Annotated in this window: 55 protein-coding genes and 2 pseudogenes (1 of these 57 running past the window's edge); 14 read left to right on the top strand and 43 right to left on the bottom strand. The window is 66.0% G+C overall.

Going from position 1 to position 56276, the window contains the following annotated elements; genetic code table 11:
• Positions 1 to 69 carry the 5' portion of a hypothetical protein gene (locus tag A5636_RS27675; RefSeq protein ID WP_301336749.1) on the bottom strand. It extends 66 nt beyond the left edge of the window, so the window shows 69 of its 135 coding nt (coding positions 1-69); it begins with the start codon at positions 67 to 69; its stop codon lies beyond the left edge, outside the window.
• Between the two features lie 44 nt (positions 70 to 113).
• On the opposite strand from A5636_RS27675, the gene A5636_RS25035 reads away from it, so the two are divergent.
• The gene (locus A5636_RS25035) at positions 114 to 1280 is read left to right on the top strand and encodes a DUF349 domain-containing protein (RefSeq protein WP_437339862.1); all 1167 of its coding nucleotides are present in this window, start codon (positions 114 to 116) and stop codon (positions 1278 to 1280) included.
• Here the strand turns inward: A5636_RS25035 and A5636_RS25030 are convergent.
• The 4 genes from A5636_RS25030 to recA are packed head-to-tail and all read right to left on the bottom strand — an operon-like array spanning position 1277 to position 5030.
• Complete coding sequence (locus A5636_RS25030; protein ID WP_065161337.1) at positions 1277 to 1903, bottom strand: Rv2732c family membrane protein; 627 nt, start codon at positions 1901 to 1903, stop codon at positions 1277 to 1279. The genes A5636_RS25035 and A5636_RS25030 overlap by 4 nt on opposite strands.
• On the bottom strand, positions 1904 to 3439 hold the full coding sequence (miaB, locus tag A5636_RS25025; protein WP_065161336.1) for a tRNA (N6-isopentenyl adenosine(37)-C2)-methylthiotransferase MiaB: 1536 nt from the start codon (positions 3437 to 3439) through the stop codon (positions 1904 to 1906).
• Positions 3440 to 3499: 60 nt separating this feature from the next.
• Complete coding sequence (gene recX / locus A5636_RS25020; protein WP_065161335.1) at positions 3500 to 4024, bottom strand: recombination regulator RecX; 525 nt, start codon at positions 4022 to 4024, stop codon at positions 3500 to 3502.
• Positions 3990 to 5030 (bottom strand): recombinase RecA, encoded by a 1041-nt coding sequence (gene recA / locus A5636_RS25015; RefSeq protein WP_065161334.1) that lies wholly within the window; start codon positions 5028 to 5030, stop codon positions 3990 to 3992. Before recA ends, recX begins: the two co-directional genes overlap by 35 nt.
• A 218-nt stretch (positions 5031 to 5248) precedes the next feature.
• Here recA and A5636_RS25010 point away from each other — a divergent pair, with 218 nt between their 5' ends.
• The gene (locus A5636_RS25010; protein WP_253900692.1) at positions 5249 to 5833 is read left to right on the top strand and encodes a (2Fe-2S)-binding protein; all 585 of its coding nucleotides are present in this window, start codon (positions 5249 to 5251) and stop codon (positions 5831 to 5833) included.
• Between the two features lie 121 nt (positions 5834 to 5954).
• Here the strand turns inward: A5636_RS25010 and A5636_RS25005 are convergent, their stop codons facing one another.
• Together A5636_RS25005 and A5636_RS25000 are read right to left on the bottom strand one after the other, a co-directional pair.
• Entirely contained in the window at positions 5955 to 6149 is a 195-nt protein-coding gene (locus tag A5636_RS25005; RefSeq protein WP_065161333.1) for a DUF3046 domain-containing protein, read from the bottom strand.
• A 30-nt stretch (positions 6150 to 6179) separates the two neighbouring features.
• A complete protein-coding gene (locus A5636_RS25000; protein WP_065161332.1) occupies positions 6180 to 7337 on the bottom strand; it encodes a glycosyltransferase in 1158 nt (385 codons plus the stop codon).
• 43 nt (positions 7338 to 7380) lie between these two features.
• On the opposite strand from A5636_RS25000, the gene A5636_RS24995 reads away from it, so the two are divergent.
• The gene (locus A5636_RS24995) at positions 7381 to 7815 is read left to right on the top strand and encodes a limonene-1,2-epoxide hydrolase family protein (RefSeq protein ID WP_065161331.1); all 435 of its coding nucleotides are present in this window, start codon (positions 7381 to 7383) and stop codon (positions 7813 to 7815) included.
• A gap of 67 nt (positions 7816 to 7882) precedes the next feature.
• On the opposite strand, the gene pspM is transcribed toward A5636_RS24995, so the two are convergent.
• The 4 genes from pspM to pgsA all read right to left on the bottom strand — a co-directional run bounded on the left by pspM (position 7883) and on the right by pgsA (position 10679).
• Complete coding sequence (gene pspM, locus A5636_RS24990; RefSeq protein WP_065161330.1) at positions 7883 to 8707, bottom strand: phage shock envelope stress response protein PspM; 825 nt, start codon at positions 8705 to 8707, stop codon at positions 7883 to 7885.
• A 12-nt stretch (positions 8708 to 8719) separates the two neighbouring features.
• A complete protein-coding gene (gene pspA, locus A5636_RS24985; RefSeq protein ID WP_065161329.1) occupies positions 8720 to 9541 on the bottom strand; it encodes a phage shock protein PspA in 822 nt (273 codons plus the stop codon).
• A gap of 125 nt (positions 9542 to 9666) precedes the next feature.
• Entirely contained in the window at positions 9667 to 9996 is a 330-nt protein-coding gene (clgR, locus tag A5636_RS24980; RefSeq protein ID WP_065161328.1) for a transcriptional regulator ClgR, read from the bottom strand.
• Between the two features lie 86 nt (positions 9997 to 10082).
• Positions 10083 to 10679: a CDP-diacylglycerol--glycerol-3-phosphate 3-phosphatidyltransferase gene (pgsA, locus tag A5636_RS24975; RefSeq protein WP_065161327.1), complete on the bottom strand. Its 597-nt coding sequence runs from the start codon at positions 10677 to 10679 to the stop codon at positions 10083 to 10085.
• A 58-nt stretch (positions 10680 to 10737) separates the two neighbouring features.
• On the opposite strand from pgsA, the gene A5636_RS24970 reads away from it, so the two are divergent.
• The gene (locus A5636_RS24970; protein WP_065161326.1) at positions 10738 to 11253 is read left to right on the top strand and encodes an amino-acid N-acetyltransferase; all 516 of its coding nucleotides are present in this window, start codon (positions 10738 to 10740) and stop codon (positions 11251 to 11253) included.
• 89 nt (positions 11254 to 11342) lie between these two features.
• Here A5636_RS24970 and A5636_RS24965 read toward each other — a convergent pair whose 3' ends face one another.
• Positions 11343 to 13928 (bottom strand): FtsK/SpoIIIE family DNA translocase, encoded by a 2586-nt coding sequence (locus tag A5636_RS24965; protein WP_081287989.1) that lies wholly within the window; start codon positions 13926 to 13928, stop codon positions 11343 to 11345.
• 131 nt (positions 13929 to 14059) lie between these two features.
• Here A5636_RS24965 and A5636_RS24960 point away from each other — a divergent pair, with 131 nt between their 5' ends.
• Genes A5636_RS24960 through A5636_RS24950 form a run of 3 tightly spaced genes read left to right on the top strand, consistent with a single transcriptional unit; the run spans position 14060 to position 16082 of the window.
• Positions 14060 to 14386 (top strand): putative quinol monooxygenase, encoded by a 327-nt coding sequence (locus tag A5636_RS24960; protein ID WP_065161325.1) that lies wholly within the window; start codon positions 14060 to 14062, stop codon positions 14384 to 14386.
• Positions 14383 to 15207, top strand: coding sequence for a mycofactocin-coupled SDR family oxidoreductase (locus A5636_RS24955; protein ID WP_155763998.1), 825 nt, complete (start codon positions 14383 to 14385; stop codon positions 15205 to 15207). Before A5636_RS24960 ends, A5636_RS24955 begins: the two co-directional genes overlap by 4 nt.
• A gap of 2 nt (positions 15208 to 15209) precedes the next feature.
• Complete coding sequence (locus A5636_RS24950) at positions 15210 to 16082, top strand: SAM-dependent methyltransferase (protein WP_065161323.1); 873 nt, start codon at positions 15210 to 15212, stop codon at positions 16080 to 16082.
• 19 nt (positions 16083 to 16101) lie between these two features.
• On the opposite strand, the gene A5636_RS24945 is transcribed toward A5636_RS24950, so the two are convergent.
• The 3 genes from A5636_RS24945 to thyX form a co-directional block, all read right to left on the bottom strand.
• On the bottom strand, positions 16102 to 17778 hold the full coding sequence (locus A5636_RS24945; protein WP_065161322.1) for a ribonuclease J: 1677 nt from the start codon (positions 17776 to 17778) through the stop codon (positions 16102 to 16104).
• Between the two features lie 7 nt (positions 17779 to 17785).
• Positions 17786 to 18688 carry a 4-hydroxy-tetrahydrodipicolinate synthase gene (gene dapA / locus A5636_RS24940; protein WP_065161321.1) on the bottom strand — a complete coding sequence of 301 codons (903 nt, stop codon included), beginning with the start codon at positions 18686 to 18688 and terminating at the stop codon, positions 17786 to 17788.
• 130 nt (positions 18689 to 18818) lie between these two features.
• Positions 18819 to 19571 (bottom strand): FAD-dependent thymidylate synthase, encoded by a 753-nt coding sequence (gene thyX, locus A5636_RS24935; protein ID WP_065161351.1) that lies wholly within the window; start codon positions 19569 to 19571, stop codon positions 18819 to 18821.
• 222 nt (positions 19572 to 19793) lie between these two features.
• On the opposite strand from thyX, the gene A5636_RS24930 reads away from it, so the two are divergent.
• A complete protein-coding gene (locus A5636_RS24930) occupies positions 19794 to 20783 on the top strand; it encodes a linear amide C-N hydrolase (protein WP_065161320.1) in 990 nt (329 codons plus the stop codon).
• Here the strand turns inward: A5636_RS24930 and A5636_RS24925 are convergent.
• From A5636_RS24925 to A5636_RS24900, 7 genes and pseudogenes are all read right to left on the bottom strand, one after another.
• A complete protein-coding gene (locus A5636_RS24925) occupies positions 20780 to 22396 on the bottom strand; it encodes a type I restriction-modification system subunit M (RefSeq protein WP_065161319.1) in 1617 nt (538 codons plus the stop codon). The two genes, A5636_RS24930 and A5636_RS24925, sit on opposite strands and share 4 nt — an antisense overlap.
• 14 nt (positions 22397 to 22410) lie before the next feature.
• On the bottom strand, positions 22411 to 23529 hold the full coding sequence (locus A5636_RS24920) for a restriction endonuclease subunit S (protein WP_065161318.1): 1119 nt from the start codon (positions 23527 to 23529) through the stop codon (positions 22411 to 22413).
• A pseudogene (locus A5636_RS24915) lies at positions 23526 to 24503 on the bottom strand (winged helix-turn-helix domain-containing protein); the annotation flags it as partial. The gene A5636_RS24920 and the pseudogene A5636_RS24915, both read right to left, overlap by 4 nt.
• 120 nt (positions 24504 to 24623) lie before the next feature.
• A pseudogene (locus A5636_RS27785) lies at positions 24624 to 24875 on the bottom strand (winged helix-turn-helix domain-containing protein); the annotation flags it as partial.
• A 67-nt stretch (positions 24876 to 24942) separates the two neighbouring features.
• Positions 24943 to 25662, bottom strand: a complete 720-nt coding sequence (locus A5636_RS24910) for a cell division protein DivIVA (RefSeq protein WP_065161317.1) — start codon at positions 25660 to 25662, stop codon at positions 24943 to 24945.
• 29 nt (positions 25663 to 25691) lie between these two features.
• Positions 25692 to 26204 carry a dihydrofolate reductase gene (locus A5636_RS24905; RefSeq protein WP_065161316.1) on the bottom strand — a complete coding sequence of 171 codons (513 nt, stop codon included), beginning with the start codon at positions 26202 to 26204 and terminating at the stop codon, positions 25692 to 25694.
• On the bottom strand, positions 26201 to 27001 hold the full coding sequence (locus tag A5636_RS24900) for a thymidylate synthase (RefSeq protein ID WP_065161315.1): 801 nt from the start codon (positions 26999 to 27001) through the stop codon (positions 26201 to 26203). The genes A5636_RS24905 and A5636_RS24900 overlap by 4 nt, the downstream gene beginning before the upstream one ends.
• A gap of 42 nt (positions 27002 to 27043) precedes the next feature.
• Here A5636_RS24900 and A5636_RS24895 point away from each other — a divergent pair, with 42 nt between their 5' ends.
• Positions 27044 to 27784 carry a dienelactone hydrolase family protein gene (locus A5636_RS24895; RefSeq protein WP_065161314.1) on the top strand — a complete coding sequence of 247 codons (741 nt, stop codon included), beginning with the start codon at positions 27044 to 27046 and terminating at the stop codon, positions 27782 to 27784.
• Positions 27785 to 27795: 11 nt separating this feature from the next.
• Here A5636_RS24895 and A5636_RS24890 read toward each other — a convergent pair whose 3' ends face one another.
• The 3 genes from A5636_RS24890 to A5636_RS24880 are packed head-to-tail and all read right to left on the bottom strand — an operon-like array spanning position 27796 to position 30853.
• The gene (locus A5636_RS24890; protein WP_065161313.1) at positions 27796 to 28890 is read right to left on the bottom strand and encodes an acyl-CoA dehydrogenase family protein; all 1095 of its coding nucleotides are present in this window, start codon (positions 28888 to 28890) and stop codon (positions 27796 to 27798) included.
• Positions 28887 to 30080: an acyl-CoA dehydrogenase family protein gene (locus tag A5636_RS24885; RefSeq protein ID WP_065161312.1), complete on the bottom strand. Its 1194-nt coding sequence runs from the start codon at positions 30078 to 30080 to the stop codon at positions 28887 to 28889. Before A5636_RS24885 ends, A5636_RS24890 begins: the two co-directional genes overlap by 4 nt.
• Positions 30077 to 30853, bottom strand: a complete 777-nt coding sequence (locus A5636_RS24880; protein WP_065161350.1) for an SDR family oxidoreductase — start codon at positions 30851 to 30853, stop codon at positions 30077 to 30079. The genes A5636_RS24885 and A5636_RS24880 overlap by 4 nt, the downstream gene beginning before the upstream one ends.
• A gap of 84 nt (positions 30854 to 30937) precedes the next feature.
• On the opposite strand from A5636_RS24880, the gene A5636_RS25885 reads away from it, so the two are divergent.
• A complete protein-coding gene (locus A5636_RS25885) occupies positions 30938 to 31264 on the top strand; it encodes a PE-PGRS family protein (RefSeq protein WP_081287988.1) in 327 nt (108 codons plus the stop codon).
• Between the two features lie 12 nt (positions 31265 to 31276).
• Here the strand turns inward: A5636_RS25885 and A5636_RS24870 are convergent, their stop codons facing one another.
• The 4 genes from A5636_RS24870 to A5636_RS24855 all read right to left on the bottom strand — a co-directional run bounded on the left by A5636_RS24870 (position 31277) and on the right by A5636_RS24855 (position 38262).
• Complete coding sequence (locus A5636_RS24870; protein ID WP_065161310.1) at positions 31277 to 34510, bottom strand: acetyl-CoA carboxylase family protein; 3234 nt, start codon at positions 34508 to 34510, stop codon at positions 31277 to 31279.
• A 74-nt stretch (positions 34511 to 34584) separates the two neighbouring features.
• On the bottom strand, positions 34585 to 35733 hold the full coding sequence (locus A5636_RS24865; RefSeq protein ID WP_065161309.1) for a PPE family protein: 1149 nt from the start codon (positions 35731 to 35733) through the stop codon (positions 34585 to 34587).
• Between the two features lie 24 nt (positions 35734 to 35757).
• Positions 35758 to 36546, bottom strand: a complete 789-nt coding sequence (locus A5636_RS24860; protein ID WP_065161308.1) for a PPE family protein, SVP subgroup — start codon at positions 36544 to 36546, stop codon at positions 35758 to 35760.
• Between the two features lie 192 nt (positions 36547 to 36738).
• On the bottom strand, positions 36739 to 38262 hold the full coding sequence (locus A5636_RS24855) for a class I adenylate-forming enzyme family protein (protein WP_065161349.1): 1524 nt from the start codon (positions 38260 to 38262) through the stop codon (positions 36739 to 36741).
• Positions 38263 to 38317: 55 nt separating this feature from the next.
• On the opposite strand from A5636_RS24855, the gene A5636_RS24850 reads away from it, so the two are divergent.
• Complete coding sequence (locus A5636_RS24850) at positions 38318 to 39166, top strand: acyl-CoA thioesterase domain-containing protein (protein ID WP_172827312.1); 849 nt, start codon at positions 38318 to 38320, stop codon at positions 39164 to 39166.
• 123 nt (positions 39167 to 39289) lie between these two features.
• Here A5636_RS24850 and A5636_RS24845 read toward each other — a convergent pair whose 3' ends face one another.
• Complete coding sequence (locus tag A5636_RS24845) at positions 39290 to 39712, bottom strand: MarR family winged helix-turn-helix transcriptional regulator (RefSeq protein WP_065161306.1); 423 nt, start codon at positions 39710 to 39712, stop codon at positions 39290 to 39292.
• A 140-nt stretch (positions 39713 to 39852) separates the two neighbouring features.
• Here A5636_RS24845 and A5636_RS24840 point away from each other — a divergent pair, with 140 nt between their 5' ends.
• Positions 39853 to 40275, top strand: coding sequence for a DUF1398 domain-containing protein (locus A5636_RS24840; RefSeq protein WP_065161305.1), 423 nt, complete (start codon positions 39853 to 39855; stop codon positions 40273 to 40275).
• 5 nt (positions 40276 to 40280) lie between these two features.
• Here A5636_RS24840 and A5636_RS24835 read toward each other — a convergent pair whose 3' ends face one another.
• Genes A5636_RS24835 through dapB form a run of 3 tightly spaced genes read right to left on the bottom strand, consistent with a single transcriptional unit; the run spans position 40281 to position 41922 of the window.
• Positions 40281 to 40682 carry a flavodoxin family protein gene (locus A5636_RS24835; protein WP_155763996.1) on the bottom strand — a complete coding sequence of 134 codons (402 nt, stop codon included), beginning with the start codon at positions 40680 to 40682 and terminating at the stop codon, positions 40281 to 40283.
• A 50-nt stretch (positions 40683 to 40732) separates the two neighbouring features.
• A complete protein-coding gene (locus A5636_RS24830; RefSeq protein ID WP_065161303.1) occupies positions 40733 to 41188 on the bottom strand; it encodes a hypothetical protein in 456 nt (151 codons plus the stop codon).
• Entirely contained in the window at positions 41185 to 41922 is a 738-nt protein-coding gene (gene dapB / locus A5636_RS24825; protein ID WP_065161348.1) for a 4-hydroxy-tetrahydrodipicolinate reductase, read from the bottom strand. The genes A5636_RS24830 and dapB overlap by 4 nt, the downstream gene beginning before the upstream one ends.
• A 184-nt stretch (positions 41923 to 42106) precedes the next feature.
• On the opposite strand from dapB, the gene A5636_RS26960 reads away from it, so the two are divergent.
• Entirely contained in the window at positions 42107 to 44209 is a 2103-nt protein-coding gene (locus tag A5636_RS26960) for an alpha/beta fold hydrolase (RefSeq protein ID WP_216638868.1), read from the top strand.
• Here the strand turns inward: A5636_RS26960 and A5636_RS24815 are convergent.
• The 4 genes from A5636_RS24815 to A5636_RS24800 form a co-directional block, all read right to left on the bottom strand.
• A complete protein-coding gene (locus A5636_RS24815; protein ID WP_065161302.1) occupies positions 44206 to 45282 on the bottom strand; it encodes a PDR/VanB family oxidoreductase in 1077 nt (358 codons plus the stop codon). The genes A5636_RS26960 and A5636_RS24815 overlap by 4 nt on opposite strands.
• A 12-nt stretch (positions 45283 to 45294) precedes the next feature.
• On the bottom strand, positions 45295 to 47040 hold the full coding sequence (locus tag A5636_RS24810) for an SDR family oxidoreductase (RefSeq protein WP_065161301.1): 1746 nt from the start codon (positions 47038 to 47040) through the stop codon (positions 45295 to 45297).
• A gap of 3 nt (positions 47041 to 47043) precedes the next feature.
• Positions 47044 to 47961, bottom strand: coding sequence for a metal-dependent hydrolase (locus tag A5636_RS24805; RefSeq protein ID WP_065161300.1), 918 nt, complete (start codon positions 47959 to 47961; stop codon positions 47044 to 47046).
• Between the two features lie 77 nt (positions 47962 to 48038).
• Positions 48039 to 48500 carry an SRPBCC family protein gene (locus A5636_RS24800; protein ID WP_065161299.1) on the bottom strand — a complete coding sequence of 154 codons (462 nt, stop codon included), beginning with the start codon at positions 48498 to 48500 and terminating at the stop codon, positions 48039 to 48041.
• Between the two features lie 129 nt (positions 48501 to 48629).
• Here A5636_RS24800 and ald point away from each other — a divergent pair, with 129 nt between their 5' ends.
• Positions 48630 to 49748 (top strand): alanine dehydrogenase, encoded by a 1119-nt coding sequence (ald, locus tag A5636_RS24795; RefSeq protein WP_065161298.1) that lies wholly within the window; start codon positions 48630 to 48632, stop codon positions 49746 to 49748.
• A gap of 4 nt (positions 49749 to 49752) precedes the next feature.
• On the opposite strand, the gene A5636_RS24790 is transcribed toward ald, so the two are convergent.
• From A5636_RS24790 to A5636_RS24765, 6 genes are all read right to left on the bottom strand, one after another.
• On the bottom strand, positions 49753 to 50781 hold the full coding sequence (locus A5636_RS24790; RefSeq protein ID WP_065161297.1) for a nitronate monooxygenase: 1029 nt from the start codon (positions 50779 to 50781) through the stop codon (positions 49753 to 49755).
• 4 nt (positions 50782 to 50785) lie between these two features.
• Positions 50786 to 52117 (bottom strand): M16 family metallopeptidase, encoded by a 1332-nt coding sequence (locus A5636_RS24785; RefSeq protein WP_065161296.1) that lies wholly within the window; start codon positions 52115 to 52117, stop codon positions 50786 to 50788.
• The gene (locus tag A5636_RS24780; protein WP_065161295.1) at positions 52095 to 54380 is read right to left on the bottom strand and encodes a polyribonucleotide nucleotidyltransferase; all 2286 of its coding nucleotides are present in this window, start codon (positions 54378 to 54380) and stop codon (positions 52095 to 52097) included. The genes A5636_RS24785 and A5636_RS24780 overlap by 23 nt, the downstream gene beginning before the upstream one ends.
• 378 nt (positions 54381 to 54758) lie before the next feature.
• Positions 54759 to 55283 (bottom strand): LppU family putative lipoprotein, encoded by a 525-nt coding sequence (gene lppU / locus A5636_RS24775; RefSeq protein WP_065161294.1) that lies wholly within the window; start codon positions 55281 to 55283, stop codon positions 54759 to 54761.
• An 11-nt stretch (positions 55284 to 55294) separates the two neighbouring features.
• On the bottom strand, positions 55295 to 55564 hold the full coding sequence (gene rpsO / locus A5636_RS24770) for a 30S ribosomal protein S15 (RefSeq protein ID WP_065161293.1): 270 nt from the start codon (positions 55562 to 55564) through the stop codon (positions 55295 to 55297).
• A 111-nt stretch (positions 55565 to 55675) separates the two neighbouring features.
• Positions 55676 to 56276: riboflavin kinase (locus A5636_RS24765; RefSeq protein WP_301336748.1), on the bottom strand; the 601-nt coding region annotated here is incomplete at its 5' end.

Below are 56276 nucleotides of genomic sequence, written 5' to 3'. Positions count from 1 at the left end.
CGAGGCCGGGACCTCGACCGGCGCCACGACCCGGTGCGTCGGTCGCCCACCCGCTGCCCGTCCCCCCACGCAACGATCCGCACCGGTTCGGACGGGTAGACGACGACGGCACGGTGTGGCTGATCAGTTCGTCTGGCGAACGCGTCATCGGTTCATGGCAGGCCGGTGACCCCGAAGCCGCATTCGCGCACTTCGGCCGACGGTTCGAGGATTTGAGCACCGAGGTCGCCCTGATGGAAGAGCGACTGATCTCGGGCACCGGTGACCCCCGCAAGATCCGGGCCAACGCCGCCGCGCTGGCCGAGACGGTGCCGACGGCCGCGGTGCTGGGCGATGTCGACGCGATCGCGAGCCGACTGGCCGACATCCAGGCACGCATCGACGTCTACGTCGTCGCCAACCGTTCCCGGCGCGAAGAGCACCGAGCCGCTCAGACCGCCCGCAAGGAAGCGTTGGCGGCCGAGGCCGAGGACCTGGCGGCCAATTCCACTCAATGGAAGATCGCCGGTGACCGGCTGCGGGCGATCCTCGACGAGTGGAAGACGATCAACGGGCTGGACCGCAAGGTCGACGATGCCTTGTGGAAGCGCTACTCCACAGCACGTGAGACCTTCAACCGCCGGCGCGGCTCGCACTTCGCGGAGTTGGACCGAGAGCGACTGGGTGTGCGGCAGTCCAAGGAGCGGCTGTGTGAGCGTGCGGAGGCGCTGTCCGATTCGACCGACTGGGGGTCCACCAGTGCGGAATTTCGCCGCCTGCTGACCGAGTGGAAGGCCGCAGGGCGGGCCAGCAAGGACGTCGACGACGCGTTGTGGCGTCGCTTCAAGGCCGCCCAGGACGCGTTCTTCTCGGCGCGCAATGCCGTCAATGCCGAGAAGGATGCCGAGTTGCGCGCCAACGCGGCATCGAAGGAAGCGCTGCTGGCAGAAGCGGAGAAGCTGGACACCAGCAACCACGACGCCGCCCGGGCCGCGCTGCGCGCGATCGCTGACAAGTGGGATGCGATCGGAAAGGTGCCGCGGGAGCGCTCCGCGGAACTGGAGCGGCGACTGCGTGCGGTCGAGAAGAAGGTGCGCGACGCCGGCGAGTCCGACTGGGCCGACCCGCAGGCGCAGGCCCGCGCGGAGCAGTTCCGGGCCCGCGCCGAGCAGTTCGAACAGCAGGCCGCGAAGGCGGCAGCGGCCGGCAGAACCAAGGAAGCCGACGAGGCCAAGGCCAACGCCGCGCAATGGCGTCAGTGGGCCGACGCCGCCGCGCAGGCCCTGACCCGCAGGTCCTAGCTGTCCGCCGCCCGCTGCGGTTGGCCGCCGCTGTCCGGTTCGTCCGGGTTGTCCCGCAGGTTGTCCAGCAGGGTTTTGGCCTGGTCCTGCGCGACCACGCGACGGCGCTGCTCCTCCGCGGCGAGTTGCACGATGGTGCGCTGCCAGACCACCCGCGCCCAGTGGAACGTCAGCATGATCACCGCGATCCACGACACGATCAGCCCGATGCCCGGACCGGGATGGCCCGGCGGGACGGTCTGACGCGACCACACCGCAAGTAGTCCGGTACCGCTGGCCAGCGCGCAGCCGGCCAGCGCTACCCAGGCCACCGCCCAACGCCGCGTCAGCAGCGCCAGTACGGAGAATGTGACGCCGAATACCAGCGTCAGCCAGGTGAAAACGTGCGAGGGCAACGCCACCGCGGCCGCGTCGGCACCTCGACCACCAAACAGCACATCCCAGCCGCGCACGCTGCCGGTGTGCGGCAGGATGAACGATCCCAACAGCACGAATACCAGCACCGCGACCACCAAAGCCCTTGCGCCAGGCTCGATCTCACGCGCGACGCGGCGTTCCGCCGCCTCGATTTCAGACCGGTAGGCGTCGAAATTCCCCACGTCTACTTCTCCAATCCCAGCCATTTACCGGGCTGCTCCACACCCGGCCGGTTCGGCCGGCGCGACGGGCCGCCCGACAGCGGGCATACCCAAGCCGACGCCACCGGGGCGGAGGCCCGCGGCGTGGGCGTCGCCAGCACGGGTGCGGCGATGGCTGAGGATGCCCGCGTCAGCGATCAAGTGGTGCGGCGCGGCGTCGGTGATCTGTGCGGTGATGATGTCGCCCGGTCGTACCTGCTGGTCACCTGCTGCGAAATGCACCAGTCGGCCGTCGCGGGCGCGACCACTCATCCGCGCGGTGCGCGTGTCTTTGCGGCCTTCACCGGTGGCGACGAGCAGTTCGACCGTCTGGCCGATCAATCCAGTGTTGTGCTCCAGCGAAATCCGCTCCTGCAACTCGACGAGACGCTCGTAGCGCTCCTGCACGACGGCCTTCGGCAGTTGGTCGGGAAGGGCGGCGGCGGGTGTGCCGGGACGCTTGGAGTACTGGAAGGTGAACGCGGCGGCGAACCGCGCCTGCCGAACCACATCGAGCGTTGCGGCGAAGTCCTCTTCGGTCTCACCAGGGAACCCGACAATCACATCGGTGGTGATGGCGGCATGCGGCATGGCCGCCCGGACCCGCTCGATGATGCCCAGATAGCGCTCGGCGCGGTAAGACCGCCGCATCGCCCGCAGAATCCGGTCCGAGCCGGATTGCAGCGGCATGTGTAGCGCGGGACAGACGTTGGGCGTCTCTGCCATCGCCTCGATGACGTCGTCGGTGAACTCCGCTGGATGTGGCGAGGTGAAGCGGACCCGCTCCAATCCGTCGATTCCGCCGCAGGCACGCAGCAGTTCGGCGAAGGCGCCGCGATTGCGGGGTATCGCCGGGTCGGCGAAGGAAACGCCGTAGGCATTGACGTTCTGGCCCAGCAGGGTGACTTCGAGTACGCCGGTGTCCACCAACGACCGCACCTCGGCCAAGATGTCGTCCGGGCTGCGGTCCACCTCCTTGCCCCGCAGCGCGGGGACAATGCAGAACGTGCAGCTGTTGTTGCAGCCCACCGCGATGGAAACCCATGCCGCATAAGCTGATTCGCGGGAGCTGGGCAGTGACGAGGGGAATTCCTGAAGCGCCTCGGCGATCTCCACCTGTGCGACGTTGTTGTGCCGGGCCCGCTCCAGCAGCGTAGGTAGTGACCCGATGTTGTGGGTGCCGAAAACCACGTCGACCCACGGCGCCTTGCGCAGCACGGTGTCGCGGTCCTTCTGGGCCAGGCAGCCGCCCACGGCGATCTGCATGTCGGGGTTACCGCGTTTGCGGGGCGCCAAGTGGCTGAGGTTGCCGTACAGCTTGTTGTCGGCGTTCTCGCGGACGGCACAGGTGTTGAAGACGACGACGTCGGCGTCGGCCCCGTCGGCCGCGCGCTGGTAGCCGGCGGCTTCGAGCAGGCCCGCGAGCCGTTCGGAGTCGTGCACGTTCATCTGGCAGCCGTAGGTGCGGACCTGATAGGTACGCACCGGACCCGCTGCTGCGTCGCTTGCAGCCCGGCCTTCTGGCGCCACCGTCGAAGTCACGGGGCCATGGTACGGCGACCGGGATCTGCGGGATGAATCCGCAGCTCGTCAGGCGTCCGACTAGACGCGTCGGCGTTGCCGCTCGGCGGCCAGCTCGGCGAAGACCACCTCGCACGCCACCGCCTGGCTGTACCCGCGACGGGCCAACATCCCGATCAGGCGGCGCCCTACTTTGGTGTCGTCCTCGCTGAGCACCTCCCGCCGCAATTTGGTCCGCACGAGCTGCTCGGCTCGGTCCCGTTCGGCACCGGCGTCGATGTCGGCGAGCACCGCGGTGATCACCTCGTTGTCGACACCCTTGGTGTGCAATTCGGCGGCCAGCGCGCGCCGACTCTTACCGGTGTTCGCACGCCTCGACCGCACCCACTGTTCGGCGAAATCGGTGTCGTCCACCAAGCCCACCGTGGCCAGCCGATCCAGTACCCGGTTGCTGACGTCGTCGGGGTAACCCCGCTTGGTCAGCTGTGCGGCCAGTTCAGCCCGGGTGCGTGCTCTCGCGGTGAGCAGGCGCAGGCACAGTGCCCGCGCCTGCTCGTCGCGACGCCCAGACTCAGAAGTCGACGGGGGCGGGCAGGACGCTGTCATCGGTCACCACTGCGCCAATGCCGAGCTTTTCCTTGATCTTCTTCTCGATCTCGTTGGCAATGTCGGCGTTCTCCGTCAGGAAGTTGCGGGCATTCTCCTTGCCCTGACCGAGCTGCTCACCCTCATAGGTGAACCAGGAGCCGGACTTGCGGATGAAGCCCTGGTCGACACCCATATCGATCAGCGAGCCTTCCCGACTGATGCCCTTGCCGTAGAGGATGTCGAACTCGGCCTGCTTGAACGGCGGCGACACCTTGTTCTTGACGACCTTGACCCGGGTGCGGTTGCCGACCGCATTGGTGCCGTCCTTGAGTGTCTCGATCCGGCGCACGTCCATGCGCACCGACGCGTAGAACTTCAAGGCCTTACCACCCGTGGTGGTCTCGGGGCTGCCGAACATCACCCCGATCTTCTCCCGCAACTGGTTGATGAAGATCGCTGTGGTGCCCGAATTATTCAGCGCGCCAGTCATTTTCCGCAGCGCCTGACTCATCAGCCGGGCCTGCAGCCCGACGTGGCTGTCACCCATCTCGCCTTCGAGCTCCGCGCGCGGCACCAGCGCTGCCACCGAGTCGATGACGACGATGTCCAGCGCGCCCGAGCGGATCAGCATGTCGGCGATCTCGAGTGCCTGTTCACCGGTGTCCGGCTGGCTGACCAGCAGCGAATCGGTATCGACACCGAGTTTCTTGGCATAATCCGGATCCAGCGCGTGCTCGGCGTCGATGAACGCCGCGACGCCGCCCGCAGCCTGTGCGTTGGCCACCGCATGCAGCGCCACGGTGGTCTTACCCGAGGACTCCGGACCATAGATCTCGATGACCCGGCCACGAGGCAGGCCACCGATGCCCAGGGCGACGTCCAGCGCGATGGACCCGGTCGGGATGACTGAAATCGGCTGGCGTACCTCGTCTCCGAGGCGCATCACCGAGCCTTTGCCGTAACTCTTCTCGATCTGGGCCATCGCCAGTTCGAGTGCCTTCTCGCGGTCAGGGGCTTGAGCCATGATGCTTCTCCTGTAGTCGGTGTTCGGTGACCGGTGTTGGTCGGTTGGCCGTGACACTAGGCGCGGGGTCTGACAAGTCGAGGTCTCCGAATGCTCACCACAGTAGCCGAACACCTGTTCGACTCCCGGCCGACACGCCGGTGTGGCAACATATCCGGATCGACATCTCCGTGGAGCTCGCCGAAGTTGCCTCGTACGGGGGCTTTTTCGCTCTCACGGTGAGCGGAGATCCGACCGGGTGGCATCCCGTTGCCGGGTCCTACGCCGACGGATTCGCCGGCCTCGTCGAGGCCACCGTCACCCGGTACCGCACCGAACTGCGGGTCGGCGCCTCCCTGGTGCACCTCGGCCACGCCGCCCGGCTGTGGTCACCCGTGCTCGCCTGCGTGCTGGCTCACGGCGTCATCCCGGACCTGACCGAGTTGCAACGTGCCGACGACAACGCCCAGTTACGGCTGCCCGAACCCACCGGCGAGCCCGTCGCAGCCACCGCCGAGGTGTTGTATCGCGTAGTCGTGTGCGAGCACATGGAGCGGTTGGCCGCCGGCCTGCCGGCCGACCTGGCACCCGGGCTGCTCTACGGCAACATCGCGTCCGCGCTGGTAGGCACTTCGCGGATGCTGTTGGTAGCGCGGCCGGAACTGCGCGCACAGATTACGGCGCTGACCACCGAATTACTGGGCACCGGTCAGCTCGTCGGCACCGGCCTCCTCACCGGCGCGGACCTCGGCTTCCGACGCAACAGCTGTTGCCTCTTCTATCGCGTCCCGGGCGGCGGAAAGTGCGGCGACTGCGCGCTATAGCACGTTGACTCTGCGCGAGCGGCTCGTTGACTCTGCGCGAGCGGCTCGTTGACTCTGCGCGAGCGGCGCGAAATTCCGGGAAATCTGCGCCCTCAACGCAGAGTCAACGCGCCTGGGTGACTCACCACTGCTCGCGCGGCACGTCGAAGTCCATGCACAGCGCACGCCACACGTCGCGGGGTTCGACGCCGTCCTCGATCGCTTGCGCGGCGGTGCGACCGTCGAAGCCCGACAACACGTGGTCGACCAGCACAGACGCGCCGTACGCTGCGCCGAACCGCAACGTGACCCGCTCGTGGAACTCCGTCAGCCGCACGGCAGCAACATACCCAGCGCGCCACTCAGCTCAATCAAGCGCTTCGTGGCATACCCGCACCGGGTCGGCCACCCCGGCGATGCTGGCCGCCGCCTGCTCGGCGGCCGCCCGGTAATTCGGCGAGGACAGCACATCACCGGCCGCCTCCACCAGAGCGTCGGCGGCCAACGGGCGGATCAGTCGCCCGCTGCCCTGACGGACCAGCCGATTGGCCATCTCCCACTGATCCCCGCCACCGGGCACCACCACCATGGGCACGCTCGCGAGCAGCGTCTTGGCCACCATTCCATGACCGCCGCCGGCGATCACCAGATCGGCGTGCTTGAGCAACTCATCCTGACGGCCCAGTCCCGCCACCGCCCATGGCGGTACCGAAAGATCCTCGCCGCCGAGCCACGACACCACCAGCCGCGAACCCGTGGGCAGCGTCTCCCCCGGTATCAGGCTTTCCAACGCGAGCTGTGCCAGCCCGACCGTGCCGGTATAGGCCGTGGACGGTGCTATCACCACCACCGGCCCGGCACCGGGCGGGATCTCCAGCACTCGTTCGGTGGGCTCGAAGTGCAGAGGTCCGACCACGACGGCCTCGGTGGGCCAGTCCGGCCGGGGCACTTCCAGGGCGGGCAGGGTGGCGATCAGCCGTCGCGCCGGCCCCGGATCGCGCTCCGGCAAGCCGATTTCAACCCGGACCTCCGCACGCTGGCGTCGGCCCGCCCGCACCGATCGTGCGGTCAGCGCGCGCATCACCGAGTCCCGCAGCTTTCCTCGCAGTCCCGTTCCAGGCGCGAGACCGCTGCCGATCGGCGGCAGCCCTTTGGACGGCAGGTACAGCGGATGGGGGCACAGTTCGACCCATGGGATCCCGAGTAGCTCGGCGGCCATGCCGCCGCCGGAGGTGATGACGTCAGACACCACCAGATCCGGTGCCAGGTCGCGCAGGGCCGGCGCGATGAGCACCGCCATCCGCCCGGCCCGCCGGTGAATTCTGGCACCGGCGTCGAGGTCCTCGTCGGTGGCCTTGAGCCCGTCCAGTTCGACCGCGTCAACCCCGACGCTGCGGGCGGCGTCCAGCCATTCCACACCGGTGAACAGGGTGGGCTTGTCGCCGGCCGCAAGGAAGCGTCGGCACAGGGCTATCGCGGGGAACGAGTGGCCGGGGTCGGGGCCGGCTACCACCGCGACGCGCATCGGCCCTACCCTGCCACAGCTGCGCTCGCCTACGCTGGCGACCATGACCGAGCTGACTCAGACGACAACCAGTGACAACATCCGCACGGTCGAGGGATTCTTGTATGCGCTGCAGGACGAGGATTTCGAAGCTGCGGATGCCGCTTTGCACGACGACCTGGTCTACGAGAACTTCGGGTACTCGAGGATCCGCGGCGGACGCAAGGTGACCAAGCTGTTCCGCAAAATGGAAGGCCGGATCGGCTTCGAGGTGAAATTCCACCGGGTGGCCGCCGACGGCAACGCGGTGCTCACCGAACGGACCGACGCACTGATCTTCGGCCCGCTACGCCTGCAGTTCTGGGTTTGCGGGATCTTCGAAGTTCAGGACGGGAAGATCATCTTGTGGCGCGACTACTTCGACATGTTCGACTTCCTCAAGGCGACCGGACGTGGCCTTGCCGGAGTCGTGATCCCGTCGCTGCGCCCGACGATGTAGCCGACTTGCGTCCGACGACGTAGCCGACTTCGCCCGACGACGTAGCCGACTTGAGCCCTACTGAACTTCAATGTGCCTTTCGAAGGCCGCCGAGTTCGTCGAACGCCTGCGCCCAGCCAAGCAGCCGGTCGGTCGCGCCGGTGAGCTCGTCGCGGTACCGCTGTTGCGCGAGCACGGTTACCCCGCCGGCGGTGTCTCCGTTGACCGAGGAGACCAGATGCGCGGCGGCGGTGACCATTTCGTTGTACTGACGAACTCCGGCGCCCAACTGGGCGGTATAGGCATTGATGGTCGGCACCAGATACTGTCGCGATGACTCCGAACCGTGCGCTGCCCGTTCCATCGACACCACTTCGGCAGCGGTGGCCGACATTGCCGCCGAGGTCCGCTTCGCGGCGTTCGTCAGCTCGCTGATCTCGTCGGCCGGCAGTATTGCGCTGCGCTCGATCACTCCCAGGAGCGAGAAGAAACCGCGCTCGGAGGCTCCCAGCGCGTACATCGCCGGACGCGCGGCCGAACCGAGTGGTGGCAGCCGGCGCGAGACAGCCGGCCGTTGCGACGGCAGTGGTTCGGATTTGAGCCAGTAGTACCGGAAGAACAGCAGCGTCGCCGGGATGACCATGACGACCGCGACGGCGCCGGTGATCTGCAGCAGCAACGCGAACCAGCCCCATGCCGCCAAGACCGCCGTCACCAGCGCCCAGAAAACGACACCAGCGGTGAAGATCCAGGCCCAGCGCAACGCGCGTCGGCGCCGACGCAACTGGCGCGCCCGCGGATCGGCGGCGGCACTGATCTTGTCGACTACCAGACCCGACAGGTCGACGACGGTGTCAAAGCCGCGCTGCCACAGAGCCCGTAGGGGCCCGCGCCGATTTGATCGCACCGCCATCAGGTCGCCCTGCTACTGACCGAACGGCTTCTCGGGTACCGCCCCGCCGGTCTCGGCGCCCGGTGTCGCCGGAGTGGCTCCGGGCGTCCCTGCGCCCCCAGCCGGGAGGGCATCGCCGCGCATCGACGCCCGGATCTGCTCGAGCCGCGAATGCCCAGCCATCTGGACTCCGGCCTGCTCGACCTCGAGCATGCGACCCTGCACCGAACTCTGCGCAAGTTCGGCCGATCCGATCGCGTTGGCGTAGCGCCGTTCGATCTTGTCGCGCACCTCGTCGAGGCTGGGCGTGTTGCCGGGGGCGGCGAGCTCGCTCATCGAGCGCAGCGACGCACTGACCTGCTCCTGCATCTTGGCCTGCTCGAGCTGGCTGAGCAGCTTGGTGCGCTCGGCGATCTTCTGCTGCAACACCATCGCGTTGCGTTCGACGGCCTTCTTCGCCTGGCCGGCCGCTTGCAGGGCCTGGTCGTGCAGCCCCTTGAGGTCCTCGACGCTTTGCTCGGCAGTCACCAGTTGCGCGGCGAACGCCTCGGCGGCGTTGTTGTACTCGGTCGCCTTGGCAGCGTCGCCGTTCGCGACGGCCTGGTCCGCCAACGTCAGCGCCTGACGCACGTTGACCTGCAACTTCTCGATGTCGGCGAGCTGCCGGTTCAGCCGCATCTCCAGCTGGCGCTGGTTTCCGATCACCTGTGCGGCCTGCTGGGTCAGCGCTTGATGGGTGCGCTGGGCTTCTTCGATGGCCTGCTGGATCTGCACTTTCGGGTCGGCGTGTTCGTCAATCTTGGAGTTGAACAGCGCCATGAGGTACTTCCACGCTTTGACGAACGGATTGGCCATCAGTTAGCTCCGCCTTCGCTTCTTCTTGTCTGCCGGATGGGCGTGAATGCTTACCCTTGCAGCTCAATTTAGTGGGTCAACGCCGATCGCCCCACCCATGGTGCATATCTAGTGAACGCCCAAGCTCACGCAACCGCCAACGAGGCCACCGGAGGGATGACGACCTTGGTGCTGGCGTCGATGGTCGCGCCGGTCGGCGACACCGCGTAGCCGGCGCGCTCCTCGCGGGCCAGCCGCTCACCGGCGTCGATGAGTACCTGCGACAAAGGCACCGCAAGGGCGTCACAGATCGCATTGAGCAGTTCGCTCGAGGGTTCCTTGCGGCCGCGCTCGACCTCCGACAAGTACCCGAGGCTCACCCGCGCCGAATCGGACACCTCACGCAGTGTCCGGCCCTGCGATGTCCGGGTCCCCCGCAGCACGTCGCCAACGACCTCGCGCACTAATGACGCCATCGTGCTCTCCTCTGTCCGGTCATCTCACCAAAAAAGCATCAGACGTTAGGTCAACGCCGTCGGCGGCCGCGATGGTTCCCCGACGGTCAAGCTGCGCGCTTCGCCCGTCGTATCTCCCGGACCGTAGAGGCCACATAGTCGATGCCGGTGACAACCGTGAGCACGATCGCCAGCACCATCACGATCTGTGCCACGGTATTCAGCACCCCGGACAGGGGCAGCACGAACAAACCGATCGCCACGGCCTGGGTCAGCGTCTTGAGCTTGCCGCCCCAGCTTGCCGGGATGACGCCGCGGCGAATCACGGCCAGCCGCAACACCGTGATCGCGACCTCGCGGGTCATGATCAAAATGGTGACCCACCAGGGCAGTTCGCCGAGCATCGACAGGCCGATCAGGGCCGCGCCGATCAGGGTCTTGTCGGCGATCGGATCGATGAACGCGCCGAATTCGGTTGCCATGCCGTAGTTGCGGGCCAGCTGCCCGTCGAACCGGTCAGTGATGCAAGCGACCGCGAAAATTGCCCACGCCACGATGCGCGCCGTGGTGTGATGACCGTCGCCGTAGAACAAGGCGAACAGGAAAATCGGGACCAGCAACAGCCGTAGCAGCGTGAGAACATTAGCCAGATTCGCTATCCGGACAGCGCTTGGCAACTGACCGGTTTCCGGCTGCCCCGACACGGCAACAGAATAGCGGTTGACCAGCTCAAGCGAACCCCGACGTCGATACTGTGGCGACGTGACCGAAAGTCCTGGGGGTTGCCGGCCGCTGGTAAGGCGGGCGCGCACATCCGACGTTCCTGCGATCAAGCAGCTCGTCGACACCTACGCCGGACGAATTCTGCTGGAAAAGAATCTGGTGACGCTCTACGAGGCGATCCAGGAATTCTGGGTCGCCGAGCAGGAGGGCCGGGTGGTGGGTTGTGGCGCGCTGCACGTGCTGTGGTCCGACCTCGGCGAAATCCGCACAGTGGCCGTGGATCCGGGGATGACCGGCCACGGGATCGGGCACGCGATCGTCAACCAGCTGCTCGAGGTGGCCCGCGAGCTGCAGCTCAAGCGGCTGTTCGTGTTGACCTTCGAAACGGAGTTCTTCGGCAGACACGGGTTCACCGAGATCGAGGGCACGCCGGTGACGGCCGAGGTGTTCGAGGAGATGTGCCGCTCCTACGACCTCGGTGTCGCCGAGTTTCTGGATCTGAGCTACGTCAAGCCCAACATTCTGGGCAATTCGCGGATGCTGCTGGTGCTGTAACTGCGCCAGCTGGGGCGCCTCCCGCTCGCGAGCAGACGCAGAATCGCACGAAACGGCACGTTTCAGTGCGATTCTGCGTCTGCTCGGCCTTACTCGTCCGGGTCGCCGCCGTCCGCGTTGGCGCCGCCCCGGATCAGAGCCAGGGTGCCCGCCAGTTCCTCGGGCTTGACCAGCACCTCACGCGCCTTGGAGCCTTCGCTGGGACCGACGATGCCGCGGGTCTCCATCAGGTCCATCAGCCGCCCGGCCTTGGCGAATCCGACCCGCAACTTGCGCTGCAGCATCGAGGTCGACCCGAACTGGCTGGACACCACCAGCTCCACGGCCTGCAGGAAGACGTCCATGTCGTCGCCGATGTCCGGGTCGACGTCGGTGCGCTCTCCGGTGGGTTTGGCGGCGGTGACGCCTTCGGTGTACTCCGGTTCCGCCTGGTCCTTGCAGGCGGCGACGACGGCCTGAATTTCCTCGTCGGTGATGTATGCGCCCTGCAACCGGATCGGTTTACCCGCCCCCATCGGCAGGAAGAGGCCGTCGCCCATGCCGATCAGCTTCTCCGCGCCGGCTTGGTCCAGGATCACCCGGCTGTCGGTCAGCGACGACGTCGCGAAGGCGAGCCGCGACGGCACGTTTGTCTTGATCAGGCCGGTCACCACGTCCACGGACGGGCGCTGGGTGGCCAGCACCAGGTGGATACCGGCCGCGCGGGCCTTCTGGGTGATCCGCACGATGGCGTCCTCGACGTCGCGCGGCGCGGTCATCATCAGGTCGGCCAGCTCGTCGACGATCGCCAGGACGTAGGGGTAGGGCCGGTACACCCGTTGGCTGCCCAGCGGGGTGGTGATCTCACCGGAGCGGACCTTGGCGTTGAAGTCGTCGATGTGACGCACCCGGGACGCCTGCATGTCCTGGTAGCGCTGCTCCATCTCCTCGACCAGCCACGCCAACGCCGCCGCGGCCTTCTTGGGCTGGGTGATGATCGGGGTGATCAGGTGCGGGATGCCTTCGTAGGGCGTCAGTTCCACCATCTTCGGGTCGATCAGGATCATCCTGACCTCTTCCGGAGTGGCGCGGGTCAGCAGCGACACCAGCATCGAGTTGACGAAGCTGGACTTGCCCGAACCGGTGGAGCCGGCAACCAGCAGGTGCGGCATCTTGGCCAGGTTGGCGGAGATGAAATCGCCTTCGATGTCCTTGCCCAACCCGATGACCAGCGGATGATGGTCACGACGGGTCGAGGGTGCGGTGAGCACGTCGGCGAGCCGGACCATTTCGCGGTCGGTGTTGGGCACCTCGATGCCGACGGCGGACTTGCCGGGGATCGGGGCGAGCATGCGCACGCTCTCGGTGGCCACCGCATAGGCGATGTTCCTCTGCAGCGCGGTGATCTTCTCCACTTTGACCCCGGGCCCGAGTTCAACCTCGTAGCGGGTCACCGTGGGCCCGCGGGTGCAACCGGTGACGGCCGCGTCGACCTTGAACTGAGTCAGTACCTCGCCGATCGCGGACGCCATGTGGGTGTTGGCGGCGCTGCGCTTCTTGGGCGGGTCGCCCGCGACCAGCAGATCGAGCGACGGCAGCGCATACGGGCCTTCGACGACCCGGTCCAGCGGCGCTGTGTCGAGCTTCTTCGCGGCGCGGCGACGCGAGCGCGGCTCCGGGATGGTCGGCGCCTCGTCCTCGATGGGGTCCGCCGGTGCGTCGGCTTGTGCCGTCGGCCATGCCTTCGGCACATCGTCGATCGACTGGTCGTAGTAGCCGTCGGAAAAGTCGTCGGCCGGTGTGACTTCGACGGTGTCAGCGTCGTCACCCGCGAAGTCGTCGTATTCGTCCTGATCTTCCAGATCTTCCTGATCGTCGTAGTCGCGGTGGAAGATCCCGGTGTCGAACATGCTGCGAACGGCGTCAGGCACCTCCCGGATGGTGATGCCGGTCAGCAGCAATACTCCGAACAGGCCGCCGATGAACAGCAGCGGGGCCGCGATCCAGGCGGTCAGGCCGTCGGACAGCGGGCCACCGATGGCGAAGCCGATGAATCCCGCCGCCCGGCGGCGCAATTCGGGGTCTTCCGGGGAGCCGGACCACAGATGACGCAAACCGAGGAATGACAGCACGATCAAACTGGCGCCCAAGATCAGTCGCGGACGTGCCTCGGGGTTGGGCTCCGTGCGCATCAGAATGATCGCTACAGCGGCACTGACCAGCGGAATCAGCACGACGGCAGCACCGATGAACAACCGCAGGCCGGCATCGACCCAGGCCCCCACCGGGCGGGCCGCGTCGAACCAGCAACTCGCGGCCACAATCACCGCGACGCCCAGCAGCATCAGGGCAATACCGTCGCGGCGATGGCCGGCCTCGATGTGCCGGGCCTGGCCGATTGACCGGGCGGCCCGTCCCGTACCTCTGGCGGCCACCAACCAGCCCGCGCGTGCCGCCCGGCCGCAGGTGCCGCCGGCCAGCACCAGCAGCGATCGCCGGCGTCGTGTGGCGGGCCTGCTGGCCCGCTTGACGGGCCGGGCCGGGGGCTTTCTGGGGTTCCGCGACCCCCCTGCCGAGCGCCCCGCGGCTTGACCACTTCGGGTCCCGGCCCGCGACGTGGTCTTGGAAGCTTGCCCAGTAGCTTGCCGAGACCTACTCGTGCGGGTTCCGGATCCGGTTGTGGTCTTACTGGCCATGGCCGCAAGCCTAGTCGCACAAACAACAACTGCACCATCCGCCACACTGGTAACGGCCCCTTCATCGCTCCGTGTCCTGAGCGATATGAGTAGGGTGACAACCGAATCCCAGTGCCGTCAGGAGGCCCAGCATGCCCGTCGTCGTCGTCGCCACACTGACCGTCAAGCCAGAATCGGTCGACACCGTTCGCGACATCCTGACCACCGCCGTCGAAGAAGTGCACCGTGAGCCGGGGTGCCAGCTTTATTCGCTGCACCAGTCGGGCGAGACCTTCGTGTTCGTCGAGCAGTGGGCCGACGAAGAAGCACTCAAGGCGCACAGCACGGCGCCCGCGGTCGCCAAGATGTTCACCGCCGCCGGCGAGCACTTGGCCGGGGCCCCCGACATCAAGATGCTGCAACCGGTTCCTGCGGGCGATGCGGACTTGGGCCAAATCCGAGCCCCGATCCGGTCCTGATGACTCGACCGCTGGAAGGCCAGGTCGCCTTCATCACCGGCGCCGCCCGCGGTCAGGGGCGTGCCCACGCGGTCCGATTGGCCGCCGACGGCGCGGACGTGATCGCAATCGACTTGTGCGGTCAGATCGACAGCGTGGCGTACCCGCTGGGCAGCGCCGAAGACCTGGCCACCACCGTCAAGCTCGTCGAGGACACCGGGGCGCGCATCGTGGCCAGACAGGCCGACGTGCGTGACCGGGCGTCGTTGGCGACGGCGCTGGATGCGGGCCTGGAGGAATTCGGCAGGCTGGACATCGTGGTGGCCAACGCCGGCATCGCACCTATGCAATCCGGCCCGGACGGCTGGCGCGACGTCATCGACGTCAATCTCACCGGGGTCTATCACACCGTGGACGTCGCGATCCCGACCATGATCGAGCAAGGCACCGGTGGATCGATCGTGCTGATCAGTTCGGCCGCAGGCCTGGCCGGTTTCGGTACCGCTGACGCGGGCTCCATCGGCTACGCCGCCGCCAAACACGGGCTGGTGGGGTTGGTCCGGTTATACGCGAATCTGCTTGCACCACACAATATCCGGGTCAACTCGGTGCACCCCTCCGGGGTCAACACCCCGATGGTCAACAACGAAGTCAACCGGAAGTGGCTGGCCGAGATGTTCGCCGAAGGAGGTGCGGCCGCAGGCGGAGGCAACGCGCTGCCGGTGCAGATCCTGCAGGCCGATGACATCGCCAACGCCGTGGCCTGGCTAGTGTCCGACCAAGCTCGCTACATCACCGGTGTCACCCTGCCGGTCGATGCGGGTTGTGTGAACAAGCGGTAGGCATGGCGCGAAACCCCGCGGCACGCACCGCATTTGGCCCGATGCTGTTGGCCGCCGTGGAGCAGAACGAGCCGCCCGATCGTAGGTTGGTCGACGACGATCTGGCCGAACTCTTTCTGCCGGCACCGCTGCGTTGGCTCGCGGCCGCCACCCAGGTGCGGGCAATCCGGCGGGCGCTGATCGGCGCATCGGAGCTCACCGGCCGCGGTCTGTGGGCGAATCTGGCCTGCCGCAAGCGCTTTATCGGCGACAAGCTCGCCGAGGCCGCCGACCAGATCGACGCCGTGGTGATCCTCGGTGCCGGGTTGGACACCCGCGCCTATCAGCTGAACCGGCGGATCCGCCGGCCGGTCTTCGAGGTGGATCTGCCGGTCAACGTCGCCCGCAAGGCCAAGACCGTCCGTCGTGTGCTGGGCGAGCTGCCCCTCTCGGTTCGGTTGGTGGCGTTGAACTTTGAGCAGGATGACCTGTTGACCGCGCTGGCCGAACACGGCTACCGCACCGACTACCGGGTATTCCTCATCTGGGAGGGCGTCACCCAGTACCTCACCGAGGACGCGGTCCGCACCACACTGGACGGGCTACGGCCGACCGCGCCCGGCAGTCATATGGTGTTCAGTTACGTCCGTCGGGACTTCATCGACGGCACAAACCTTTACGGCAGTCGCACACTGTATCGCTCGGTGCGAAAACGACAGCAGTTATGGCACTTCGGCATTCAGCCCGAGGAGATCGCGTCGTTCCTGGAAGAGTACGGCTGGCGGCTGATCGAACAGGTCGGGCCGGACGACCTCGTTGCGCGCTATGTCGGGCCCACCGGGCGCAAACTCAGCGCATCCCAGATCGAATGGTCGGCCTACGCCGAGAAGGTCTAGAGCCCGCCCGGGGTGACCGTCAGACCTCTAGCACGGTCGGCACGATCATCGGCTGCCGGCGGAAGGTCTCGCCCACCCATTTGCCGACGGTGCGCCGCACGCCCTGGGCGATCCGGATCGGATCGGTGACGTGGTTGGCGGCCAACTCTTCCAGCTCGGCCTCCACCTTGCGTACGACGGGTTCCAGCGCTTTGGGGTCTTCGGAGAAACCGCGGGAATGAAGGTGCGGCGGTGCGACCGGCTTGCCGGTGCCCCGCTGCACCACGACGGTCACCGCGACGAAGCCCGACGACAGAATGAGCCGCTCCCCCAAGGTGATATCGCCGACGTCGCCGGTGATCAGCCCGTCGACGAACATCTTGCCGACGGGTACCGCGCCGGCGATGCTGGCCTTGCCGGCGACCAGGTCGACGCTGACACCGTTCTCTGCCACCAGGATCGCGTCCTCGGGAACGCCGGTGCTGGCGGCCAGCTTGGCGTTGGCCCGTAGGTGTCGCCAGGTCCCGTGCACCGGCATGACATGCCGCGGGCGCACGCCGTTGTACAGGAACAGCAACTCGCCCGCATAGGCATGGCCCGAAACATGCACCCGGGCTTGCGCATTGGTGACGACGCGGGTCCCGATCTTGGCCAGCGCATCGATAACTCCGTAGACAGCCTCCTCGTTGCCGGGGATCAGCGACGAGGACAGCACGATGAGGTCGCCCGCGGTCAGCGTGATGCTGCGATGCTCACCGCGCGACATGCGTGACAACGCCGCCATCGGCTCGCCCTGCGTGCCGGTGGTGACCAGCACCACCTGATCGGGGGGCAGCATCTCGGCAGCGGCGATGTCGACCACGTCCGTATCGGCGACCTTCAGAAAACCGAGGTCGCGCGCAATGCTCATGTTGCGCACCATCGAACGCCCGACGAACGATACCCGTCGGCCCAACGCCACTGCGGCGTCGATGATCTGCTGCACGCGGTCGACGTTGGAGGCGAAACACGCAACGATCACCCGCCCGTCGGCGCCGCGGATCAACCGGTGCAACGTCGGGCCGATCTCACTCTCGGACGGCCCCACACCGGGATGCTCGGCGTTGGTCGAGTCGCACAGGAACAGATCCACTCCGGCGTCGCCGAGCCGGGACATGCCCGGCAGGTCGGTGGGGCGGCCGTCGAGCGGCAATTGGTCGAGTTTGATGTCGCCGGTGTGCAGGACGGTGCCCGCCCCGGTGTAAACGGCGATGGCCAGCGCGTCCGGGATGGAGTGGTTGACGGCGAAGTACTCGCATTCGAAGACCCCGTGCCTGCTGCTCTGCCCCTCTTTGACTTCGACGAACACCGGCTTGATGCGGTGTTCGCGGCATTTGGCGGCAACCAGCGCCAAAGTGAACTTGGAACCGACCACCGGAATGTCGGGACGCAGCTTCAGCAGGAACGGGATCGCCCCGATGTGGTCCTCGTGGGCGTGGGTGAGCACTAGCGCCTCGATGTCGTCGAGACGGTCCTCGATGTGGCGGATGTCGGGCAGGATGAGGTCGACGCCGGGCTCATCGTGGGTGGGGAACATCACGCCGCAGTCGATGATGAGCAGCCGGCCCAGATGCTCGAAAACCGTCATATTGCGCCCGATTTCGCTGATCCCGCCCAGCGCGGTGACGCGTAAGCCGCCCGCGGTCAGGGGACCTGGTGGGGCAAGCTCCTCGTTCACTGGTGACTCACCTGAGCACGGAGGCCGCGCGCATGTCGCCGGCCAATGCGTCGAGTTGCTCCGGTGTGGCCGCGACCTGGGGCAGTCGCGGGTCGCCGACGTCTATGCCCTGCAGGCGCAGGCCCGCTTTGGACAACGTCACCCCGCCCAGTCGGCTCATCGCGTTGCACAGCGGGCCCACCGAAACGTTGATCTTGCGCGCTGTGGTGATATCTCCGGAGTTGAAGGCGGACAACAACTCTCGAAGTTGACCCGCCGCCAGATGGGAGATCACGCTGATGAACCCGGTGGCACCCATGGCCAGCCAGGGAAGGTTGAGCGCATCGTCTCCGGAGTAATAGACCAATCCGGTTTCGGCGATGAGCTGGCCCGCGCCGTGCAGGTCGGCTTTGGCGTCCTTGACGCCGACGATGTTGGGATGCGACGCCAGCGCGCGCAGGGTGTCGAAGTCGATCGGCACCACCGATCGTGGCGGGATGTCGTAGAGCAGCACAGGTAGATCGGTGGCGTCGGCGACAGCGGTGAAGTGAGCCCTCAGCCCACGCTGCGGCGGCCGCGAGTAGTAAGGCGTTACCACCAACAGGCCGTGGGCGCCCTCCGCGGCGCACGCCTTGGCCAACTTGATGCTGTGCGCGGTGTCGTAGGTGCCGGCGCCGGCGATCACCCGCGCCCGGTCGCCCACCGCCTCGAGCACGACCCGCAGCAGCTCGAGCTTCTCGTCGTCGGTGGTGGTGGGCGATTCCCCGGTGGTCCCGGAGACAACCAGGCCGTCGCAGCCCTGCTCCACCAGGTGATTGGCCAGCCGGGCCGCGGTGGCGGTGTCCAGCGCACCATCAGCGTCGAACGGTGTCACCATGGCGGTCAGAAGAGTTCCCAGGCGTGCTGGGGCATCGAATCCGACGGTGCTCACGGTTGTCCAGATTACCTGCCTGCGGCAAGGTCTTTAGCAGTGCTGCGACGGGTGGCCGCACGAGGCGAACCACACGGCGAATTTTCGGAGTCAGGATCACAGCCGGGTTGGGCGCGCGGACGAAGACGGCTCAGGCTTCGGTCGCTAAAGGGCTGGTCGCGACCTCACTGCCGTCGGCCAGCACGGAAATCTCGAAGTCGGCGAACACACTGGGCGCGACGTCGGTGAGCTGACGCAGGCAGGCAATGGCCAGCCGTCGTATTTCCAAGTCAGCGTGCTCGCTGGCCCGCATGGCGATGAAGTGCCGCCAGGCCCGGTAATTGCCGGTCACGACGATGCGGGTTTCGGTGGCGTTGGGCAGTACCGCGCGTGCGGCCTGACGGGCCTGTTTGCGTCGCAGCACGGCGTTGGGTTGGTCGGCGAACTTGGCTTCCAACTTGGTCAGCAGCTCAGCGTAAGTGGCGCGGCTCGCATCGGCGGCGGCGGTCAGGATGTCCCGCAGCTCGGGATCATCCTCGATACCCGGCGGCAACACCACCTGCGAGTCGTTCTCGGGCACGTAACGCTGGGAGAGCTGGGAGTAGGAGAAATGCCGATGCCGGATCACCTCGTGGGTGCAGGATCGCGAGATGCCGGTGATGTAGAACGACACGCTGGCGTGCTCGAGCACCGAGAAATGCCCGACGTCGATGATGTGGCTGATGTACCCGGCGTTGGTCGCGGTCCGCGGATTGGGTTTGGACCAGCTCTGGTAGCACGCCCGGCCGGCGAATTCGACCAGAGCGGAGCCACCCTCGGCGTCGGTCGTCCATCCGACGTCCGGCGGGGCCAGGAATTCGGTCTTGGCGATCAGTTGCACGCGTAGCGGCGCGGTCTCGGCCACGGCGGCCAGCCTAGCGCCCGCCAACACCACGGCGGACAGAACACGTCCCGCGACGCGGCGCGGATCGGTTTCGCGGTTGCGGCGGACGGGTGGGACCGCTCGTCAACACCTCGTTCGTCCAGATGGGAGTCGCACATGAACCTGGACGCCTTGCGTGACCCAACAGTCCACACCCCATAGGATCGCTCAATCTGAGCGAAGATCAGCGAAAGAGGTCGCCAAATGTGTACTCGGGTAATCCATTCGAGACCTGGCGAGCCCGTGCTCGTCGGCCGCAACATGGACTATCACTGCGACACCGGAACAAATCTATGGGTTCTTCCTCGTGGCATCGACCGGAGCGACGGCGTCGGTGGTTCGCTCAGCTGGGCCGCCAAATATGGCAGCCTCATTGCCAGTGGATACGACTTGATGTCGGTGGACGGCGTCAACGAGGCGGGGTTGGCCGGTCACATCCTCTGGCTCGCCGAGTCGGACTACGGCACCCACGACGCCACGAAACCGGCCTTGAGCATGGCGATCTGGCTGCAGTACTTCCTGGACAACTTCGCCACGGTGGCCGACGCCGCGGCATGGGTACACGAGACGAAGGTGCAGGTCGTGCCGTTGGCCGAGCCAAGCACCGGAAGAGTGCCGGCAGTCCATCTCGCACTTGACGATGCGACCGGCGATTCGGCGATCATCGAGTACGTAGCTGGTGCGCCCACCGTGTGGCACAACCGCCACTACCGCGTCATGACCAATTCCCCTACCTATGACAAACAACTAGAACTCCTCACTCGGTTCGAAGAGTTCGGCGGCAACCAGACCCTGCCCGGAAGCACTCTGGCGGCCGACAGGTTCGCTCGCGCCAGCTACTACGTTGAGCGGCTACCACCGGCGGCCGACCAGGTGTCCGCGATCGCCGGCATGCTCAGCGTCATCAGGAACGCAGCCCAGCCTTTCCGGATCCCGGACCCGGGCAAACCCGAGGCGTCGCAGACCATCTGGCAGACGGTGACCGACCTGACGAACCGGCGATACGTCTACTCCTCGACGACCAGGCCGAACATCGTCTGGGTGGACCTCGGCGAGATTGACTTCAGCGAGACGGCCCCTGCGCGCAAGCTCGACCTCACCGCTGACACGGCGCTCGAGGACGGCCTGGTCGGGAACGTCACGACGAAATTCACCCCCACTGCGCCAATGCAGTTCTTGACGCTCTCGCATTAGCCGCCTAAGTCAGGCTGAGCAGGCTGAAGCAGCCCATCCAGCCGTTGCAGCCGCTCCCTCACCACTTTCTCCAACCGTGCCGACTCATCAAACGCCGCAAGCATTTCCGTCTTCAACCGCGCCACCTTCTGATCAATCGGTTCGCCGTCGTCCGCGAGTTCCGGAGCACCGACGTACCGACCCGGGGTCAGCGCATAGTCCGCAGCCTTGATCTCGGCCACCGCGACCGATCTGCAGAACCCCGGAATATCCTCGTAAACGACTCCTTTCGTGACAGCTGACGACGATCCTCGCCAGGCGTGATAGGTGTCACCTATCCGCACGATATCCTCGTCACTGAGCGCCCGCTCGGCGCGGTCTACCAGGTAGCCGAACTCGCGCGCATCGATGAACAACACCTGCCCCGATCGATCGACCGAACCCTGCTCGCCCGCCTTCTTGTCCTTGGCAAAAAACCACAGGCACACCGGAATCGCGGTGCTACGGAACAACTGCGTCGGCAGCCCGATCATGCAGGACACCAGGTCGGCCTCCACAATCTGCGCACGAATTGCACCCTCCCCGTTGGAATTCGACGACATCGACCCGTTGGCCATCACCACCCCAGCCTTGCCACCTGGCGTCAGCTTGGACAAGACGTGTTGAATCCAGGCGTAATTGGCGTTGTTGGCCGGCGGCACACCGAATCGCCACCGTGGGTCGTTCGCGTTGCGCACCCAATCCTTGATATTGAACGGCGGATTGGCCATCACGTAGTCCATCTGGATATCGGCATGCTGATCCCAGGCAAACGTGTCCCCCCACCGGCTGCCCAGACCACTGTGGTCGATGCCGTGGACGGCAAGATTCATCTTGGCTATGCGCCAAGTCTCCTCGATGCTCTCCTGCCCATAAATTGCAATATCTTTCGCGTCACCGTGGTGTTCGGCGATGAACTTCTCGGTTTGCACGAACATGCCACCCGACCCGCAACAGGGGTCATACACCCGCCCTGTGGTCGGTTCAAGCACCTCGACTATCACCTTCACCACGCTGGGCGGGGTGAAGAACTCGCCGCCTCGCCTACCTTCCGCGCGGGCGAAATTGCCCAGGAAATACTCGTAGACCTCCCCCATCAGGTCACGTGCGTGGTGTGCGCCCTGGCGGCTGAACCGGGCATTGCTGAACAAGTCGATCAACTCGCCGAGGCGCCGCTGGTCGACATTGTCGCGGTGGTACAACCGCGGCAGCATGCCGGCCAGCGTCGGGTTGGCCTTCATCACGGCGTCCATAGCCTCGTCGATGAGCTGACCGATATTCTTGCTGGGCCCACCGTCGTCACCCGGTGTGCCTTCGGCGTTGTCCACCAGAAACGTCCATCGCGCGGCCGCGGGAACCACGAATATGTGCTCGGCGTGGTAGTTCCCGGGATCCTCGATCGATTCGCTGCGAATCTCACGGTGCTCCTCGGACGCATCCGAAATGTATTTCAGGAAGACCAAACCCAAGATCACGTCCTTGTACTGGCTGGCCGGCAGCGACCCGCGCAACTTGTCCGCGGCCTTCCAGAGCGTATCCTTCAGCTCCTTCGAGGTCGACGGTGCTTGCGGCCCGGGCTTGTTCCGCGGCGGCATCACGTATGTCCTTCCTATTTCGTGGGACTCGACCCGGACCGCCGGATCGTGGTCAGTGCCGCAACGCGACCATCCACGGTGTCCCGGGACCGTACCCGGCCGGACATCAGCAGCGGGAGCAGTTCATCGCGCACCGCTGCCAACTCGGCGGATTCGGCTCGTCGGCGCTCACACAACGCGCCGAGGTCGGTAATCGCCTGAGCTGAGCGAGCATCCAGCCGACGCACGTCACGCACCATGACATCGAGGAGTTGACGCGGTTGGATCCGCTGTCGGCTCCCGGTCATACCCGCGGACATACGTGCGAGTTCAGCCGACACATCGGGTTGCCGCAATGCCGACCACAGGACGGAGGTGTCAACGTCGATCGGTCGCAGCACAACGAACTCCGTACTTGCCACAGCCGTTGCCGACGGAAGCTGCGGGACGTTCCAGATACGCGGGATCCTGGGATTCAACTTCGAGAACAGCACGCAGGGCTCTATCAGCACAAACTTGGTGCTCTTGATTGTGTTGGAATCCAACAGGTTTGGTTGAGCGGCTCGGTCAAAGGCCGGGAAACTGTAGTGCGCGACCACACCGCGCAGATCCCGCGGTTCGGCGCATACCGCTGTCCGCTGCGCCAAGTCCGACAGCTTGGCGCGTTCCGGGACCTGCTCAACCAACGTCGTCATCAAATCCTCTGCGCATGCGATCACGCGATCGTTGGCGGCGACCTTGTCGTCCAAGGCGCCCAAGGTGCTGCCGATCAGCGTCCGCTCGGCTGTGTCCGCAACGCGAATCGGAACGCTGCGCAGAACGCCCTGATTGAGCAGGGGTTGGCCCGATCCGGCACGAAATCTGTTGAGTCCGCAATGCTGCAGCGCGTAATACCAATACCGCGTTTCCTCGGGGTCATCGGGACGGCAGATCAGCGCGTTGTCGCTAACCCACGCATCGCCGTGGCAATAGTGCAAGCTTCCGCAGAAAGAACCCACCCGACCGATCACTATCAGCGGGCCGCGGGCATTGCGTTCAGACGTATGTCCCATCACGCCGTTGGCGCCGTACACCGGATAACAGCCTTCTGCTGCCCGGGCCGGCGAAATGTCACCGGCGTGGAAGTCCAGATAATCCCCGAGCACGGCCTTCACAAGCCGGATCGCCTCCCAGCCCGACGCAGCTCCGAAGCCAGATCGCCCCGATCGGACACAGCAACGGCACCCAAGCCCAGCCAGGACCGCATCGACTCAAGCTCCGCGGCCAGGGCGCCCGCAACGTGGGGACGGTCTATGTCGGGTTCGCCAAAGGCGCCCAGCACGCGCAGCGTGTCGGTGGAACGATCGGCCTTGAGGTCCACTCGCGCCACCAGCTGTCCGTCCAGCAGCAGCGGCCACACGTAATACCCGTATTGCCGCTGGGCGGCCGGGGTGTAAATCTCAATGCGGTAGTGGAAGTTGAAGATCCGCTCCACTCGGGGTCGGAAGAAGATGAGCGGATCGAACGGACACAGCAGGGCGGTGCCGCGATCCAGGCGCGGGATGGTGCGACCGCGCCGCAGATAGGCCGGCGCCGTCCAGCCGTCGACGTCCACTGGCTCGATTTCACCCGCGGCCACCAGGTCGGCGATCGCGGGTTTGATCTGTTTCGCCGACAACCGGAAGTAATCACGGATGTCGGCCTCGGTCGCGACGCCCAGCGCTGTTGCCGCCCGTAGCGCCAGTTCGCGGACGGCTTCCTCGTCATCCACCTGCCGGGCCAGCACGGCGGCGGGCAGCACCCTTTCCACCAGGTCGTAGTGCCGAGCGAAGCCCACTCTGGTGGCCGTGGTGAGCACACCGGAGGCGAATAGCGCTTCGGCCACCCATTTGGTGTCGCTGCGGTTCCACCAGGGCCCCTTGCCCCGGCGGGGTTCGGCCGCCAGATGCGATTCGATCTGGCCGGCGGTACTGGGCCCGAGTTCGGTGACGGCCGCAACGACGTCTTCGATCAGCTGCGGGTTGGCCTGCACGATGTGCTTGCCCCAGCGGCCGTGCCGGTACTCGCGCATCCGCCAGCGCAGTAGCGGCCAATCATCGACGGCCATCAGCGCCGCTTCGTGCGCCCAGTACTCGACCAGCAACCGGTCCCGCGCCGTACGCCTACTCGATTTGTCCGACTCCTCCTCGGGCCGCTTCCCGGCCCGCATCGTCGTCGGACCCCCGCTCGATTTGTCCGACTCCTCCTCGGGCCGCTTCCCGGCCCGCATCGTCGTCGGACCCCAAGCCGCGCGGTCCAACACGCCGCGGTCATAGGGCCCCAACCGGCTGAACACCGGCGCGTAGTGGGCGCGCACCGCCACCGAGACCGAATCCAGCTGCAGCACCTGGATCCGCGTGATCAGTCGCCTGAGATGGGCGCGGGTGATCGCCCCGGCGGGGCGTGGCTCGTTAAATCCTTGTGCCGCAACGGCTATTCGCCGGGCTTGGGCGGCGGTGAGCCTGCCGTTCCGGGTCGACACGGCGCCGAGGATAGCGGCCCCCTTTCGGCTGCTTTGAGCGGGAGGCTACTAGATCGTGCCCGTCGACTCAGCTCGTGCTGACTTTTTCCTCAGGCTGCGACGCGACCGCCTGCGCGTCCTGGTAGGCCTGTTCGAGAGCGACCGGAACAGCGTCCAAGTCGCGGTAGACGGCCATGAGCTGCTCGAGGATTCTGATCCGTTGCGCCCGGGCCTCGTCGACCGCGCGCTGGGCCTGTTCACGCTCGTAATCGGCCTGCTGCTTCGCATCGGCGAGCAACTGGTCGCGTTCCTGTTGCGAGTTCTGCCACGCTTCGTCGATCGCCGACCGGGTTTCGGCCCGCAGGTCGGCCATCTCGGCGTCGAGCTTTTTCTGGGCTTCTTCGTTCTCGGCTTGCAGCGCCTTCTGCTGCGCGATCATCTCGGCCACCAATTCCTCGTGCCGGCGGCGCTCGGCTTCGGCTTCGGCCTCGGCCGCCGCGATCAGCGCGTCGGCCTCAGCTCGCGCCTCTGCCTGCATCTGCGCCACCTCGTCGACCGCGCTGCGCAGCATCTTCGCCATCCGCTGTTGCACCGCGTGCGGCGTGGAGGAGGTTTCGGTGAGCAGAGCGACCTCTTTGCGCAGCGCGGCTGCCTGGTCACCGGAGTCCCGCAACCGGGCACGCAGGTTCTCCACGTCGTCGCGCAGCAACTGCTGCTTTGCGGTCAGAGTCTCGATGTGGGCGTCGACCGCGGTCGGTTCGTAGCCCCAGAATTTTCGAGTAAACGTCCGTGTTGGTTCGGTTACCACTCTCAATCCCCCTTCTGAAGAGACTCGTTTCAATCCGGTGCGGCAACCCCCACCGACCGGACGTAGCTGTGAAACCGGTAGCGCAAGCCCCGGCGACTGACCAGCCACTCCCCCGTCTCACCCACCCACGCCTCGTCGAGCAGGGGGGCCAGCGCGTCGTCGTCGTCGCGCGGCAGATCGACGTCCACTTCGGTGACTTCACAGCGGTTGGCCAGTGGCAGCGCAAGCGCATAGACCTGTCCACCGCCGATTATCCACGTGTCCTCGCCGGTGAGCGCTTGCTCGAGGTCACCGACCACCTCAGCCCCGTCCGCGACGAAGCCCTGCTGCCTGGACAGCACAATGTTTCGGCGGCCCGGCAGCGGCCGAACTCGTGCGGGCAGCGAGTCCCAGGTACGCCGGCCCATGACCACGGTGTGTCCCAATGTGACCTGTTTAAACCGGGCCAGGTCTTCGGGTAGGTGCCAGGGGATGCTGCCGGCGCGCCCGATCACTCCAGACGTCGACTGGGCCCAGATGAGGCCCAGGTTGGTGCGCGTCATACAGCGACGGGCGCCTTGATCGGCGGGTGCGGGTCGTAGTTCTGCACCACAACGTCGTCGTAGGTGTAGTCGAAGATCGAATCCCGCTGGGCCAGAACAAGCTTGGGGTAAGGCCGGGGGTCGCGGCTGAGTTGTAGCTGGACTTGTTCGACGTGGTTGTCGTAGATGTGACAGTCACCGCCGGTCCAGACGAACTCGCCGACGGCCAAGCCGGCCTGCGCGGCCATCATGTGGGTGAGCAGCGCGTAACTGGCGATGTTGAACGGGACCCCGAGGAACAGGTCGGCGCTGCGCTGGTAGAGCTGGCAGCTCAGGCGGCCATCGGCGACGTAGAACTGGAAGAACGCGTGGCACGGCGGCAGCGCCATCTGGGGGATCTCCCCCACGTTCCACGCCGAGACGATGATGCGTCGCGAGTCCGGGTCGGTGCGCAGCAACTCCAGCGCGGCGCTGATCTGGTCGATGTGCTCACCACTGGGAGTCGGCCAGGACCGCCACTGCACACCGTATATGGGGCCGAGATCGCCTGTGTCACTTGCCCATTCGTCCCAAATCGTGACACCGCGCTCCTGCAGCCAGCCGACGTTGGAATCACCCCGCAGAAACCACAGCAACTCGTAGACAACCGACTTGAGATGGACTTTCTTGGTGGTGAGCAACGGGAAGCCGGCCGACAGGTCATACCTGATCTGCTTGCCGAACAGGCTTCGGGTGCCGGTGCCGGTGCGGTCGGATTTCGGCGCTCCCTTCGCGAGCACCTCGCGCAGCAAGTCCTCATAGGGAGTCGCGATCGGCACGCGGCCAGCTTACGACCAGCCGTCAGGAGTAGAACGGGTGCCATGCCGAAGATCGCCGATACCGTCAGCACTCCCGACGGCAGCTGCCCCGTCCACCTGTTCACTCCCGAAACGGCCGACGGCCCCTGGCCGGGAGTGATCATGATTCCCGACGCGGGAGGCGTCCGCGAGACCTTTCATCAGATGGCAGCCAAGCTGGCCGGATTCGGCTACGCGGTGCTGCTTCCCGACGTGTACTACCGCGAGGGCGAATGGGCCCCGTTCGACATGAGCAGCGCATTCGGGGATCCCGCCGAGCGGGCGCGCATCATGTTCATGATCGGCACCCTCACCCCGGACCGCGTCACCCGCGACGCCGGCGCCTTGTTCGACTACCTGGCCGGGCGCGACGAGGTCACCGGCGAGCGCTTCGGCGTGTGCGGCTACTGCATGGGCGGGCGCATCTCGGTGCTGCTGGCCGGACGGCTTCCCGAGCGGGTGGCCGCCGCCGCGTCGTTCCACGGCGGCGGGTTGGTGACCGACAACGAGCACAGCCCACACCTGCTGGCCGCCAAGATGGACGCCCTTGTATACGTGGGCGGCGCCAAGAACGATCGATCGTTCACTGCTGACCAGGCCGAGCAGCTGGAGAAGGCGCTGACGGCTGCCGGTGTGCAGCACCGCATCGAGTGGTACCAGGCCGGGCACGGGTTCGCGGTACCGGACAACCCGCCCTACGACCCCGTCGCTGACGAGCGGCATTGGGCCGCCATGACGGAGATTTTCGGCGAGGCGCTCGTCTAGCCTGCGCTGGCTCAGGTGGCGGACAGGTCCACCAACTCAGCCAGCCGGGACCGGTGCCGGTAGGCGGTGCCGAACGCGAGTTGGTCACTCTTGGCGCGATTGAGGAACAGGTGCGCGGGATATTCCCACGTCATCCCGATGCCGCCGTGCAGTTGAACGCATTCCTCGGCGGCGTGGACGGCCGCGCCGCTGCAGAAGGCCTGCGCGATGGACGCCGCGGTGGCCGCATCTGCATCGCCGCGGGCCTCGGTGTCGGCGGCGTAGCGGGCCGCCGTCGTCATCGCATTGACCTCGAACCACAGGTCGGCCAGGCGATGCTTGATCGCCTGATACGAACCGATCGCGCGGCCGAACTGCTTGCGTTCCTTGACGTAGGCCAGTGTCGTTTCGAAGCACCACTGCGCCAGCCCGAGTTGCTCGGACGCCAGCAACGCCGCGCCGGTCTGCAACGCCGCGGTCAACGCCCCCGGGCCGGTCCCGACCCGTGACGATGACGCACCCGAAAAACGAACGTCCGCGAGAGGTCTCGTCATGTCCAGAGCCAACACCGGTGACACCTCCACACCGGCGTCGGCGCGCGAAACGGTGTGCAATTCCAGACCCTCCGCCCCGAGTACCGGCACCACCAGTACGTCGGCCTCCGCGGCCCCCGCGACGCTGGTGACTTGTCCGGTCAAGCCGTCCGACCCGGAGCTCACCCCGGCCACCACTTCCCACGGCGCGGTGGACAGCGGCACCGTCAGCGCCGCAGTGGTCTCACCCGCCGCGAGCGCCGACACGATCTCGGTGTCGCCGGCGTTGATCAGCGCCACCGTGGCCAGCACCGCGCTGGACAGGAACGGCACCGGTGCCACCGCCCGACCGACCTCTTCCAGGACCACGGCGGCCTCGCGAACCGTCGCGCCGGCACCCCCGAGCGACTCGGGCACCAACAGCCCAGCCAGCCCGAGTTCGGTAGCCAGGGTGCGCCAGACACCGGAGAAATCCGGTGGCGGCGAATCATAGGACTTCGCAACCACTTCCAGCGGGCACCGGTCGGCGAACAACTGCCGAACACTGTCCCGCAGCGCGTCCTCGGTGTCGGAGTAAAGCAGGTCGACGCTCATCGGGGCAGGTCCTTCCACGCGACGGATTTGTCGACCCGGTGCTCCCCAGGTAAGCCCAGCACCCGCTCGGAGATGGTGTTGCGCAGGATTTCAGAGGTACCACCCTCGATCGAGTTGCCCTTTGCGCGGAGGTATCGGTAGCCGGGCCCGCGCCCGGTCAAGTCGACGACTTCTGGTCTACCCAGCGTCCAATCGTCGTACCGGAGGCCGGCTTCGCCGTGCAATTCGATCTCGAATCCCGAAATCTCTTGGGCCACACGGGCGAACGCGATCTTCATGCCGGCGCCTTCGGGTCCGGGTTGCCCGGCGACGGCCTGCTGACGCAGCCGTTCCCCGCTGAGCCGCAGTATCTCCGCTTCCACCCACAGGCGCATCAACTCGTCCTGCATCGCCGGGTCACGCAGGCCTGGCTCGTTTCGCCATGCCGCGGTGACCTTGCCGATATGGCCGCCTTCCCGCGGGGCGCCGGCGCGTGCACCGATGGCGACGCGCTCGTTGTTCAGCGTGGTCGTCGCCACCCGCCAGCCACCGCCTTCGGGACCGAGCCGATTGGCGTCCGGCACCCGAACGTCGGTGAGGAACACCTCGTTGAACTCTGCTTCGCCGGTGATCTGGCGTAGCGGCCTCACTTCCACGCCCGGTTGCGTCATGTCACACAGAAAGTACGTCAGGCCAGCGTGTTTGGGCACGCCCGGATCGGTTCTTGCGACGAGTATCGCCATCTGCGCGTGTTGGGCCTGCGAGGTCCACACCTTCTGGCCGTTGACAATCCAGTCGTCACCGTCCCGCACGGCCCGAGTGGCCACGGCCGCGAGGTCCGATCCGGCACCGGGCTCACTGAACAACTGGCAGTAGATCTGCTCGCCGGTGAACAAGGGACGCAGAAACTTTCGCTTCTGCTCGTCGGTCCCGAAGGCCGCGATCGTCGGCGCGGCCATGCCCATACCGATGTAGTTCTTCGGAGTACCACCCAACGGCGCGCCGGCATCGGCCAGTTTGGCATCGACGCGCTCCTGAGCGGTCCGCGGCAGACCCAATCCGCCGAAACCCACAGGCAGATGCACCCAGGCCAGACCGGCGTCGAACTGAGCGCCCAGGAAATCCCGCGGCGCGGTGGTGGCTGGATCGTGCTCGTCCAGCAACGCCCGCACCAACGCGTCGACGTCGGCGTCCGCCCCAGGGACACTCACTGTCCACCGCCGGCCTGGTATCCCTGGGCCGCGCCGAGCAACAGACCGCCGTCGATGACCATGGTCTCGCCGGTGATCCAGCTCGCCGCATCCGAGACAAGGAAGGCGACCGCGTCGGCTACGTCGTCGGGCTCGCCGATTCTGCCGAGCGCAATCGATTTCGCCAACGGATCCTCGTGGTCCTTCCACAGCGCTTCGGCGAGTCTGGTGCGCACCACGCCCGGGCAGATGGCGTTTACCCGGATGCGTGGTGAAAGTTCCAGCGCCAGTTGCTTAGTGACGTGGATCAGCGCTGCCTTAGTGGCGTTGTACATGCCCATGGCCGGAGACTGATGCATGCCGCCGATGGAGGCCGTGTTGACGATGGCGCCCCCGTGCTCGCCCATGCCGGACTTGACCACCAGCGACGTCCACAGCAGCGGAGCCCAGAGGTTGACGTCGAATATCTTGGTGAAGCGGGCGTGATCCTGGTCGATCAGCGGCCCGTAGGCGGGGTTGGTTCCCGCGTTGTTCACCAGGATGTCCACCCGTCCGAAACGCTCGAGGGTGAGCTCGACGCAGCGCCGGGCCGCATCCTCGTCGACCGCGTGCGCTCCCACGCCCAGGGCCCGGTCGCCCACCTGCGCCGCCGCCGCGTCGGCCGCATCCTGCTTGCGGGCGGTCAACACAACGTTGGCGCCGGCGTCAGCCAGCTTCTGCGAAATCGCCAGACCGATACCTCGCGAGGCGCCGGTGACGATGGCGGTGCGGCCGGTCAAATCCAAAGAAGTCATATTCATCCGCCCGATCTTGTTTTTTAGGTTTTCAACGCCGCCACACGTGGTATGCGAAAGCGCATGTTAGCGAAACTAAACCTCATGAAACCACTGGTGGTGGCCGGGGCTGTCGCTACAGCGATCGCTGCGGCGCCGATGGCCTCAGCCGATGTTGTTGCGGCGGGGCCGAGCACCCCCAGCACCGGCATTACTCACTTCATCCCCCTGGACCCGGGCGGCGGCGGTTGCGATCCCAACGGTAACTGCGGTTCGGGTGGCGTCAACGGTGGTCCCGAAGGCGGCCCCGGTGGCCAGGGTTGCATCCCAGGCGTCGGCTGCGGCAACGGTGGCCAGTTCTGGGGGCCCGGAGGCATTCCCGGCGGTGAGGGCTGTCTGCCCGGCGTCGGCTGCGGTTCCGGCCACGGCTGACATCTGACCCGTTCAGAGCGCCCGGAGCCGGGTGATCCAGCTCCGGGACTCAGCGGGATCGATGACGTCGTCCAACTCGAACGTGGTGGCGGCGCGCAGAGCCTTGCCGTGCTCATAGGCTGCGGCGACCAGCTTTTCGAATAACGCCTGTCGCTCCACCTCGTCGGCGGCCGCGGCCAGTTCCTTGCCGAACCCGAGGCGCACAGCGCCTTCCAACCCCATGCCGCCGATCTCACCCGTGGGCCAGGCAACGGTGAACTGCGGCGCATGAAACGAACCGCCGGCCATCGCCATCGCGCCCAGCCCGTATCCCTTGCGCAGGATGATCATTCCGAACGGCACGCTCAATTGCGCACCGAGAACGAACATCCGGCCGAATCGCCGGACTGCCGCGTCCTTCTCCGCTTCCGGTCCGACCATGAACCCTGGTGTATCGCACAGCGATACGACAGGCAGCCGAAACGCCTGGCACAGGGAGAGAAATTCACCGGCCTTGTCGGCCGCCTCTGCGTCGATCGCACCGCCGAGGTGGTGACTGCTGTTGGCGATCAGACCATAGGCCACGCCCTCGACCCGAACCAGCGCGGTCACGATTCCGACGCCATAGTCGGGACGCAGTTCCAGCACCGAGCCCACGTCCACGATCGCCTCGATCGCCCGATGCACGTCGTAAGCGCGTAACCGGTTCTGCGGTACCACATGTCGAGACAACCGGGGATCCGGCGCTGCCCAATCGTCCACCGCGCCTTGGAAGTACGCCAGGTACTGCTTGGCAAGCGCCACCGCGTGCGCCTCGTCGCGGGCGACCAGATCGACTACGCCGTTGCGTCGTTGGACATCAATCGGTCCGATCGCTTCCGGCGGAAAGACGCCAAGCCCCCCACCCTCGATCATCGCGGGCCCGCCCATTCCGATATTGGCGTCGGGCGTGGCGATGATCACGTCGCAGACGCCGGCCAGCGCCGCGTTCCCGGCGAAGCAACGACCGGAGACGATCGACACCAACGGCACCATGCCGGACAGGCCCGCCAGCATCCGAAAGGTCGGCACGTCCAGTCCGGCTACGCCGCCGACGTCGGTGTCCCCGGGTCGGCCACCACCACCCTCGGCAAACAGCACCACCGGCAACCGCTTTCGCGCGGCGAGGCCGAAGACGCGGTCGGTCTTGGCGTGGTTCCGCATGCCCTGCGTCCCGGCGAGAACGGTGTAGTCGTAGGACACCACGACGGCCTCCGCGGCGTCACGTCCGAACCGGTCCGCACCGATGGTCGCCAGACCTGCGACCAATCCGTCGGCCGGCGTGTTGGCGATCAAGTCCTCCTCGGAGCGCCTGCTGCGTTGCGCGGCAATCACCAGGGCGCCGTACTCCAGGAAGCTGTCCGCGTCGACCAGGTCGGCGATGTTCTCCCGTGCGGTCCGGCGCCCTTGCTTGTGCCGCTTGGCAACCGCGGCTTCCCGGCCCTCGTCCAGCGTGACCAGATGCCGTTGGCGCACTGCGTCGAGGTCGGCACGGTGCTGGTCGAGATCGGTTGCGTCGGAGCTTGATTCAATCCCGCCACCGACACCGGTTCGGACGTACACCACCAACGGATCGCCGGTACCCACCACCTCACCTGGGCGGACAAGGGTACGGACCGTCCGCAACGCATCAGGTGCGGCCAAAACGTGTTGCATTTTCATGGCTTCCAACACCACGACATCTTCACCTGCGGCAAGTTCGGTTGCTTCGGCCGCTACTTCGACGACGATTCCCGCTAGCTGCGCACGAAGCACTTCCTCACCGGGGTAGAGCTCGACGCCGGCGTGGGCATGCTGCTGCGGAGCCCGCGACAATGACGCGACAAGTGCGGGAAGCTGCTCGTCGAGGAAGCCCGTCGAAACCTCACCCAGCTGAAACTCACTGGCTGCCAACAACCCCCGCAACAAGTCGATATTGGTGGCTATGCCTTCGACGGTGAACTCGCTCAAAGCGGTACGGAGCTTGCGGACCGCCGCCGACAGCGAGGTGCCTCGCACGTGTGTGATGACCTTGGCCAATAGCGAGTCGTATCTAGGGCTGGCAACCAACCCTGCCCGCCCATAGGTGTCCACGCGCACCCCCGGACCGCTCGGCGGGGTAAATGCGGTCATGGTTCCCGTCGCGGGCAGCACGGAACCGTCGGGCATTACGGTCTCCATGTTGACTCGGGCCTGGATGGCGATGCCCGTTCTCTCGGCGGGATCGCCGATGACTTCGGTTCCGTCCGAAGCGATTCCGGCGGGGACGCCAAGGTCGCCGTAGGACATCCCGCTGGCGATGGCCAGCTGTATCGCCACCAGATCGACGCCCGTGACTTCCTCGGTGACGGTGTGCTCCACCTGGATTCGGGGGTTGATTTCGAGGAAGACGAAGTCATCCTCTTTCAGCAGGAATTCGACGGTGGCCAGTCCGTGCAGGCCCAATCTGGCGCACAGGCGGGCCGCGGACCCGTGCAGGGCACGACGCACATCGTCGGAAAGGTAAGGCGCGGGCGCCATCTCCACGAGCTTTTGGTACCGACGCTGGATGCTGCAATCACGGTCACCCAGCGCCAGCGCGTGGGTTTGACGGCCGACCGGCGCGGCCACGATCTGCACTTCGATATGTCGTGCACCGACCAGTAGGGCCTCGGCAAAGACCGCCGGGTTGCCGAACCCCAGCTCAGCCTCGGCGGCGCATTGCCGGTAGGCGCTGTCGATCTGGTCGGCGCGTTCGACTTTGCGCATCCCGCGGCCGCCGCCTCCCGCCAAGGCCTTGATCATGATCGGGCCAGTCCCGGCGGCGAAAAATGCACGGACGTCCTGGACGCTGCTCGGCCCGTCGGTGGCGGCAAGCACCGGCACGCCGGCCGCGATGGCCGCAGCGCGCGCCGACGATTTGTTTCCCACCAACTGCAGCACGTCGGCATCCGGGCCTACGAACGTGTAACCAGCGGACGCGCAGGCCCGGGCGAATTCGGCGTTCTCACTGAGGAATCCGTAGCCGGGATGAATCACCTCGGCGCCAGAGTCCTTGGCTGCCGCCAGTATCGCCGCCTGGTCCAGGTAAGCCGCCACCCGCAGTGCTTCGTCGGCTGCGTGAACATGCGGGCTTTCGGCGTCGTCGTCGGCGTAAATCGCGACGGTGTGGATACCTAATTCGGTTGCGGTGCGGATTATTCGGAGCGCGATCTCGCCGCGGTTGGCAATCAGCAGGGTCGACTCGGCATCGCGCGGTGATGGCCGCATAGGCCATAGCGTACGACCTAGGTCCAAAGCTGCCCGGCAGGGCATCACAGTCGTTGTGGGCGGTGGTAACCCGCTCAGACGACGACCTTCGGCATGACCACGGGTTTGAAGCCATATCGCGGTCCGGCATAGGAACCCGCGCCCTTCGTCGCCGCCATGCCCGGCGCGCCGGGTATCCCGGCGACCGGCGTGGCATCCTCGGGTACGCTCCATCCGCTGCCGTTGGCAACCGTGGCCGCTGCGGCGGTAGCCGGTGTGGCGGTAGACCAACCCGCCGGCACCGACAGTCCACCTACCGAGGACGCCGCGCCCATCAGCGGCGTGACTGCGGCCTCAAGCGGCGCCGCTGTCCCTGCCAGGGCCGCTGCCCCGGCAGGGCCAAGTCCAGCTGCCCCAACTGCGGGCAGGGTATTAAGGGTGTGCTGCAGGAACACTCCGGTGACAATTCCGGCCGTGGTGAACCAAGCTCCGGTGTTGATGGCGCCGTCAATTGCCTCTTCTACGAGGTCGCTGCCCAGTAGATCGGTGATGTCCTGGGTGATCGCGTCCAGTGGCGCCGCAGTTGCCGCCGCCGGTGAGGCCAGGCTCATGACGCTCTCGGGCACGGTGTTGATCAGGTTCGTCAGACCCACCTGCTGAACAGAACTCGACGCGGCGGCCTGGCTGACCGCAGCGGCTTGGTTGACGATGCCGGCGGGGTTAGTGGTCTGGGCGGGCGCGGCCAATGGGTTCAGTCTCCCGGCGACCGCCGAAGACGCGGCATACCCATACATGGCCAGCGCATCCTGTGCCCACATCTGGCCGTACTGCGCCTCGGTGGCGGCGATGGCCGGTGTGTTCTGGCCTAAGACGTTGGTTGCTACCAGCATGGCTAGCAGCGCCCTGTTGGCGGCAACCTCGGCCGGGGGCACTGTCATGGCGTATGCGGCCTCGAAGGCGGCCGCCGACGCCATAGCCTGTGAACCCGCCAGCGCCGTGGATTCGGCGGTCGAGGTCAACCAGACTAGAAAGGGTTGCGCCGCGGCGGCCATCGACAGCGACGCAGGGCCCATCCACTGTTCGGTGGTCAACTGCGCGATCACCGACTCGAACGAATCCGCTGTCGTGTTCAATTCGACCGCGAGGCCGTTCCAGGCCGCCGCGGCCGCCATCATCGGGGCGGCGCCGGCACCGGCGTACATCCGCGCGGAGTTGATTTCTGGCGGCAAAGATCCGAAATCCATTGTTAATCAATCCCTTTCTGAAGGTTAGCTGGTCACCAGGCGTGCCATGACGATCGGTTTCACTCCGTACCGCGGCGCTCCGAATCCGGCACTATTGCGGGTTGCCGCCGCTAGCCCAGGCATGCCGGGAAGCAGCGCCGTCGCTTGGGGCGCCGCCGGCGCGGCTCCTGTCCAACCGGTTAGCTCTGGTGCCGAGGCACTCGCGACCAGGGTTGCCGGTCCCGTCCAAGCCGGCGGGACCGACAGCGCGCCGACGGATGGTGCCCCGCCTAAACCGCCAGTCACGGGGACGGCACCAAGTTCCACCGCGGCAGCCGATTCCGCGGCGGCACCCGCAGCGGCACCTTCTGCAGCTGCGCCCTGGTCGGCCGGTACCAGTAGACCGCCGTTGCCCAGTCCCAGCAGGTTTGACATGGCCGAGGCCGAGTTGCCAATGCCGACGTCGATCACGTCGGCAATGCCCGACAGCGGGGTCGTCGCCGCCGGCGCGGCAGCACTTGGCGACAACGGCGAGGATGCCGCAGCCGAGTTGGCTGCCTCGGTGTCGGCATAGGTCCCGGCGCTGGTTCCCAGGGTGTCCACGAACGTGTCGTACATGGCTGCGGCCTCCGCGCTGACCTGCTGGTACAAGTTGCCGTATGCGCTGAACAACGACGCCTGCAACGCGGACACCTCGTCGGCAGCGGCGGGCACGACACCGATAGTGGTCGGGACGGCGGCAGCCAGGTTCTGTGCCACCTGTTGGGCGCCCACGCCGCGCAACTTTCCCGCTGCAGCGGCTAACTCTTCGGGCTGTGCAGTCAAAAATGACATTCGGTGCTCCTTGTATTCAGAACGTGCGGACGGTGACTTGTTTGCTGACGAGCCGCATCCCCGGGCGGCGCGACGGCGCATGCGACGCGTTCATGGCACTGCCGAATTGAGCGTGTCACTTTGCCGTGGTAAAAGGCGCCAAGACAGGGCGCGTAACGCGAAATTCCTTCGCCGGACTGGGGACGTCTCGACTCAGCGCAGTGCGGAACCCCACTGGACCTGGTCGCGGAGCTTGCCCTTGAGCAGTTTCCCGCCGGCGTTGCGCGGCAACGGTGTCGTCACCACGTTGACGTACTGCGGAACTTTGTAGTCGGCGAGTTGCTCGCGGCATTGTTCGAGGACCGCCGGCACGTCAACCTCGTCTCCGACCAGCACCGCGCCGACTTTCTCACCCATCACCTCGTCGGGCACCGCTAGGACGCAGGCGTCAGTGACGCCGGGTGCTGCCAGCAGCGCGGCTTCAACTTCAACGCTGGAAATGTTCTCCCCGCCGCGGTTGATGATGTCCTTGAGCCGATCGACGATGTGCACCCGGCCGGCGTCGTCGACGCGCACCACGTCCCCGGTGTGCAGCCAGCCGTCTACGAATGTGGCTGCCGTAGCGTCGGGCCGATTCCAGTAACCGGCAGTGACGTTGCCGCCGCGGGTCAGCAATTCGCCCACCAGATCGCCCGACCCGTCGTTGATCGGGCTTACGCCGAGGTCCACCGATGGCACCGCGTAGCCAACCGAGTCGGCGTGCTCGACGGCTTCCTCGTCCGGCAGCGCGGTCATCAGGGAGGCTGTCTCGGTCATTCCGTACCCGTTGAACACGGTGGCTTGCGGAAAGGCGTCCTTGACCGCCCGCACCAACGAGGGTGCGATCGGCGCACCGCCATACCCCACCCAGCGGACCCCGGACACGTCTGCGGCACCGAAGTCGTTGTGACGCAACAGGAGAGCATATATCGCCGGCACGGTCACCATGACGGAGATCCGCTCGTCACCCAGCGTGGCGATCATCTGGTCAAGATTGAGTGCGGGCATGATCACCGCCGCTCCGCCCAGCGCAGTTGCCGCCAAAAGCTGTGAATTGCAACCGGTTACGTGGAACAGCGGCACCGAGATGAGGGTACGTAGCCCTTCGCCGATGTCCCTGGGCTGCCGAAGACAGCGGACTGCGTTCTCGTTATTGGTCAGGAACGCCTCGTGGGTGGTCGGCACACCTTTGGGATGCCCGGTGGTACCCGATGTGTAGAACAACGCGGCAACGTCTGCGCGATCGAGTTGCTCGGTTACGTAGGGCCGGCCGTCGGGCATCGGGGTGGCCGGACTCAGGTCGATATGCGCCTCGGCATCCGACAGCACGAAATCGACCTCGGGCTGGGCCGACCTTGTGTTGACCGCCACGGCAATGCCTCCGGCCATCACCGTGCCCCAGAACGCCAGCACCCAGTTGATGCCGGCGGGGTACCGCACCGCGACCCGGTCACCCCGGTTCAACCCGGCCGCGCGTAGCCCGCCGGCAACCCGCGCTGCGCCGTCCCACAACTGTCGGTATGACAACCGATCCGAACCCAGTTCGACCACTGCCTCGCTGTCCGGGCGCTCGGCGACCTGGGCGGCCAGCACGTCGAGCAACGTCGCCGGGATTCCGTCGTAGTGGGCAATGCCGTGCTCATCGACGGATACGCCGGATCGCGGGAATGGGTTGCGGTCACGAGGAATTTCGGTCACAGGGAGGCGTGCCGCCATGCCGCACCTCGCTCTCGCGTGTCTTATCGTGATAGCGGTGACGATCGAAGATGACGCCATCATGCCCGAGTCGTTCTTCAGTGTCGACGGTGATTTCTATTCGCCCAACCCGATGACGCGGGGCCCGTGGGGCGCAGCCATGGGCGGTCAGATCGTCGGCGGCCTGTTGGGTTGGGGGATCGAGCAGTTCGGCTTGGAACGAGCCTCGGACCACCCGGACTTCGTTCCGGCTCGAATCACCGTCGACCTGTTGCGACCGGCACTGCTCGAGCCACTGCAGATCCAGACCTCGGTGCAGCGGGAAGGACGGCGCATCAAGGTGATCGACGGCGCGCTCTTACAAAACGGTAGGACGGTCGCCCGTGCCAGCGCGCTGTTCCTGCGGCGAGGTGAGCATCCTGACGGGAAGGTGTGGTCGACCCCAGTGCGGATGCCGCCTATTCCGACCAACTCCGTCGGCTTCCCAACGGATATGCCGTTTTTGATCTGGGGATACGGCGCGACGTCGACCGGCAACCCCGGTATCGCGGCCGGAGAGTGGGAGCAGTCGCACTCCCAAAAATTCGCGTGGACGCGCCTGTTCCGTCCGATGGTTGACGGTTATCCGTTGACTCCGTTCACTCGCCTGGCCTTCGTGGGCGACGTAACCAGCTCGCTCACCCATTGGGGCACAGTCGGGTTGCGGTACATCAACGCTGACTACACGGTAACGGCAAGTCGGTTGCCCGATGGTGAGTACATCGGGTTGGCGGCGCAGAACCACATCGGCACCGCAGGTGTGGCCACCGGTAGCGCAATCCTTTTCGACCGGCACGGCCCGATCGGAACCAGTTCGGCGCAGGCCCTGGCCCAACCCGCCGACGCGTTCCGGCCGACGTACACCTAGTCCGTCAGCGCCCATCAGCTGAGCTGTTCAGTCCAGGGAAGCGGGAACAGCTCAAAGACTCGTCGAACGCATGCTTGAGGGACTCGTGATGGAATCCTTAGCCCTACTTATCCTTAGCAGGGCTCAGCTTTTCAGCGTAATGATCAGCCGCTCTAAGGTGTCACGGGTCGCATGCAGCGCGGCGGGCGTTATGGCGTCAGCAAGTCGGTTGTTGACGTCTGTGGCGCGTTCGGTGATCGCCCGGAGCACGCGGCGACCGTTCTCGGTAAGCACCAGCAGCGGCGATGTGCGGTGGTCGGGGTTGGGGCTGAATTCGGCCAACTCGCCAGCGACCAAATCGTTAGCCACTCGCTGCACCCCCTGACGTGTAACACCAAGGCGGCGAGCAGCTTGGGGCACGGTCAGGGCTTGATACGAGACCGCGCTAAGCAGCTGCCATCGCGCTTGCGTGTGCCCCTCCCTGGCGGCGGCTGCTTCGCCTGTGCGGCGCAGTAGACCAGCAAGCTCATATATGTCTGCTACCAGCAGCGCCATCTCATCTGCCATCCCACCTCCAATGCGACATTCTCATCTACCGCCCCCACCCTCTACTCTGCAAATTTGACAATATGTTGTCATTATGGTCGTATGCTGTCAACGGGGAACTGGTCCTGTCGTAATCACAAATACCTTCGCATCGGGGGAACATGAGCGCAGCAGTCGCGAATCTTCAAGCCGCACAACGTGATGCCATCACGGATTCAGGACCGGTCACCGGCTTTCCCCACCTGGCCGAGAGGTTGCGTCGCGCCGGTGTCCGATCCAATACGTGGTGGCTACCGGCGATGCAGAGCCTGTACGAGACTGATTGCGGTCCAGTCATTGACCAAGGCGTGCCACTGGTCGACGGCATGGCCGAAGTCCCGTCGTTCGACTGTGCGGCCCTGGTCACCGCGCTGCGTGCCGATCAGGCGGGCCGGACGTCTTTTCGAGAGTTCGCCGCCGCAGCCTGGCGCGCCGGTGTGATCCGTTATGTCGTCGATCTCGAGAATCGCACCTGCACTTACTTCGGCCTGCATGACCAGAGGTATGTCGAGCACTATGCAGCGGAGCCTTCCGATGGTGCCTAGAAGCCTCAACCCATGAGCTGAGCGGCAACCGTTGCACCGAGGTTCCAGCACGCCTCGACATCGGCCTTCGACGGTTTGCCCATGACCACAATCGTCTCAGCGGCCCGCACCCAGCCAAGTCCCGCAGTGATGCCGTCGACCGCACGCTCGGCCCCCTCGGTGCCCTCGTTGCCGTGGATGTAGACGCCGAACGGCCTGCCGCCCGTGGAGTCGAGCAGTTGGTAGTAACTCTGGTCGAACGCGTGCTTGAGTGCACCGCTGAGGTACCCGAGGTTCGCCGGCGTGCCCAGCACGTAGCCATCGGCCTCCAACATCTCGACGGGCGAGACGGTCAGCGCCGGGCGGCGCACGACCTCAACGCCTTCGATTTCGGGATCGGTCGCACCGGCCAACACCGCCTCGAACATTTCCTGGCAGTGCGGGGACGGGGTGTGATGGACGATGAGCAGTTTCTTCGTCACCCTTGCGCCTCCAACTGAACCGCGGTCCTCATTGCTTCCCGCGCGCGCCGCCGGTCCCCCGCATAGTCGTAGGCTCGCGCCAGCCGGTACCAGCGGCGCCAGTTGTCGGGGTCGCTTTCCAGTTCGCTGCGCACGGTGTCGAACAGTGCGTCGGCCGCTCCCCGTTGAATGCGTCCGGAAGGGCGTCGCGGTAGCGCGCTGGTGTCGAGTTCCATTCCGGCGTCGGCAATTTTCCGGGCCAGCTTCTGGTGGGTGAATCCGGCGCGCAGAGTGGCGATCATCGCCCACAATCCGAGGAAGGGCATGACCAGGATCGCCAGGCCCAAGCCGACGGCTGCGGCTCTGCCGGAGCCGATCATGGCCACGGCAACCCGACCGAGCATGACGAAGTAGACCAGCATCGCCACACAGAAGAAGGCGATGAGCAGCTGGATGCGCAGGGTGCGCGTCATTGCAGGTCGAGCAGAGGTTCAATACCGACGGTAAGCCCTGGCCTTTCCGCGACATGGCGCACGGCCAGCAGGACGCCGGGAACGAACGACGTCCGATCCAGGCTGTCGTGCCGGATGGTCAGCGTCTCCCCCTCAGTGCCGAACAACACCTCCTGGTGGGCGACCAACCCGGACAACCTCACCGCGTGCACCGGAATGCCGTCGACGTCGGCCCCGCGTGCGCCGGGGAGACTGGTGCTTGTGGCATCGGGGTTGGGCGACAGACCTTTTCGCGCCTCCGCGATCAGCTTGGCGGTACGCGTCGCGGTGCCCGAGGGCGCATCGGCTTTGTGCGGGTGGTGCAGCTCGATCACTTCCACGGACTCGAAGAAGCGGGCGGCCTGCTGGGCGAAATGCATGGACAACACCGCACCGATGGCGAAGTTCGGGGCGATCAGCACCGAGGTGCCGGGTTTAGCAGCAAGCCACGACTCGACCTGCTCGATCCGTTCGGACGTGAAGCCCGTCGTACCCACGACAGCGTGAATTCCGTTGTCGATCAAGAACTCCAGATTTCCCATCACCACGTCCGGGTGGGTGAAGTCGATGACGACCTCGGTGTCGCCGTCGGTCAGCAAGCTCAGCGCGTCACCGGCGTCGACCTCTGCGGACAGGGTGAGGTCCTGGGCATTTTCCACCGCCCGCACCATCGTCGCCCCGACTTTGCCTTTAGCTCCAAGTACGCCAACTCGCATGGTTGGCAGCCTACTGGTGATAGCAACTTTTACTTCGAATCGGTGTTCGATCACGGCCACAGCGGTTGAGAGTCCGACGACAACCACCGAGCCGGCCCGTAGGCAGTGGGCGTCGTTGGACCGCACCGGCGCATCTCTACGCTTAGATGGTCGATGTGCAGGTGCGACCAGCGGAGGTGCTTACGTGAGATCCAGCGACATCCGGATCCGCGAGGCCAAACCGAAGGATTTCGGCCGGGTCGCGGCAATGCACTATCCGGCCTGGCGGCAGTCCTGGAGCGGAATCGTGGCCACCCACGTGCTGGACATGATCGGCAATCCGAGGACGTGGGTGGACACGCTGTACCCGACCACCCTCCGGCGTGGCGGCTGGAGCATGTGGTTTGCCGAAGCACGGGGTCAGCTGCTGGGCATGATCCTTTTCGGGCCGGACTTGTCGAATCCCAATGACATTCAGATCGATGCGCTCTACATCACCGACAAGCACCAGCGGCATGGCGTCGGCGGCATGCTCTTGAACAAGGCGCTACGTGTTTTTCCCGATCACGACATGATCCTGTGGTGTGCCGACAAGAATCAGATAGCTCGCGACTTCTATGAGAAGAAGGGCTTCGAGCTCGACGGCCGCAGGTACCGGTGGAAGCCATTGCCCGGCGTCTCAGTACCGCACGTGGGGTACCGCTTGTATCGTGCGGCGCCATTGCTCACTGGGCCACCCGCCATTCTCTCGTTGATCGCCCCGTCAGTCGAGGCACCGGCGGAGGCGTCGGTAACTGCACGCACTGAGCCGCCGGAAGCCGGGCAGGGCGAGCCGGCTGAAGCGGAGCAAACTGCGCGGGACAAGGTCAAGCCAACCGAGCCGGCCGAAGCAGGGCAAACAGTGTCATCCGAACCCGAGCCGGCCGAAGCAGGGCAAACCGAGCCATCCGAACCCGAGCCATCCGAACCCGAGCCATCCGAACCCGAGCAAACCGCGGTGGCCGAACCCGAGCAAATTGCACCGGCCGAGGCCATGCCAACGGAGCCACCCGAAGTCCAGCCACCCGAAGCCCAGCCAGCCGAGCTACCCGAAGCCCAACCAACTGAGCCAGCCGAAGCCGAGCAACCCGAGCTCGCCGAGCCGGCCCCAGCCGTAGAGCCAGCGGCGGTCACGCCGATCAAGCCATGCATCCTCGACGTCCCCGACGCTCAGCTCGACGACCTACGTCGTCGCCTGAGCGCGGCGCGCTGGCCAGCCGAAATCGACGGGGCCGATTGGGATTACGGCACCGAGCAGACGTTCCTCAGGAATGTCATTGATCACTGGCTGCACCACTACGACTGGCGGGCCACCGAAGCAGAAGTCAACGCCATCGGCTCATACATCACCGTGGCGGCGGGTCAGCAAGTGCATTTCCTGCACGCGCAGTCAGATGAAGCCGACGCCATCCCGCTGGTCATCACACATGGTTGGCCAGGCTCGATCGTCGAGTTCCTCGACTCACTACCGTTGCTGCAGAAGCGATTCCACGTGGTGGCGGTATCGATGCCCGGCTACGGTTTCTCCGGCCCGACCCGCGAAAAAGGCGTGGACGTAGCGCGCATCGCCGCCTCGGTGGCAGAGGTGATGCAGCAACTGGGATACGACCGCTACATAGCTCAGGGTGGTGACTGGGGCGCGCTGGTGACACGCTATCTCGGCGAGCATTACCCCCAGCATGCGGTGGCGATCCACACCAACATGTTGTTCGCACCGCCCGACCAAAACGATCCCGAACTCCTGGCGAACGTCACCGAGTCCGAACTCGCCGCCATCTCGGCCGGCCTGGAGCGGATCAAGGACGGCACCGCGTACATGGAAATCCAATCCACCCGCCCACATTCGCTGGGCTTCGGCTTGGACGACTCGCCGCTGGGACTGGCGGGTTGGATCCTGGAAAAGTTCCACGCCTGGTGCGATATCCGGGACGGCATGCCGATCAGTACCGATCGACTGATCGACAATCTGATGTTCTATTGGCTCACCGGCACCGCCACTTCCGCGGCCCGCCTCTACTGTGAGTCGACACGCGCAGGCACCAGCCCGCTCAGTGAATGGACTGGCCGCGTAGATGTGCCGACCGGATACGCCGTCTTCCCAGGTGAAATGCTGCAGACGCCACGCGCCTGGGCGGCCGCACGCTACAACCTGGTGCACTACTCGGTGCAGGATCGCGGCGGCCATTTCGCCGCCTTCGAGCAGCCTGAGCTGTTCGCCGACGATCTGGCGCAATTCGCCGACGTCCTCACCCAACAGGGAGTGTTCTAGACGTCGATGACAACGCGCTCGCCGTGGGAGCGCGAGACGCAGACCAGCATCTCGTCGTCACCTTCCGCGGCGCGGCCCCGCCGATCCACCTGTCCGGCAACAACTTTGACCTTGCAGGTACCGCAAAAGCCCTGCTGGCAGGAATAGGGAGTCGTGGGTTCGCGATCGAGCATGACCTCGAGCGCCGACCGATTCGCCGGGATGCTGAGGACCTGCCGGGACCGGGCGAGTTCCAGCTCGAACGGCACGCCGTCGACGATGGGAGCGGGACTGAACCGCTCATAATGCAAGGGCGCGTCGGCGTACCGGTTGCGGGCCTCCCGAACCGATTCCAGCATCCCGGTCGGCCCGCACACATACACCGCCGTCGTCGGCCCGGCGTCGGCCAGTAAGTCTTCGGTGGACGCGAAACCGCCGCGCTCGTCGTCGGCCCACACGGTGACGCGGTCCGGCGCCACCGCCACCACTTCATCCAGCAGCGGCATGTACTGCCGACTGCGCCCGGCATATATTGCCCGCCAACCGATCCCACGTTGGGCGGCCGTCCGGATCATCGGCAGGATCGGCGTCACGCCGATGCCGCCGATGACGAACAGGACGTCATGCTCAGTGGTGCCGAGATAGAACGCGTTGCGGGGGCCTTCGAAAGTGAGCGTGTCGCCCACGTCGAAGGCCTCATGCATCTCGATCGAACCTCCGCCGCCATCGGGGATGCGGCGGACCGCAATCCGGTAGTCGGTGCGCCGACCGGGCGGACCGCACAGCGAGTACTGTCGACGCCGGCCCGACGGCAACTGAACGTCGATGTGCCCGCCCGGAGTCCAGGAGGGCAGCAATCCGCCGTCCGGGTCGGCCAGGGTCAAGGCAACCACGTCGGGCGCCACAACCTTGCGTTCAATGACCTTGGCGCAGTGCGTCCTTGACACCGCTGGCACCCGGGAAGGGTCCCATCGCGACGTCGCCGCGAGTCCACCCAGCAGGGCACGAATGCCCCACAGCGCCGTGTAGAAGCGGTCATGTTGCCGGCGACCGTACAGGTCGGTAGGTCTGCTGGTCCAAATGCTTTCCGGCACCGTCGAATCCGCCTACTTCTGCCGAATGTCCACGCGGGCCAACAGCCGGATCGCCGAGGGGCTGATGCGGCGCATCGCATACCCCAACCTGGACTCCGCGGCGACCGGTAGTACCGGTGGGCCGGTCTTGATGGACTTCACGATCGCCTTGGCGGTGGCCTCCGGTGTGAAGTTGCGTCGCCGGTAGCTGGCGTCCGCCTTCTGGCGGGCGCGCTGCTGTTGCTCGGCCGACATGCCCGCGTACACAGTGTTTTTGGCGATATTGGTGTTGACGAAGCCAGGACACACCGCCGTCACGGTGATGCCTTCGTCGGCGAGATCAGCGCGCAGTGCTTCGCTGAAAGCCAGCACCGCCGCCTTCGTCGTGCCGTAGGCGATCATTGATTTCGACGGCAGGAACGCCGCTGCCGACGAGATGTTGATGATCGTTCCGCCCTCGCCGCGCTCCACCATCTGAGCTCCGAACGCGCGGCTGCCGTTGATGACACTGTGGACGTTGACCGCCATGATGGAATCCCAGTGTTCCGGTGTCGTCTCCAGGAACCGCCCGGCCATCCCCATACCGGCGTTGTTCACCAGGATGTCGACCACGCCGTAGGTGTCCCGCACCTGGGCGGCAAGGTCGTTCAGCGCGGCGTCGTCGGTGACATCGACCTGGTACACCGGCGCCTCTGCGCAGGCGGCGCGCACCGCGTCCGCGGTCTCGTTGGCGGCTGCCAGGTCGCGGTCCACGATCACCACGGTGCGGGCGCCGTTGCGGGCCAGTTCGACGGCGGTGGCGCGGCCGATGCCCGCGCCCGCCCCGGTGACCAGCGCCAGTTTCCCCCGCACCTCGCGGGGTCCGCTACGCAGCTCTGGCGGATTCGCGGCCGGACGGCCCGCCTCGACCCGGTCCACCCATTCCCCGACGAGGCGGGCAATCACCTCGGGGCGCGACGTCACCACCCAGTGCCCACCCTGGACCGGGACGACCCTGCCAGTAGGGGTCATCGCGCTGACGAACCGCTGCAGCGGCGCAGTTACGAACAGGTCATTGCTCGGTACCAGCACCTGCACAGCGACGCTGGTCTGCGGAATCTGCTCGCCCGGAGACAACAGCGGCGACGGCAGGTTCTCCCGATACAGGTTCAGGCCGTTGACATAGTCACCGGTCGACCGGGGCGGCGAATCCCGGCGGCTGCGCGTACTCGACTGGCCGATACGGCCAAACGCCTCAACGACTTTCACGCCCAAACCAGAACGGAACGCCAACTCCGGAACACCCGGGCACAGGAAGAACCAGATATATCCCGACGCCAGCGCCTGCTTTGCCACGTGCCCGAAGGCACGCGCAGTGCGAGCCGAACGCAAGAACTTGCCCGCGTACTGCAGATGAGGGCCGGAGATCGAGGTGAAGGAGGCGATCTTGGCTGATACGGCATCGTCGGTGACGGCCGCCCAGCCCTGCACCGAACCCCAGTCGTGACCGAGCAGATGCACCCGCTGGACGCCCAGACTGTCGATCACTGCGGACACATCGGACACCAGTTGTTCCAGCCGGTATCCGGATCGTTGTGGCGGACAGGAGGATTCACCGGCACCGCGCACGTCGTAGGCGACCACGTTGTATCGCGACACGAGCAATTCCGCCACGCCGTCCCAGATTCGACGGTTATCGGGATAGCCGTGTACGGCCAGAATCGTGGGGCGGTCCGGGTTGACGTCGTTGTACCGGTGCACCGACAGAGTGACACCATCCGACGAGGTAACGATCGTCATAACTCAGTGCGACGCGCGGGCGGCGGGTGACACCGCAAGGTAGCTGACGGCTCGATCCAGTCCACCCAGTTCGGACGGATGGAAGCCGGGCCGGAAGTAGGAGCCGACGACCCGAATCAACCGCATCGGGCCGGGCACCAGGCCGCGGCGCGCCGCCCTGAAGTAGTCGCGCCAGCGCACTTTGGTGCCCGCCGGCACGTAGGGGTCCACCGAGAACATGAACTTCACGCCCCGGATCCACAACAACAGCAACACCGGCCCCACCGCGAATTGCGCCCGCACCTGCCGCCAATAACCGGCCCGCAGATGCTTCATGGTGTCGAACGCAACTGCCTTGTGCTCGACCTCTTCGGCTCCGTGCCACCGCAACATGTCCAGCATCACCGGGTCCGCACCGCCAGCGTCCAGGGCCGGCGAGTCCAGGATCCACTCGCCCAGCACAGCGGTGTAATGCTCGATCGCGGAGATGAACGAGACCTGCTCCAGCAGCCAGCTGTGTTGTCGCCGCACGCTGCGATGCGGCCGTTCACCCAGCAGTTTGTCGAACAACCACCTGATCTGGTCGGTAAACGGCGTCAGATCGATGCCCTGCGCGTCGAAGTGCGCGAGCACACCGGAGTGCGCCTGAGAATGCATCGCCTCCTGGCCGATGAACCCCTGCACGTCCAAGCGCAGCTGGTCATCCTTGATCAACGGCAGCGTCTTCTTGAAGACCTCGACGAAGAACTCTTCGCCGGCGGGGAGCAGCAGATGCAGCACATTGAGCACATGGGTTGCCAGCGGCTCGCCCGGAACGTAGTGAAACGGCAGGCCAGACCAGTCGAACTCGACGTTGCGGGCCTCGAGAACGAGCCGTTCGTGGTCGGTGGCGTCCGATTCACTCGAATGGGGTCCCACGGCGCGGTCATCGACAGTCGACATCAGGCCGCCTCCCTCCCATGCAGGCCTCTAATACGAGCGATTGTACTGAAGCCGACAGGTATGCGATACCCGCGGTACTACGTTTTCTCGGCCCGCTCCTTGAGGCGCTGCAGCGTCAGGTTGATGTTCTTGCGGTTATGCGCGTTCCGATCCTGGACGCCGGTGGCCTTGCCCGCGATCTTGCGGAACCAGCCGGGGCGTCGGTCCCAGGTGCTCTCGGTGACTCGGCAGCCGTCGGCGTGCTCCTCGATGTCGTATTGCCACCGGGCGATGGGCAGCACGGTGTGCCGGACTTCGAATGCGAACGTCCTGCCCGGCTCGGCATCGGTCACCGTGCATTTGGTCGTCCAGCGCTTGCCGCTGTTCTCGTTGTGCCCGACAAAGACCGCGCCTTCGGCGACCGCATCGCCCTCGCGCAACTCCATCGAGGTCGCTTCCTCGGCCAGGGCGGCCAGGGTGGGCAGGTCGGTGATCAAGCCATAAATCACCTCCGGAGCGGCGGATATCTGCACGGTCGCGGAGACGGAGGGTTCACTCATTGGCCGATCATATTGGCCGATCCGAGCCACCAGAACTATCGCCCCCCGGACCGTTGACAAGTCGCGCAGTCGCCGAATCTTCTTCACAATTGAAGGGACAACCCAACCGATGTTCGGTAGGAGGCCATCATGCGAGTCGGAATCCCGACCGAGGCCAAGAACAACGAGTTCCGGGTTGCCATCACCCCCGCAGGCGTGGCCGCGCTGACCCGCAGCGGGCACGACGTGCTGATTCAGGCCGGGGCAGGCGAAGGATCGTCGATCGCGGATTCCGAATTCAAAGCGGCCGGCGCCCAACTGCTCACCACCGCCGGCCAGGTGTGGGACGGAGCCGACCTGGTGCTCAAGGTCAAGGAGCCGATTCCCGCGGAATACGGCCAGCTGCGGGCCGGTCAGACGCTCTTCACCTATCTACACCTAGCGGCCTCTCGGTCCTGCACAGATGCGCTGTTGGCCGCCGGCACAACGTCAATCGCCTACGAGACCGTGCAAACCGCGGACGGGGCATTGCCTCTGCTGGCCCCGATGAGCGAGGTCGCGGGCCGGCTCGCCGCCCAGGTCGGCGCGTATCACCTGATGCGCACGCAGGGCGGACGCGGCGTGCTGATGGGCGGGGTGCCCGGCGTCAAACCCGCCGACGTCGTGGTGATCGGCGGCGGCACAGCGGGTTACAACGCGGCGCGGATCGCCAGCGGCATGGGCGCGTCGGTGATGCTTCTCGATCTCAACATCAACAAACTGCGCTTACTCGACGCGGAGTTCGCCGGCCGGATCAGCACTCGTTACTCGTCGACTTACGAACTCGAGGGCGCGGTCAAACGTGCCGAACTGGTAATCGGCGCGGTACTGGTGCCCGGCGCCAAGGCGCCCAGTTTGATCCCGAATTCCCTTGTTGCGCAGATGAAGCCCGGAGCGGTGCTGGTCGACGTCTCCATCGACCAGGGCGGGTGTTTCGAGGACTCCCGGCCGACCACCCACGACGACCCGACCTTCCCGGTCCACGAAACGCTGTTCTACTGCGTGGCCAACATGCCCAGCGCGGTGCCCAAGACGTCGACCTATGCGTTGACCAACGCGACCATCCCGTATGTGCTCAAACTGGCCGACCAGGGCTGGCGGGCGGCCTGCCGATCGGATCCCGCTCTGGCCAAAGGTCTTTCGACGCACGACGGAGCGCTGGTGTCCCGGCAAGTGGCCGCCGACCTCGAATTGCCGTTCACCGAACCGGCCAGCGTGCTGGCGGCGTGAAGGCTTACCGCACGTACGGGGCCAGGGCGGTGACGATGTCACCCGCTGGTCCGGTGGTCGCCTCACGGTAGGCCTCGCCCGCCCACAGATTCGTGCCGTGCGGATCCTCCTCCCGGATCGCCGCCGCCCGGATCGGCTTCGTCATCTGATTGACCTCCGGATAGCCCAGTGGCGCAACGTGATCCAGCAGTCGGGTGAAGTTGTTCGCCAGACCGCGCGCGTAGCGGCCGGAGAATGCGCGGGTGACGACGGTCGAGTCGAAAGCCGGGTTTTTCAGGGCGACACGGTAGGCCGGGTGGGTACCGGCTTCGTCGGCCAGCAGCAACGCGGTGCCAACCTGCGCGGCCACCGCGCCGCGGCGCAACACCGCGGCAATGGATTCGACGGTGCCGAGCCCGCCGGCGGCGATCAGCGGCACGTCATACGCACTCCCGATACGATCGAGGAGTTGATGCAGTGACTCGGTACCCGGCTCCATGTCGGGGGCGAACGTGCCGCGGTGACCACCGGCGGCGGGGCCCTGGACCACCAGGTTGTCCGCACCGGCCGCGACCGCCACGCCCGCCTCGTAGGCCGATGTCACGGTGACCGACACGAGCAATCCGAGCGCGCTCAACCGGCGAATGGCGTCCGGCGGCGGGGACCCGAAAGTGAAGGACACCACTTCCGGACGCACGTCGGCCACCACCTCGAGCTTGCGATGCCATTCGTCGTCGTCACCGTGAACGGGATGACCCACCTCGACGTGGTAGTGGTCGGCGACCTCTTCGAGGTCCTCGGCGTAATACTCCAGCTGCACCCAGTCCGCGACGCTGGGCTGGGGCACAAACAGATTCGCCCCGATGGGACCGGTGGTGGCGGCCCGCGCGGCGGCGATGTCTTCGGCGAACTGGTCTGCGCTCAGGTAGCCACCGGCGACAAAGCCAAGTCCGCCCGCATTCGACACCGCCGCAGCCAGTGCGGGAGTACCCGGGCCCCCGGCCATCGGAGCTCCCACAATGGGCGCGGCGATGTCCCAAAAACCCAATACCATCGGGCTAACTTACCATCGCTCGAAGTTGTTGCGGGAGCGACCGTTTCGCGCTGTACGGACCCAGGACCGCGGCGCCGAAACGCTTACCCAGCAAGCGCCGGGCCACCGTGTTGACCTCGTCGAGCGTGACCTGTTCGATCTGTCGCAGGGTGTGCTCGATGCTGCGGTGAGCACCGTAGTTCAGTTCGCTGCGGCCGATGCGGCTCATCCGCGACCCGGAATCCTCCAGGCCCAGCACCAGCCCACCGCGCAGCGAACCCTTCGCGATCCGGCATTCGTCCTCGGTGATGCCGTCGCGGGCAACCGCTTCCAACACCTCGGCGGTCACCCGCATCACCTCCGGGAACCGGTCGGGAAGGCAGGCCGCATACACCGACAACGCACCGCTGTCGGCGAAGATGTCCAGCGCCGAGTAGATCGAGTACGCCAGGCCGCGCGCCTCGCGAACCTCCTGAAACAGCCGGGAGGACAGGCCGCCGCCCAGCGCCGTGTGCAGCACCGAGAGCGCCCAGCGATGCTCCCACCCGCGCCCCGGGGTGCGAACCCCCAGCGAAACGTGGGTCTGTTCGGCGTCCCGCTTGCCCAGGACCAGACTCGGGTTGCCGGCGACCCGGGCCGTCCCTTTGCGGGGCGCAACCGGGTGGCGACCGCGGACCAGCCGGGCCGTGAAGTGTGTCCGCACCAGCGCGACGACTTCGTCGTGATCGACATTGCCGGCCACGGCCACCACCATCCGCTCCGGGGTGTAGCGCCGCAGGTGGAACGAGTGCAGCTGAGCGCGTGTCATGGTCGACACCGATTGCGTGCTGCCGATGATCGGGCGCCCGACCGGGTGGTCGCCGAACAACGCGGTCATGAACATGTCCGCGAGCGCGTCCTCGGGGTCGTCGTCGCGCATCGCGATCTCCTCGAGGACGACGTCACGTTCCAGTTCGACGTCACCGGCCGCGCAGCGCCCGTTGAGTACGACGTCGGCAACCAGGTCCACGGCCAGCGCTAGGTCGCTGTCCAAAACATGCGCGTAGTAGCAGGTGTGTTCCTTGGCGGTGAAAGCGTTGAGTTCACCGCCCACCGCGTCCACTGCCTGCGCGATGTCCACCGCTGTGCGGGTCGGGGTCGACTTGAACAGCAGGTGCTCGAGGAAGTGCGCGGCCCCGGCCACCGTGGCACCTTCGTCGCGAGAGCCCACACCGACCCAGACGCCGACCGACGCGGAACGCACCGCAGGCAGGTATTCAGTTACGACCCGCAGACCGCCCGGCAACGTGGTGCGGCGCACTCCTCCGTTGGCTCGCTGCCGGGCGCCCCTCGAGTCAGCTGCTGACGGACGCGGCATCGGCTGCTGGCGCTGCTCCGGCCTCGGCGGGGGCGGCACCGCCGCCGTCCTCTTCCACCAGGACCAGGGAGATCTTGCCGCGCTTGTCGATGTCGGCGATCTCCACCCGCAACTTGTCGCCGACGTTGACCACGTCCTCGACCTTCGCGATGCGCTTGCCCTTGCCCAGCTTCGAAATGTGGACCAGACCGTCACGGCCGGGCAGCAACGATACGAACGCACCGAAATCGGTTGTCTTGACGACGGTTCCGAGGAACCGCTCGCCTACCGTCGGCAACTGCGGGTTGGCGATCGCGTTGATCCGGTCGATCGCGGCCTGCGCGGACGGCCCGTCGGTGGCGCCGACGAACACGGTGCCGTCGTCCTCGATGGAGATCTGCGCGCCGGTCTCCTCGGTGATCGAGTTGATCATCTTGCCCTTGGGACCGATGACCTCGCCGATCTTGTCCACCGGCACCTTGATGGTGGTGACGCGTGGCGCGTAGGGGCTCATGTCGTCCGGGGCGTCGATAGCCTCGGCCATCACCTCGAGGATGGTCAGGCGGGCATCCTTGGCCTGGGCCAGCGCACCCGCGAGCACCTGTGACGGGATGCCGTCCAGCTTGGTGTCCAGCTGCAGCGCGGTGACGAAGTCCTTGGTGCCCGCGCACTTGAAGTCCATGTCACCGAACGCGTCTTCGGCGCCCAGGATGTCAGTCAGCGTGACAAAGCGACGCTCGCTCTTGCCGTCGGTCTCGACATCGTCGGACACCAGACCCATCGCAATGCCTGCCACCGGCGCCTTGAGCGGCACACCGGCGTTGAGCAGCGCGAGGGTGGACGCGCACACCGAACCCATCGATGTCGAACCGTTGGAACTCAGCGCCTCGGACACCTGACGGATGGCGTAGGGGAACTCCTCGATGCTGGGCAGCACCGGTATCAGGGCCCGCTCGGCCAGCGCACCGTGCCCGATCTCGCGCCGCTTGGGCGAACCCACGCGGCCGGTCTCGCCGGTCGAGAACGGCGGGAAGTTGTAGTGGTGCATGTACCGCTTGGATGTCTCCGGGCCCAGCGAGTCGATTTGTTGAGCCATCTTGACCATGTCGAGCGTGGTGACACCCAGGATCTGGGTCTCGCCGCGCTCGAACAGCGCGCTCCCGTGCGCCCGCGGCACCACGGCGACCTCGGCCGAAAGGGCACGGATATCGGTGATCCCACGTCCGTCGATGCGGAAGTGGTCGGTCAGGATGCGCTGGCGAACCAGCTTCTTGGTCAGCGAGCGGAACGCCGCACTGACTTCCTTCTCCCGGCCTTCGTAGTTCCCGGCGAGACGCTCGAGGACCTCCGCCTTGAGCTCATCGGTTCGCGCGTCGCGCTCAGCCTTGCCACCGATGCTCAGGGCCTTGGCCAGCTCGTCGGTGGCCACCGACGACACCGCGTAATACACGTCTTCCTCGTAGGCGGGGAAGGTCGGGTACTCGACCGGCGGCTTGGCTGACCGGGAGTAAACAGCCTCGGCAAGCTCCTTCTGCGCGGTGCACAGCGCGGCAATGAACGGCTTGGCCGCTTCCAGGCCCTCGGCCACGACGGTTTCCGTCGGCGCCTGCGCGCCGCCTTCGACGAGCTCGATCACCTTCTCGGTGGCCTCGGCCTCGACCATCATGATCGCGACATCTTGTTCGCCGCCATCGCCGACTATCCGGCCGGCCACGACCATGTCGAACACCGCCCGCTCGAGCTGCTCGACCGTGGGGAACGCGACCCAGGTGCCGTCGATCAGAGCGACGCGCACACCACCCACCGGTCCGGAGAACGGCAATCCGCTGAGCTGGGTGGACGCCGACGCCGCGTTGATCGCCACGACGTCGTACAGGTCGTTGGGGTCCAGGCTCAAGATGGTCACCACGACCTGGATCTCGTTGCGCAGGCCGTCGACGAAGGACGGGCGTAGCGGACGGTCGATGAGCCGGCAGGTCAGGATCGCGTCGGTGGAGGGTCGACCCTCGCGCCGGAAGAACGATCCGGGGATGCGCCCGGCGGCGTACATCCGCTCTTCGACGTCGACCGTCAACGGGAAGAAGTCGAAATGTTCCTTGGGGTTCTTGCTGGCGGTGGTCGCCGACAGCAGCATGTTCTCTTCGTCGAGATAAGCAACGACGGCGCCGGCGGCCTGCTGGGCCAGGCGGCCCGTCTCGAAACGAACGGTGCGGGTGCCGAAGCTCCCGTTGTCGATTGTGGCGGTCGACTCGAAGATGCCTTCTTCAATTTCAGTCGCAGACATGACGTCAGTGCGGCCTCTCTGTCATTCAGCTGTTTCGCAAGTCATTGCGCAACACGAGTGTGCTCTAGGAGAGCACCAAGAAGCAGAGTCTGAATGCGGCTACGGCCATCGATCGAAGCGGCCGACCTGCCCCGGATCCGGGGAGCCCGGCAGCCACTACCGAAGACCGCCCGATCGGACCGGTCTGCTCGCTCGCGACATGCTCAGCGACTCGCTGGAACGGTTCACGCGGATCTGCGCGGACTGCACCAGTTGCTCGGGCCGAGAAGGCCCAGAACGTACTCACTCTACACGGGCCACCCCGACCTCGATGAACCTCCAGGTGCGGGTATGAACCTCCAGGTGCGGGTATGAACCTCCAGGTACGGGAATGAACCTCTAGGTACGAGGTCCGCTGCTGACGTCTTCGACGCAAACGGCGAACCGCCGCGCGGCGTAGGTGTAGCCCAGCCCGCTGGCGCATTGATCGACACCCGCGGGCGGGTCGAGGTCTTTGAGAATCTGCGTGGCGCGCTGCCGATGCGGCGCCGAGCGGTCGGCGCAGTCGACGCGGAACGGGTCGACTCGGTGCTGCGGATCGACGCTCATGCAACCGCCGATCACCCAGTCGATGTCCAGACAGAGTGTGGTGTGGGCGCCGCTGATCGTGTTGTGCGTCGTGTAGGAGGAATCGACGTCGGTCGGGCATTGGTCACGATCGTTGACCAGAGCGACGATCTTGTAGTTCGACTCCGGGCCACCGCATGCCGCCTTGCCGGCCTCCGGGCGCTTCGGGGTGCCGCCGAGGTCGAGACAATCCCCCACTTTGAAGTCGGTCAGGTCGGGTACTTCACCGCCGGCCGAACACCCCGTCAATGCGCCGACCACGCTGGCTAGCAGAGCCCCACTGATCGCGGCGCGCATCGCGCCAAAGCTCAGCGGCGCAGACCCAGGCGCTCGATCAGCGAACGGTAACGCTCCACGTCCACCTGCGTGAGGTACTTGACCAGTCGCTTGCGCCGCCCCACCAGCAGCAACAAGCCGCGGCGCGAGTGGTGGTCATGCTTGTGCACCTTGAGGTGCTCGGTGAGGTCGGCGATGCGCTTGGTCAGCAGCGCGATCTGCGCCTCCGGCGACCCGGTGTCGGTCTCGTGCAGACCGTAGGAATTCAGGATTTCTTTTTTCTGCTCGGCAGTAAGCGCCACGAAATAACTCCATCAATAGGTCCGCGATCAGGGATTTCCCGGCACGGCCACCGCGAACCGCAGCGCGCGCCGATGTCGTCGGGCAGTCTAGCAGCGCGCAGCGCGGCGGGACTAACCCGACAGCAGGGCTCGGGTCCGCTCGGTGTCGTTACCGATCTCTGCGACGAGGTCGGGCACCGAGTCGAACTTCAGCTGGCCGCGGATGCGCGCGACGAAGTCCACCGCCACATGTTGGCCGTACAGGTCGGCGCTGGTGTCGAGGACGAACGCCTCGACAGTGCGGGTACGACCGGAAAACGTGGGATTGGTGCCGACCGACACGGCGGCCTGGTACCGCTGACCGGGGACGACGCCTCCGGTGGCCGGTCCTTGCCCCAGCACGGTGAACCAGGCGGCATACACGCCGTCGGCCGGAATGGCCGAATACATCGGCGGCGCGATATTCGCGGTGGGATAGCCCAGTTTGACGCCCCGCCCGTAGCCCCGGACCACGACTCCCTCCACGCGGTGCGGGCGGCCCAGGGCTTCGCTGGCCGCACCCATGTCGCCGGCATCCACGCAGGACCGGATATAGGTGGAGGAAAACGTCACGGTCTCGTTGCTGTGGTGCTCGGACAGCAGCGACATCGACTCGACAGCGAAGCCCTGGGCCGCCCGCACCGCGTGGAGGGAGTCGTGGTCCGGGGCTACGGGCGGGGCGTCAAATTGGGCT

Source organism: Mycobacterium asiaticum (assembly GCF_001673315.1).
In the GTDB taxonomy this organism is placed as follows: Bacteria; Actinomycetota; Actinomycetes; order Mycobacteriales; family Mycobacteriaceae; genus Mycobacterium; species Mycobacterium asiaticum_B.
Note: the sequence above shows the minus strand (reverse complement) of the source record. Positions and strands in the feature narration are given on the sequence as shown.

What these genes read in the sequence shown, in the direction of transcription:
- A5636_RS24865 (WP_065161309.1), bottom strand. Translation starts at nt 35,733, where the DNA reads ATGGATTTCGGATCTTTGCCGCCAGAAATCAACTCCGCGCGGATGTAC.
- A5636_RS24905 (WP_065161316.1), bottom strand. Translation starts at nt 26,204, where the DNA reads ATGACGCGCACCAACCTGGGCCTCATCTGGGCCCAGTCGACGTCTGGA.
- A5636_RS24880 (WP_065161350.1), bottom strand. Translation starts at nt 30,853, where the DNA reads ATGACTTCTTTGGATTTGACCGGCCGCACCGCCATCGTCACCGGCGCC.
- A5636_RS24870 (WP_065161310.1), bottom strand. Translation starts at nt 34,510, where the DNA reads ATGCGGCCATCACCGCGCGATGCCGAGTCGACCCTGCTGATTGCCAAC.
- ald (WP_065161298.1), top strand. Translation starts at nt 48,630, where the DNA reads ATGCGAGTCGGAATCCCGACCGAGGCCAAGAACAACGAGTTCCGGGTT.
- recX (WP_065161335.1), bottom strand. Translation starts at nt 4,024, where the DNA reads ATGACAGCGTCCTGCCCGCCCCCGTCGACTTCTGAGTCTGGGCGTCGC.
- A5636_RS24995 (WP_065161331.1), top strand. Translation starts at nt 7,381, where the DNA reads ATGACCGAGCTGACTCAGACGACAACCAGTGACAACATCCGCACGGTC.
- A5636_RS24965 (WP_081287989.1), bottom strand. Translation starts at nt 13,928, where the DNA reads ATGGCCAGTAAGACCACAACCGGATCCGGAACCCGCACGAGTAGGTCT.
- A5636_RS24810 (WP_065161301.1), bottom strand. Translation starts at nt 47,040, where the DNA reads ATGACGATCGTTACCTCGTCGGATGGTGTCACTCTGTCGGTGCACCGG.
- lppU (WP_065161294.1), bottom strand. Translation starts at nt 55,283, where the DNA reads ATGCGCGCCGCGATCAGTGGGGCTCTGCTAGCCAGCGTGGTCGGCGCA.
- recA (WP_065161334.1), bottom strand. Translation starts at nt 5,030, where the DNA reads ATGGCTCAAGCCCCTGACCGCGAGAAGGCACTCGAACTGGCGATGGCC.
- A5636_RS24960 (WP_065161325.1), top strand. Translation starts at nt 14,060, where the DNA reads ATGCCCGTCGTCGTCGTCGCCACACTGACCGTCAAGCCAGAATCGGTC.
- A5636_RS25885 (WP_081287988.1), top strand. Translation starts at nt 30,938, where the DNA reads ATGAAACCACTGGTGGTGGCCGGGGCTGTCGCTACAGCGATCGCTGCG.
- A5636_RS24860 (WP_065161308.1), bottom strand. Translation starts at nt 36,546, where the DNA reads ATGTCATTTTTGACTGCACAGCCCGAAGAGTTAGCCGCTGCAGCGGGA.
- pspM (WP_065161330.1), bottom strand. Translation starts at nt 8,707, where the DNA reads ATGGCGGTGCGATCAAATCGGCGCGGGCCCCTACGGGCTCTGTGGCAG.
- clgR (WP_065161328.1), bottom strand. Translation starts at nt 9,996, where the DNA reads ATGGCGTCATTAGTGCGCGAGGTCGTTGGCGACGTGCTGCGGGGGACC.
- A5636_RS24835 (WP_155763996.1), bottom strand. Translation starts at nt 40,682, where the DNA reads ATGTTCGAGGCGGTGTTGGCCGGTGCGACCGATCCCGAAATCGAAGGC.
- A5636_RS24925 (WP_065161319.1), bottom strand. Translation starts at nt 22,396, where the DNA reads ATGCCGCCGCGGAACAAGCCCGGGCCGCAAGCACCGTCGACCTCGAAG.
- A5636_RS24785 (WP_065161296.1), bottom strand. Translation starts at nt 52,117, where the DNA reads ATGCCGCGTCCGTCAGCAGCTGACTCGAGGGGCGCCCGGCAGCGAGCC.
- A5636_RS24840 (WP_065161305.1), top strand. Translation starts at nt 39,853, where the DNA reads ATGAGCGCAGCAGTCGCGAATCTTCAAGCCGCACAACGTGATGCCATC.
- A5636_RS24890 (WP_065161313.1), bottom strand. Translation starts at nt 28,890, where the DNA reads ATGAGCGTCGACCTGCTTTACTCCGACACCGAGGACGCGCTGCGGGAC.
- A5636_RS24780 (WP_065161295.1), bottom strand. Translation starts at nt 54,380, where the DNA reads ATGTCTGCGACTGAAATTGAAGAAGGCATCTTCGAGTCGACCGCCACA.
- pspA (WP_065161329.1), bottom strand. Translation starts at nt 9,541, where the DNA reads ATGGCCAATCCGTTCGTCAAAGCGTGGAAGTACCTCATGGCGCTGTTC.
- A5636_RS24845 (WP_065161306.1), bottom strand. Translation starts at nt 39,712, where the DNA reads ATGGCAGATGAGATGGCGCTGCTGGTAGCAGACATATATGAGCTTGCT.
- A5636_RS24930 (WP_065161320.1), top strand. Translation starts at nt 19,794, where the DNA reads ATGTGTACTCGGGTAATCCATTCGAGACCTGGCGAGCCCGTGCTCGTC.
- dapB (WP_065161348.1), bottom strand. Translation starts at nt 41,922, where the DNA reads ATGCGAGTTGGCGTACTTGGAGCTAAAGGCAAAGTCGGGGCGACGATG.
- A5636_RS24830 (WP_065161303.1), bottom strand. Translation starts at nt 41,188, where the DNA reads ATGACGCGCACCCTGCGCATCCAGCTGCTCATCGCCTTCTTCTGTGTG.
- A5636_RS24790 (WP_065161297.1), bottom strand. Translation starts at nt 50,781, where the DNA reads ATGGTATTGGGTTTTTGGGACATCGCCGCGCCCATTGTGGGAGCTCCG.
- A5636_RS24895 (WP_065161314.1), top strand. Translation starts at nt 27,044, where the DNA reads ATGCCGAAGATCGCCGATACCGTCAGCACTCCCGACGGCAGCTGCCCC.
- A5636_RS24950 (WP_065161323.1), top strand. Translation starts at nt 15,210, where the DNA reads ATGGCGCGAAACCCCGCGGCACGCACCGCATTTGGCCCGATGCTGTTG.
- A5636_RS25030 (WP_065161337.1), bottom strand. Translation starts at nt 1,903, where the DNA reads ATGGCTGGGATTGGAGAAGTAGACGTGGGGAATTTCGACGCCTACCGG.
- A5636_RS25000 (WP_065161332.1), bottom strand. Translation starts at nt 7,337, where the DNA reads ATGCGCGTCGCGGTGGTAGCCGGCCCCGACCCCGGCCACTCGTTCCCC.
- A5636_RS24805 (WP_065161300.1), bottom strand. Translation starts at nt 47,961, where the DNA reads ATGTCGACTGTCGATGACCGCGCCGTGGGACCCCATTCGAGTGAATCG.
- A5636_RS24800 (WP_065161299.1), bottom strand. Translation starts at nt 48,500, where the DNA reads ATGAGTGAACCCTCCGTCTCCGCGACCGTGCAGATATCCGCCGCTCCG.